The following is a 56,842-nucleotide window of genomic DNA, read 5'->3' on the forward strand; positions in this document are numbered from 1 at the left end:
CTGCTGGTCGAACCGAACCTGCCCGGCGCCGATCTTGCCGTGCTGTTCATGCACAATGAGGGCTATTCGACCATGTGCGGCCACGCCATTATCGCGCTAGGCCGCTATGCCATCGATTATGGCCTTGTAGAGAAGGTCGAGCCGGTTACGACCGTCCGCATCGAATGCCCCTGCGGCATGGTGGTCGCCTCCGTCGAGGTGAAGGACGGCAAGTCCGCCAGCGTCTCCTTCGAAAGCGTCCCGGCCTTTCTGTTTGCCGGGGACCGGACCATCCATCTGCCGCCCTATGGCGACGTGACGTTCGACGTGGCCTATGGCGGCGCCTATTACGCGCTCGCCCATTGCAGCCAGTTCGGCCTTGAATTCGGCCGCGATCCCGCGCGCAAATTCATCGAGGCGGCAACATTGCTCACCGAAGCGGTGAAGGACGCCGTGCCGCTGGCGCACCCGGATCACAGCGACCTTGCCTTTCTCTATGGTTCCATCCTCACCGACGGTCTCGACGGTTGGTCGGAAGCGCCGACAAGGAATGTCTGCATTTTCGCCGATGCCCAGCTCGACCGCTCGCCGACCGGTTCCGGCGTGACGGCGCGGCTGGCTGCCATGCACGCCAAGGGCCAGATTCATGCCACCGAAGCGCGGATTTTCGAAAGCATTGTCGGCTCGCGTTTTGCCGGGGCTGTCGCCTCGCTCACCAGGGCGGGAACCTTCGACGCCATCACGGCGCGTGTCTCCGGCCACGCCTATTACAGCGGCAAGGCGGAGTTCATCGTTGAAGACGATGATCCGCTGGGACGGGGATTTCTGGTACTCTAGGTCGCACAGCCTCAAAAAATGACGAATGCAGCAATCAACCAAACCCGATTGCCAGTGCGGAAAATCGGCGTATTCTCCCGCCGCACGGATTTCACGCAGAGATTGATCATGACACTTGCCGGTTTCATCGCCTATTCGGGCGCCCTTGCCATTGCCGCCGCCATTCCCGGGCCCGGACTCACCGCCCTCATCGCGCGGGCGCTCGGCTCCGGTTTCCGCTCGGCCCTGTTCATGTCGCTCGGCCTCGTCCTCGGCGATCTGACCTATCTGACAGCCGTGGTGCTCGGCCTTTCCATGGTGGCGCAGACGTTCGGAACACTGTTTCTGCTGATCAAATGGGCGGGTGTGGTCTATCTCGCCTATCTCGCCTGGAGTTTCTGGACCGCGGGAATTTCCGCCGAAAAGATTGAAGCCAGGCGCGGCAGCGGCGGGGCTCTCGCCAGCGTGCTTTCCGGGCTTGCGGTTACCCTCGGCAATCCGAAGACCATGATCTTCTATATCGCCCTGACGCCGACGCTGATCGATCTGCACGCGATCACCCCGACCGATTATGCCCTGCTCGCCTGCGTAACGGTTGTGACGCTGCTTGTCGTGCTGGTGCCCTATCTCGCGCTTGCATCCAAGGCACGCTGGTTCCTGCAATCGCCGCGCGCGCTGAAACGGCTGAACCGCACCGCCGCCGCATTCATGGCGGGCGCTGCACTCGCTATCGCCGGCCGGGCGCCCTGACCGTAGAATTTTATTCTAAGGCTGTAGGTATATTGGCATGAAATTCCCGTGATCGGGCTGTTTATGCATAGGCTCGACTATGAATTTTCAAGCTCGCGCCATAAGATGGCTGCCACAGCAATTGAGGGAGCATTTCCATGAGCACGAGTGATGCGCGCAAACCCGGCCGCGGCCGTATCTACAATTCCATTGTCGATACCATCGGCGATACGCCGATTATCCGTCTTGATAAGCTGGCAAAGGATCAGGGTGTCGAAGCCAATCTGTTGGCCAAGCTCGAATTCTTCAATCCGATTGCCAGTGTCAAGGATCGCATCGGCGTCGCGCTGATCGAATCGCTGGAAGCACAGGGCAAGGCAACGCCCGGCAAGACGACATTCGTCGAGCCGACCTCCGGCAATACCGGTATTGCGCTGGCGTTTGCCGCCGCCGCCAAGGGCTACCGTCTCATTCTCACCATGCCGGAAACCATGTCGGTCGAGCGCCGCAAGATGCTCAAGCTGCTCGGTGCCGAACTGGTTCTGACCGAGGGCGCCAAGGGTATGAAGGGCGCCATCGCCAAGGCCAATGAACTGGTGGAAACCACGCCCGATGCGGTCATTCCCGGCCAGTTCGACAATCCGGCCAACCCCGAGATTCACCGCAGGACCACCGCCGAGGAAATCTGGAACGATACGGACGGCAAGGTCGATATCTTTGTGTCGGGCATTGGCACCGGCGGCACCATCACCGGTGTCGGCCAGGTCCTGAAGCAGCGCAAGCCGGACGTGCGCATCGTTGCGGTCGAGCCGAAGGATTCGCCGGTTCTATCAGGCGGCAATCCCGGCCCGCACAAGATTCAGGGCATCGGTGCCGGTTTCGCGCCGCAGGTGCTCGACACGCACATCTACGACGAGGTCATTCAGGTCTCCAATGAGGATGCCTTCACCTATGCCCGCCTGGTGGCCAAGCTCGAAGGCGTGCCGGTCGGCATTTCCTCCGGCGCCGCGCTCACGGCGGCTATCGAGCTCGGCAAGCGTCCGGAAAACAAGGGCAAGAATATCGTCGTGATCATTCCGTCCTTTGCTGAACGGTATTTGTCGACTGCACTCTTCGACGGCCTCGACGCCTGATAGAACCGATACTTTTTTGCAACCAGCCCCGCCGCGCGCCAAATGCCTGGCGGGGCTGACTGTTTTGCGGCCGCGATAGTTCGGCCGTGATCGAAGCATCGGGTCATCCGGCTGCTCTAAAACAGGCCAATCCACACGAAGGAGCGGCCGTCATGAGCATCACCTGCATTATCAAATATGAAATCGACCCCTACCAGAAGGATGCGTTCGAGCACTATGCACGCACCTGGAACGAGGCGATCCCGCGCTGCGGCGCCGACCTGATCGGCTATTTCGCCCCGCATGAGGGGTCGGCCACATTGGCCTACGGGATTTACACCATCGAGGATCTGGCGGCCTATGAGGCGTACCGGGCAAAATTGATGGCCGATCCGCTGGGCCGCGCCAATTACGAATTTTCGCGCGAACGGAAATTCATCCGCCGCGAGGACCGCACGTTCCTGCGCCGGGTTACTGGAAACAATGGGGAATTGATCCGATGATTGCTGTGATTTTCGAAGTGGAACCGAGGGAAGGCCACGAGAAAGATTATTTCGAGCGGGCGGCGAATTTGCGCCCGCTTCTGGAAAAGATGGACGGCTTCATTTCCGTCGAACGGTTCCGCAGTCTTGCCAACGAGAACCGCTATCTCTCCCTGTCGTTCTGGCGCGACGAAGCCTCAGTTGCGGCTTGGCGCCAGACCGAGGAACATCGCGCTGCCCAGAGCGCTGGCCGCGCCGAAATCTTTGCCGATTACCGGCTGCGGATTGCGGCTGTTATGCGTGACTATGGCTTGCGAGCCCGTGATGAGGCTCCGTCTGACGCGCGCGTTTACCATCATGCCTGACCGTGGTTGCGCTGTGCACAGGCGGGGCCGGGGCCGCGCATGTAATGGCGTTCCGGCCGGTAGGACGGTGCAATGAATTCACGGACGACGCGAAGCGTATCGCGCAGTTGAACGAGCATGGTCATATCTTCATTTCCTGAATCTCGATCGCCCGAAAAAATCGGTTAGCGATCATTTAGCTAAAATTTAACCGATAAATATGAACGCTTGCTGAATACCGATGGTTAAGGCCCGGTGAATTCATGGAAAATTAGCTTTAACACTTGAGGCAGGCTGTAATTTCCCGGTTGAAAAGCCAAAAAGAAACCCGGTGTTAACCACCGGGTTTTGTCAATTCTGATTCGTTTGCAAGACCCGCCTGCATGCGCCGGTCGTCACGCATTGCCGATGAGAATGCCCGTGGCCAGGACGAGGCTGCCGCCCAGCACCACCTGTATCGCCGCCCGGAAGAACGGCGTTTCCATATATTTGTGCTGGATATAGGCAATCGCCCAAAGCTCGACGAAAACCACCAGTGCGGCGATCGTCGTGGCCGTCCAGAAATCCGGGATCAGGTAGGGCAGGGCATGGCCCAGGCCGCCGATCGCCGTCATCAGGCCGTTGGCGAGGCCGCGCTTCAGCGGCGATCCGCGCCCTGACAGCTTGCCGTCATCATGGGCGGCTTCGGTGAAGCCCATCGAGATGCCGGCACCGAGCGAGGCGGAGAGGCCGACCAGAAATGTCTGCCAGGTGTCCTGGGTTGCGAAGGCCGCCGCAAAAATCGGCGCAAGCGTCGAGACGGAGCCATCCATCAGCCCCGCCAGCCCCGGCTGGACATAGGTGAGCAGGAACTGCCGTTTTTCCGTCAGCTTCTCGTCCTGTTGCACCGCATCGGGCGTGTGCTGTTCGCCCAGCCGGTGCGCCAGCGATTCGTGGGTTTTCTCGGCAATGGCAAGATCCCCGAGCAGTTTGCGCGTCGAGGCGTCGCTGACCAGCTTCACCGCTTCCGTGTAGAAGCGGTAGGCCTGCTCCTCCATTTTCTCCGCCATCTCGCGCACCTTGTCGATGCCGAGCGGCCGCACCAGCCAGTCCGGCTTGCGCTCGAGATAGCCGCGCACATGTTCGCGCCGGATCAGCGGAATGCGGTCGCCGAAGCGCTCGCGGTGCATGTCGATGAGCGCCTGCCGGTGCAGGTTTTCCTCCTCCGCCATGTCCTCGAAGACTTTGGCGCTCTGCGGGAAATCGTCCCGCAGCCCGTCGGCATAGGCAAGGTAGATCCGCGCATCGTCTTCTTCCGATGAAATGGCGAGCGCGAGGAGCTGCTGTTCCGACAATTCGTTGAGTTCGTGGCGGCGGGGACCGAAGAAGCGGCTGAGCATGACACTGTCCTAATTTAGAATAATTCTAAACTATAGAAAGCAGGCGCGCTTTTCAAGAGGGTGCCCGGGACAATGATGACAATGATTTGGATGCCGAAACGCTGCGCCGGTGCTATGAATGGCCAGACCCGCCCATTCAGCAGCCGAGGACATGATGAACGCGTTCGCCATTGCCAATACCGATATCGTCGATGCCGCCATCCGGCTCAAGGGCCAGCTTGTCGCCACCCGGCTGATCGAGTCGGAAGCGCTCAATGCCAAATATGGCGCGCGCATCCTGTTCAAGCCGGAATGCCTGCAGCGAACCGGCTCGTTCAAGTTCCGCGGCGCCTACAACCGCATCAGCCAGATGACGGCGGACGAGCGCAAGCGCGGCATCGTCGCCTTTTCCTCCGGCAACCATGCGCAGGGCGTGGCAAGCTCCGCCCAGCTTTTCGGCATCAAGGCTGTCATCATCATGCCATCCGATGCACCGCAGTTGAAAATTGCCAATACGAGATCCTATGGCGCTGACGTCGTGCTCTATGACCGTTACAAGCAGAGCCGGGAGGAGATCGCGGCTGAGTATATCAACGGGCGCGGCATGATCCTGGTGCCGCCCTATGACGATCCCGCGATCATGGCCGGGCAAGGCACGATCGGCATCGAGCTGATCGACGAAGCGGAGGAACGCGGCATTGTCTTCGACGACCTGTTCGTGCCGAGCGGCGGCGGCGGGCTGATCAGCGGCATTTCCGTTGCCGTCAAGGCGCGTTCCCCGCACACCCGCATCTGGGGTGTCGAGCCCGATCATTTCGACGATCTGCGCCGGTCGCTCGCGGCCGGCAGGCAGGTTGCCAACGAGCCGGGCTACCGCTCGATCTGCGATGCGATCCTGACCCAGCAGCCGGGTGACCTGACCTTCCCGATCAACAAGCAGAACCTGGCGGGTGGCGTCGCGGTTTCCGATAAAGCGGTTGCTGCCGCCATGCGCGATGCGGCGACCTATCTCAAGGTGATTGTCGAGCCCGGCGGCTGCGTCGGCCTTGCCGGCGTGGCGGCGCGGGCGGACGAGCTGCAAGGCAAGACGGTTGCCGTGGTCCTGTCTGGCGGCAATGTGGACCTGGATATCTATGGCGGGCTGATCGCCGCGGCATAAGGGCAAAGGCCCGATTTGCATGGCAATTGTGCGTGGTTCGACAAGCTCACCATGAGGGATGTGGTTTGGCTGCAAGCCAATCGCCAGCGTTGCTAAATCTGGCTCCCTGCAATCCTCGCCCTCCCTCATGGTGAGCTTGTCGAACCACGCACGCGACAGCATGTCTACTTCTCACGCCGTCCGTTCGGGTGACATATGTCCGCAGCGAAAGGACGCCGTCATGGATCCGTTCATTCTGTCGAGAATACAATTCGCTGCGAATATCTCGTTCCATATCCTGTTCCCGACGATCACCATCGCGCTCGGCTGGGTGCTGCTGTATTTCAAGCTGCGCTATCGCCGGTCCAGCGACGAAGGCTGGATGAAGGCCTACCATTTCTGGGTCAAGGTTTTCGCCCTGTCCTTCGCTTTCGGCGTCGTGTCCGGCGTGACCATGAGCTTCCAGTTCGGCACCAACTGGCCGGGCTATATGGAGACGGTGGGTAATATCGCCGGCCCGCTGCTGGCCTATGAAATTCTCACCGCCTTCTTTCTCGAGGCGGCCTTTCTCGGCATCATGCTGTTCGGATTCCGCCGCGTGTCCAACCGTATCCACACGCTGGCCACCCTGCTTGTCGCCTTCGGCACGACGGTGTCGGCATTCTGGATCATTGCGCTGAATTCCTGGATGCAGACGCCCGATGGTTTCGAGATGCGCGGCGGCAAGGCCTTTGCCACCGATTGGGCCGCCATCATCTTCAACCCGTCCATGCCCTACCGGCTTGTGCACATGCTGCTCGCATCGGGGCTCACCGTATCCTTTCTGATCTCGGGCCTGTCCGCCCTGCGCTGGCTGCTGGGCGACCGCAGCGATGCCATGGGCAAAGCCCTGCGCACCGGCGTTTATCTCGCCGCGGTGCTCATCCCGGTGCAGATCGTCGCGGGCGAACAGCACGGGCTGAACACGCTGGCGCATCAGCCGCAGAAGATCGCGGCGATCGAAGCCAACTGGCAAACCCGCTCCCATGTGCCGTTGCTGTTGTTTGCTATCCCTGACGAGACGACACGCGAAAATCGTGTCGAGGTCGCGGTGCCGGATGGTGCCAGCCTGATCCTGCGGCACGACGCTGCGGGTGCCGTGCCCGGCCTCGACCAGTTCGCGGGTAATCACCCGCCGGTTCTGCCGCTGTTTTTCGCCTTCCGCATCATGGTTGGCACCGGCATCCTGATGCTGCTGGTATCGTGGACAGCCGCCTGGATGCTGTGGCGGCGCGGCACGCTCATGCGGCCGCTCGCGCTCGTGCTGGTGCCGATGGCGCTGTCCGGCTGGGTGGCAACGCTGGCCGGCTGGTACACGGCGGAGATCGGCCGCCAGCCCTGGCTGGTCAACGGCGTGCTCAAAGCGGCCGACGCGCTCGGGCCGGTGCCAGCCGGTACGGTCGCCGCGTCGCTTGCGGCCTATCTCATCGTCTATGCCGTGCTGCTGCTGGCCTATATCGGCGTGATCCTGCGGCTGGCGGTCAAGGCCGCCCGCGAGGGCGACCGGCAGCCGGAACCGGGCGTCGAGGACCAGCCGCTGGGCCAGCCGGTGCGGGGGAGTTGATGATGCATTCTTTCACACCTCACCCCCCTCTGGGCTGCCGCCCATCTCCCCCACAAGGGGGGAGATCACATCCACATCAACGCTTTTGCTTATTTTGCAATGTCTCAGAACTATTCGAAACAGCTGTGATAGCTGATCTCCCCCCTTGTGGGGGAGATGTCCGGCAGGACAGAGGGGGGTGTTCTGAAGCCATAGCCAAAATCAGACGCGGCATCATTCATGACCTTTGATCCCGCCATCATCCTTCCCTTGATTTTTGCCGGGCTGATGGGCCTGTCGATCCTGGTCTATGTCATCCTCGATGGTTTTGATCTCGGCGTCGGCATTCTTTTCGCCGCAACGGACGATGCGCAGCGCGACACCATGGTCGCGGCCATCGGCCCGTTCTGGGACGCCAATGAAACCTGGCTGGTCCTCGCCATCGGCCTGCTGCTGGTGGCCTTTCCCGCGGCGCATGGCATCGTGCTGCCGGCGCTGTATGTCCCCGTCACCGTCATGCTGATCAGCCTGATCCTGCGCGGTGTCGCCTTCGATTTTCGCGCCAAGGTTGACCTGCATGTGAAGCCGCGCTGGAATTTCGTCTTCGCCGCCGGCTCGATCACCGCTTCCCTGGCGCAGGGCTACATGCTCGGCGTCTATGTGCTGGGGCTTGACCAGTCAGCGGCCTGCATCCTGTTCGGCCTGCTGGTCGGTCTTTGCCTCACCGCGTCGTACGCCGCCATCGGCGCCGCGTGGATCATCCACAAGACCGAGGGCGCCTTGCAGCACAAGGCCGTCCTCCTGATGCGCCGGTCGCTGGTTTTCGCCGCGCTCGGCATGGTTGCGGTTTCGCTGGCGACGCCCTTGGCCAGCCCGCGCATTTTCGCCAAATGGTTCGTGCTGCCGGAGATGATCCTGCTCGCGCCGCTGCCGCTGGTCACTGCCGCGCTCTTTGCCGCACTCTGGGCCGTGCTTGCCAGGCTGCCAGCCGCCAATGACCGCTATTCGGCGCTGCCGTTCATGCTGATGGCGGGTATTTTCACCCTCGGCTTTGCCGGGCTCGCCTATTCCTTCTATCCCTATGTGGTGCCGGACCGGCTGACAATTTTCGCCGCTGCCAGCGCGCCGGAAAGCCTCGGCATCATCCTTGTCGGTGTCATCGTCGTGCTGCCCGCCATCGTCGGCTATTCCATCTTCGCCTACCGGGTGTTCGGCGGCAAGGCGCACGACCTGCGCTAGGACTGACGCGAAAAGGTCAGCCGGTCGCGCTCGCGCTGGCTTCCCGCCACGTAGAACTTGTCGAACCACGCCGTGCTTTCGCCCGATATGGCCTTGGGTTTCTTCAGGGTGATCTGTTTCGGCAGCGCGGCGATTTCCACCTGCATGCGGTTGCGGAAGTTCAGGTGGTCGAACATGCGCAGTGCCTCGATGGCAAAGGCCGTCGCCACCCGCTGATCCTCGATGATGACGAGATGATCGCCATTGCCGGTTTCCCCCGAAGGCGAGAAATTGCTCGATCCGGTGAACACCTTGGCCGTCGGCTTGTCGAAATCCACCACGGCGAACTTGTGGTGGATATTGATGCCGCTGCCGCCGGACCATTCGCTCTTGAACGGTTCCGGCGCGTTCTTGGCGAGATAGGCGAAATCGACAAGGCCGTTCTCGCCGCTCGGCTTCTGGATTTCCATGCCGCTCTTCTTGTCGACGACGCCATAGCTGAACAGCGGCTTTTTGATCAGACGGTCCAGCGCCTCGCGCACCGGGCCGGATTTGGTCTGGTTCATGAAGGCGAAGGAATAGAACACCGAGGATGTCGCCTGGTCGATGGCGCCGCCCACCGGCCGCAGCGACAGCTCCGATGTCTTGTGCGGCGAAAAACAGACATGCACCGCCGGGCGGCCCTCGCGTTTCACCGAATGCCAGACTTTCGAAAACGGGTCCTTGTGGAAATTGGCCATGTCGGTGAAGGCCAGCGTGAACATCTGCGCGAACAGCCCCGCCACTGCCTCGTCGTCGAAGATGAACAGGTTGTTGGCCTGGATGTAGAAGCCGCGGAACGAAAAGTTCATCGAGCCGCCCAGCACCCGCACCGGCGCGCCGTTGCGTTTGGCGATCAGCACCTTGTTGTGCTGCAGCCCGCGAAAATGCCCGCGTTTGACCCGGTCCGCCCCGGCGCTGGCAACAAGCCGCGCTGCCGCTTGGGTTTCCGCACTGTCCGGCGCGCCATGCCCGCTTTTTAGTCCGCCGGTCTTCTTGTCCGCCACGCCGGAATCGTCGATGATCACCCGCAGGCGGCTGCCGAGCTTTTCCAGCTGTGCCAGAAAGTCCGGCTCATTCAGGTCGTAGGCCAGCGCGTCGACCTCGATGGTCGGGTCCTTCACCGCCCAGTCGAGGAAGCCGAACAGCAGCCGGTGCGCCTCGAACCCCAGCCAGTCATAGATACCCGTCTTGGCGATTTCGGCTTTCTTGGCTGCGAAGGCGAGACCGTCATCCGCATTGGCGGGGATGATGTCATTGGTCAGGTGCAGCCGCTTCTTCTTGTCCTCGAAAGCCTGCGACGAGGCGAAGTTGCGGGTAAAACCGATATCGAGAAAGCCGTCATAGGTGACGCTGTCATAGCGGATCGGCAGCTCGATCATGGTGCCGCGCACCAGCTTGCCGTCCTGCGGCATGTGCATCTTGGTGATGCGGTAGGTGTAGATGCCGTCCTGCGGCTCATAGGGAAAATGCACCCAGCGGAACATCTGCAGCGGCGCTTCGGTGGTGGGGAACTTGACCCCGCCGGTCACCGCCTTCTTGGTGGGCTCGCCATAGTCGAAGGCGATGCGGTTGCGCAGATTGAGGAATGTGTCGCCCTTCGGCTCTTTGTATTCCACCGCGAAACCGACAAAATCATCCTCCGGCGCATCCACGTCGAAGCCCAGCAGGCACATATATTCGCCCCGCCAGAGCTTGACCCGGAAACCATCCGTCTCCTTGAAATTGAAGAATTCGTCCATCATCACATCCCCGGTGTGTGGCGCAGGGGCAAAATATAGCACAGACGATGCAATCTTGTGACGGTCCGGGCGGGCGGATTGCATTTCCCGCTTTGCGTTTTGCCTGTTCACTGCTAAATCGCGCGCATGAGCACTCCACTTGACCACATCCGTAATTTTTCCATCGTCGCCCATATCGACCATGGCAAATCCACCCTTGCCGACCGCCTGATCCAGCAGACAGGCGGGCTCGAGCTGCGCGACATGAAGGAACAGGTGCTCGACTCGATGGATATCGAGCGCGAGCGCGGCATCACCATCAAGGCGCAGACCGTCCGGCTGAACTACAAGGCCAACAACGGCGAGACCTATGTTCTCAACCTGATTGATACGCCCGGCCATGTCGACTTTGCCTATGAGGTGTCGCGGTCCCTGTCGGCCTGCGAAGGCTCGCTGCTCGTCGTCGACGCCTCGCAGGGTGTCGAGGCGCAGACCCTCGCCAATGTCTATCAGGCCATCGACAACAACCACGAGATCGTCGTGGTGCTGAACAAGGTCGATCTGCCGGCCGCCGAACCCGAGCGCATCCGCGAACAGGTCGAGGAAGTCATCGGCATCGATGCCAGCCAGGCCGTGCTGATTTCCGCCAAGACCGGCCTCGGCATTCCCGATGTTCTGGAAGCCATCGTCAACCAGCTGCCGCCGCCGCGCGAAGGCGACCGCACCAAGCCGCTGAAGGCCATGCTGGTCGACAGCTGGTACGACAGCTATCTCGGCGTTATCGTTCTCGTGCGCATCATCGACGGCGTTTTGAAAAAGGGCCAGACCATCCGCATGATGGGCACCGGCGCCAAATATCCGGTCGAGCGTACCGGCGTGTTCACGCCGAAGATGCTGGCCGTGGAAGAGCTTGGACCGGGTGAATTCGGCTTCATCACCGCCTCGATCAAGGAAGTCGCCGACACCCGCGTCGGCGATACCATCACCGAGGACAAGCGCCCGACCGATTCCATCCTGCCCGGTTTCAAGCCGGCGCAGCCGGTGGTCTTCTGCGGTCTCTTCCCGGTCGACGCCGCTGATTTCGAGGATCTGCGCGCCGCCATGGGCCGCCTGCGCCTCAACGACGCCTCGTTCTCCTTCGAAATGGAAAGCTCGGCGGCGCTGGGTTTCGGTTTCCGCTGCGGCTTCCTCGGGCTCCTGCATCTCGAAATCATCCAGGAACGGCTGGAGCGCGAGTTCAACCTCGATCTCATCGCCACCGCCCCGAGCGTTGTCTACAAGCTCAACATGACCGACGGCACGCAGAAGGAGTTGCACAACCCCGCTGACATGCCCGAGGTGATGAAGATCGCCACCATCGAGGAGCCGTGGATCCGCGCGACGATCCTCACCCCGGATGATTATCTCGGCTCCATCCTGAAACTCTGCCAGGACCGCCGCGGCATCCAGATCGATCTCAACTATGTCGGCAAGCGCGCCATGGTCACCTATGACCTGCCGCTCAACGAAGTCGTGTTCGATTTCTACGACCGGCTGAAGTCGATCAGCCAGGGCTATGCCTCCTTCGACTACCACCTCTCGGATTACCGCGAGGGCAATCTGGTCAAGATGTCGGTGCTGGTCAACGGCGAGCCGGTCGATGCGCTGTCGATGATGGTGCACCGCGCCGCCGCGGAAAAGCGCGGCCGCGACCTCTGCGAAAAGCTGAAGGACCTGATCCCCAAGCACATGTTCAAGATCCCGATCCAGGCGGCCATCGGCGGCACGGTGATCGCGCGTGAAACCATCTCGGCCCTGCGCAAGGATGTGACGGCAAAATGCTATGGCGGCGACGTCTCGCGCAAGCGCAAGCTTCTGGAAAAGCAGAAGGAAGGCAAGAAGCGCATGCGGCAGTTCGGCAAGGTCGAAATTCCGCAGGAAGCCTTCATCCAGGCGCTGAAGATGAGCGATAACTGAGGCTTGATGCAAGCCGGTTTTCCCCGCGCCCTGGCGCGGATGCTCGCCCTTTTTGGCATTCTGGCCTGTGCGGCCGCCTGCACCACGGTGCGGCCGCCCGTGCCACTGGCGCCTGTCCTGCAGGCGGACAGGCCGGAACCGCTGCCGCCGGAAATCAAGCCGCTGACGGTCGAACAGGCCGAACAGGTCGGGCGCTGACCGCCTGATTATGCGCGCGATTTGGCGGTGTTCAGCGCGACGGCGGCGCGGATGAGCGCCTTGAAGGCCTCCTCATCGATGATATCGCCCTCGTGCAGGTCTATGGCCCGCCGGGCATTGCCCTCAAGGCTGGAGTTGAACAGCTTTGCGGGGTCGGCGAGTGCCGCGCCCTTGAGAAAGGTCAGCTTCACCGCGCTCTTGTAGGTTTCGCCGGTACAGATGATGCCGGCATGCTCCCAGACCGGCACCCCGCGCCACTTCACGTCTTCCACCACCTCGGGATCAGCCTGCCGGATGAGCGCTCGCACATGCGCCAGCATCGGGCCGCGCCAGTCGCTGAGTGCGCTGATCCGCGCATCGATCAGCGCTGACGGGTTTTCGGTCTTGGTTGCTGCCGTCTTGTCCATCGTCTTGGCGTTTCCCTTTATGTCGACATACCACCCATGCGCATATTGCACTGCACAATCCGGGCGTGTGGATTTATCCTTGGGGTAACACTACATCGACACGGGTTACACACCAATGAGCTTCATCTTCGATTTCACCGCGCGCGGACGCCGCCGCAAGGACCAGGATTTCCGCAACGCCATGGCGCTCCTCAACGCCATGAGCCCGGCCGACCGCGCCGATATCGGCATCAAGCAGGCGGACTTCACCCGCATTGCCCGGGAAATGTCCCGCCGCTGAATTTGTTTTGCAGCGGTCGCAGTTGCAATAAGCGTGGTTCTTGGTGCGTGGTTCGACAAGCTCACCATGAGGGAAGTGGGTGGACTGCAAAGCTAATCTTAGACGCTGCAGAATATAGCTCCCTGCAATCCTCACCCTCCCTCATGGTGAGCTTGTCGAACCACGCACCGCCATTATGCAATGGCCTCAGCCACCGCCCGCATGGCGCTTACTCGCCAGTGCCTCGACCATGATCGCCACGGTTTCCAGATCATCCGGCGACAGCACCCCGATGGCCGCGCGGATGCGTTGCTGCGCAATCGGCTCGGCATCGGTCTCGTCTCCGAACGACAGCAATCTGTCCGGCGTCGTCTGCAGCACTTTTGCAATACGCACGACTGTCGCCAGATCAGGTTCACGCCTGCCGGTGACATAATTGCTGTACCGCTTCTCGCTTAAGCCAGCGCGCCGCGCCACATCCGCCTGATGAATGCCAAGCTCTTTGGTTCGCAGGCGCAGATTCGATGCAAATGATTCCATGAGAACAATTTGTTCTGGCAAAAACCACAGGTCGATCTACAATATGACGATTTAATATCGTCTATATGTGGACATTGCCATGTATTTTTCCAATTGTTTTGAATGGGTCATTTTCATCATCTGTCTTTTCCCGATCTGGGGCACGCTGCTTTTCCATGCGTGGGAAGCATCGATCAAGCCTTGGCTGGTTCCGAGGGATGAAATCACTGACATGGCCGACGCACTTGTCGCCCGGCATGGCGCGTTTGCCGGGTATCAGGCCTGGATCGAGGAGGACTATGCGTGGCGGCGCGGCGACATGGTGCGGCAGGGCGTCTGGCGCCGTGTGCGGCGGGAGTTGCGGCGGCGGGGATGAGTATTTCACCCCCCTCTGTCCTGCCGGACATCTCCCCCACAAGGGGGGAGATCAGCTGCCATCATTGTTTCAGCCAACCTTCAACATTGAAGATAATGTAAAGCCGTTGATGCCAATGTGATCTCCCCCCTTGTGGGGGAGATGGGCGGCAGCCCAGAGGGGGGTGAGGACACGATGCAATCTCGGTACAGCAGCATCACACCCGGGTGAACCGCATCATCCAGTTGGTTTCCCAGGTTTCGCCGCCATCGCGGGAAAATGCCTGTTCCCAGCATGGGGTGTGCTGGCAGGGTTCCCAGAGGAACCGCACGCGCACCGGCCGGCCATCGTCGGTGTCGTCGCCGTAGAACAGGCCTTCGTCCTGGTCGAACCGGCCGATAACAGGCGCAAACAGGCGGTTGCTCCGGCTGTCCGCCCAGTGCAGCGACCACGAGCCGTCGCGCGGGTTGAACAGGCGCAGCGTGATCCCGGCAAAGCCCTTGGCCGGAATGTCCATCTCTTCCAGATTCGCCGTGTCCTGCAGCAGTTTGCGCACGCGCGACGTGGCGGGAAATTCATCCCAGTCGTCGCAACCGGCAAACCGCTGTTTCAGCCGCAGATTGCGGATGGTCCAGTCGCCGATGAGAAAATCGAAATCCGCCGCGCTGCCGGTCGTCTGTTCCTTGCCGTCCATGATGCCCTCCCTCGCGCCTGTCTTCCGGGCGCGCGGTATAGCGCAGGGCTGCTGACAACCTTCTGTCAGGAGCAACCGTTGCCACGCCCGCTTTTGCGTCTGGCCGTTGAAAGAGGAGAATGACGGGCGGTCCTTGGGAACGCGGGTCTAGGGGTAGTCCGTATGCAATGCTTGCGATCCAAGGACCACCCGCCCCGGCGTTTTCAGGTTTTTGCCCAATGTACCACCACCGGGCCAAACCTCCCCGGCCGCACAGGTTTTCCTCCCTGTGAAGCCGAAGCGCCGATCCTTTCCCGACTTGCGAAAGTTTCCGGAAGCATTCCCGCCGGAAAGGACACGAGAAGGATAAGCGCGGATGGGAGAACGTGGATAAGTTTCACCCCAATTACTTTTCACCCCCCTCTGGGCTGCCGCCCATCTCCCCCACAAGGGGGGAGATCGCATCGGCATCGATCATCTTGCTCAGCTTTCACCTTTGAAGATTAGCTGAAACAGCTATGAAAACTGATCTCCCCCCTTGTGGGGGAGATGTCCGGCAGGACAGAGGGGGGTGAAAACCTATCCAGCAGCACCCCAACACAACAGCTTACATCCCGATGCGGAAATGCTAAGAAGCTCGGCATGACAACGAAACCGCGCATCACCATCCTTTACTGCACCCAATGCAGCTGGCTCCTCCGCTCCGCCTGGATGGCGCAGGAACTGCTGTCCACCTTTGGCGCCGATCTCGGCGAGGTGGCCCTGATCCCCGGCACCGGCGGCGTGTTCGAAATCCGCGTCGAGGGCGATCTGATCTGGGAGCGCAAGCGCGACGGCGGTTTCCCCGAAGCCAAGGTGCTCAAGCAGAAGGTGCGCGACATCGTCTGGCCCGAGCGCGATCTCGGCCATTCCGACGGGCACAAGACCGCTATCGCCGGCGAGGCGCTTAAGGACGGGGCAGACAATGGGGTCCCCGCCAGCAACGAGCGGAGCGAGGCGCTTAAGGGCGGGGCAGACAGTTGAGTAAGCCCGAGATTACCACATCAAGGCTGGACGATGCGGCGCGGGCCGGCTGGCTCTATTACGTCGCCGGCAACACGCAGGATGAGATCGCCGCCAAGCTCGGTATTTCGCGCCAGTCGGCGCAGCGCATGGTGTCGCTGGCCGTGTCGGAAGGGCTGGTCAAGGTGCGCCTCGATCATCCCATCGCCCATTGTCTTGACCTCGCGGCGCAGCTGAAAAAGCGCTTCGGTCTCAAGATGGTGGAAGTGGTGCCGACCGATCCGGGCTCGACCTCGACCACGCTCGGCGTGGCCGATGCGGCGGCGGATGAAATGACCCGCTGGCTGAAATCCGAGGCGCCGATCGTCCTCGGCATCGGCACGGGACGCACGCTGAAAGCCGCCATCGAACGGCTGTCACCCATTGAGTGTCCCCAACATAAGGTTGTATCGCTGACCGGCAATATTTCGCCGGACGGTTCAGCCGCGTATTACAACGTCATTTTCAATATCGCCGACAAGATCAAGGCGCGCTCCTTCCCGATGCCGCTGCCTGTTATCGCCTCCTCGCCGGAGGAGCGCGAGCTGCTGCACGCGCAGGCGATGATCCGCCCGGTGCTGGAATTGTCGGCGCAGGCCAATGTCGCCTTTCTCGGCATCGGCGACCTTGAGGATGATGCGCCGCTCTTCGTTGACGGCTTCATTTCGCGCGATGAACTCCTGGCTTTGCGCCGGGCGGGTGCGGTGTGCGAGATCGTCGGGCGGGCGTTCGACCGCAATGGCGTGCCCATCGAGGGCCTCACCAATGACCGCGTGGCCAGTGCGCATATTCCCTCGCGCGAGACGGCGACGGTGATCGCCATCGCCATGGGCGCCAAGAAGCTGCCCGGTATTGTCGCGGCGATTAAAGGCAGTCTTATCAATGGCTTGATCACGGACGAACAGACAGCCGAAGCACTCCTCCGTCCCGCCTGATTTCCACCGTTTTGCTGGAAGCGAAGGTTCGATGCTGCAGCGCAGCATCGATTGCCTCTTGACTTGTTTCGGGATTGTGTGAGTATTTGCCCATAAGACAAGCAATTGCTCATAACATTCACGGGAGGAATGAGATGTTAACGAGAACGCTTCTGCTCGGCGCTGCGTCAGTTCTGGCCATGGCGAGTTTCGCCAATGCCGAAACGCTGACCATTGCCACGGTCAACAATGGCGACATGGTTCGCATGCAGAAATTGACCGACGACTTCACCAAGAAAAATCCCGACATCAAGCTGGAGTGGGTCACGCTCGAAGAAAACGTGCTGCGCCAGCGTGTCACCACCGATATCGCCACCAAGGGCGGCCAGTACGACATCATGACCATCGGCACCTATGAAGTGCCGATCTGGGCCAAGCAGGGCTGGCTCTTGCCGCTCGACGGCCTTGCCAAGGATTACAGCAAGGACGACCTCCTGCCGGCGATCCGCGATGCGGTTTCGGTGGATGGCAAGCTCTATGCCTCGCCGTTCTACGGCGAAAGCGCTATGGTCATGTACCGCAAGGACCTGGCTGAAAAGGCCGGTGTGACCATTCCGGAAAAGCCGACCTGGGACCAGATCGCCGAAGCGGCGAAGAAGATGACCGACAAATCAACCGAGACCTACGGCATCTGCCTGCGCGGCAAGGCCGGCTGGGGCGAGAACATGGCGCTGCTGACCGCAACCGCCAATTCGTTCGGCGCGCGCTGGTTCGATGAAAAGTGGCATCCGCAGTTCGACCAGCCGGAATGGAAGCATGCGCTGAAGTTCTATGTCGACCTGATGAAGGAAGCCGGACCTCCCGGTGCATCCTCCAACGGCTTCAATGAAAACCTCGCGCTGTTCCAGACCGGCAAGTGCGGCATCTGGATCGATGCGACGGTGGCCGCGTCCTTCGTGACCAACCCGAAGGAATCCAAGGTTGCCGACAAGGTGGGCTATGCGCTCTTCCCGACCGGCGGCGTTGAAAACCACGGCAACTGGCTGTGGGCTTGGAACCTCGGCGTTCCCGCCGGCACCAAGAAGGCGGAAGCCGCGCAGAAGTTCATCTCCTGGGCGACCGACAAGGCCTATACGGAACTCGTTGCATCCAAGGAAGGCTGGGCCAACGTTCCTCCGGGCACGCGCACCTCGCTCTATGCCAATGCCGAGTACCAGAAGGCCGCGCCTTTCGCCAAGATCACGCTCGATGCGATGACCGCCGCGAACACCAGCAAGCCGACCATCAAGCCGGTGCCCTATACGGGCGGCCAGTTCGTCGCCATCCCTGAATTCCAGGGCATCGGCACCGCCGTGGGCCAGCAGTTCTCCGCTGCGCTCGCCGGTTCGATGAGTGTCGACCAGGCCCTGCAGGGTGCCCAGGCGCTGACCACCCGCGAGATGACAAAGGGCGGCTACATCAAGTAGAATCCTCCTGGCTCCGGACGGCTTCCGACGCGAATGTCGGATGCCGCCCGGGCCTCCTTTTGCATTATCGTTTTTGATAATTATCGTATCGGAACCTGACCATGGCTACGCTTCAGACACGTGCAACGGCCCGTATCATGATGTCGCCCGCCGTCATCCTGCTCTTCCTGTGGATGATCGTGCCGCTTGTCATGACGCTGTACTTCTCGTTCCTGCGCTACAACTTGCTGATGCCGGGGACCGAGGAATATATCGGCTTTCTCAACTACCAGTATTTTCTGACCGATCCCGCCTTCTTCACCGCGCTTGCCAATACGCTCATTCTGGTTGGCGGGACGCTGCTCATCACCGTCATCGGCGGCATTCTTCTGGCGCTGGTGCTGGATCAGCCGTTCTTCGGCCAGGGCATCGTGCGGCTTCTGGTCATCGCGCCGTTCTTCGTCATGCCGACGGTTTCGGCGCTGGTGTGGAAGAACATGCTGATGCATCCGGTCAACGGCCTGTTCGCCTGGATTGCCCGCCTGTTCGGCTTTCAGCCGATCGACTGGTTCGCGCAGATGCCGCTGTTTTCGATCATCCTCATCGTCGCCTGGCAATGGCTGCCCTTCGCCACGCTCATTCTCCTCACCGCCCTGCAATCGCTGGATGGCGAGCAGAAGGAAGCCGCCGAAATGGACGGCGCCGGGGCGATCTCGCGCTTCATCTATCTGGTGCTGCCGCATCTGTCGCGGGCGATCACCGTGGTCATCCTGATCCAGACGATCTTCCTGCTCAGCGTCTTCGCCGAGATTCTGGTGACGACCAATGGCGGACCGGGCATCCAGACGACCAACATCACCTATCTCATCTATATGCAGGCATTGCTGCAGTTCGACGTGGGTGGCGCATCCGCCGGCGGTATCGTCGCGGTGGTCCTTGCCAATATCGTCGCTTTCTTCCTCATTCGCCTCATCGGCAAAAATTTAGAGAGGTAGGATTATGGCCCGCGCAACCACGACACGCAGCAAAGTCATCTTCACCGTCATCGGCTGGACCATCGGTTTCCTGATCTTCTTTCCGATCCTGTGGACGTTCCTGACCAGTTTCAAATCGGAGGGAGCCGCGGTGGCAACGCCGCCGCAGTTCCTGTTCTTTGACTGGACGCTGGAAAACTACCGCGAGGTGCAGAGCCGTTCCGACTACTTCAAGCATTTCACCAATTCCGTGGTGATTTCGGTGGGGTCGACGCTGATCGGCCTGGCGCTGGCCATTCCCGCCGCCTGGGCCATGGCCTTCTCGCCGACCAAGCGCACCAAGGACATCCTGATGTGGATGCTGTCCACCAAGATGATGCCGGCGGTCGGCGTGCTGGTGCCGCTCTATCTGATCTTCCGCGACTGGGGCCTGCTCGATACGCGTCTTGGTCTTGTCGCCGTCCTGACCATGATCAACCTGCCGATCATCGTCTGGATGCTCTACACCTATTTCAAGGAAATCCCCGGCGAGATTCTCGAAGCGGCCCGCATGGATGGCGCGTCGCTGATGAAGGAGATCGTCTATGTGCTGACGCCCATGGCCGTCCCCGGCATCGCCTCGACCATGCTGCTCAACATCATCCTGGCATGGAACGAGGCTTTCTGGACACTGAACCTGACCGCCGCCAACGCCGCGCCGCTCACCGCCTTTATCGCATCCTACTCAAGTCCCGAGGGCTTGTTCTGGGCCAAACTCTCCGCCGCATCCACCATGGCCATTGCCCCCATCCTGATCATGGGCTGGTTCTCGCAGAAGCAGCTGGTGCGCGGCCTGACCTTCGGCGCAGTGAAATAGGTTTCAGTCTTTGGCGCAGCCAAAAGAGATGGGAAGAATATTATGGGAAGCATTACACTCGAAAAAGTATCCAAGTCATTTGGAACCACCTCGGTCATTCCGCACATCGATCTTGAAATCAACGATGGCGAGTTCGTCGTGTTTGTCGGCCCGTCCGGCTGCGGCAAGTCCACGCTGCTGCGCATGATCGCCGGTCTCGAGGACCTGAGCGGCGGGCGCATCATCATCGACGGCAAGGACATGTCGAGCGAGGCGCCGGCCAAGCGCGGCCTGTCCATGGTCTTCCAGTCCTATGCGCTCTACCCGCATATGACCGTCTACGGCAACATCGCCTTTCCCCTGAAAATGGACGGGCAGGAAAAATCCGTTATCGACAAGAAGGTCAAGGACGCCGCGCATATCCTCAACCTCACCAACTATCTCGACCGGCGTCCGGGCCAGCTCTCCGGCGGCCAGCGCCAGCGCGTTGCCATCGGCCGGGCGATTGTCCGCCAGCCGAAGGCGTTCCTCTTCGACGAACCGCTGTCCAACCTGGATGCGGCGCTGCGCGGCAATATGCGGCTGGAGATCAGCGACCTGCACCACCAGCTGAAGACGACGATGATCTACGTCACCCACGACCAGGTGGAGGCCATGACCATGGCTGACAAGATCGTCGTGCTGAATGCCGGGCGCATCGAACAGGTGGGCTCGCCCATGGAACTCTACCGCAGCCCCAAAAACGTGTTTGTCGCCGGGTTCATCGGCTCGCCGCGCATGAACCTCATCGAAGGTGCGGAAGCCGCCAAGCACAATGCAACGACCCTTGGCGTCCGCCCGGAACATATCCGCATCTCCGCAACGGAAGGTGCCTGGACGGGCAAGGTTGGCGTGACCGAACATCTCGGTTCCGACACCTTCATCCACACCCAGATCGACGGCATCGGTCAGGTGACCGTGCGCACCGACGGGGATTTTGACTCTCAACACGGCCAGCCGATTTTCCTCACGCCGGATCCGGCGCGGCTGCATCGATTTGGCGCGGACGGACAGGTGATTTGACATGAGCAGACTGGCAGGCAAGACGGCATTCATTACGGGATCGGCACGCGGCATCGGCCGGGCCTTTGCGGAGGCCTATCTCAAGGAAGGCGCCGCCCAAGTGGTGATTGCCGATATCGATCTGGCGCGCGCGCAGCAGACCGCGGCGGAACTCGGCAAGGGCGCGCACGCGGTCAAACTGGATGTGACGGACCAGGCTTCCATCAACGCCGCCGTCAAGGAAACCGTCGACCTGTTCGGCGGCATCGACATTCTCGTCAACAATGCGGCGCTGTTCGATATGTCGCCGACTGTCGAGATTACCCGCGCCAGCTATGAAAAACTGTTCGCCGTGAATTTCTCCGGCACGCTGTTTACGCTTCAGGCCGTGGCCAAGGCGATGATCGCGCGCGGCAAAGGCGGCAAGATCATCAACATGGCGAGCCAGGCCGGGCGCCGGGGTGAGGCGCTGGTCGCCATCTATTGCGCCACCAAGGCCGCCGTCATCAGCCTGACCCAGTCCACGGGACAGGACCTGATCAAGCACAGGATCAATGTCAATGCGATTGCACCGGGTGTTGTCGATGGCGAGCACTGGGCCGGGGTCGACGCGCTCTTTGCCAAGTATGAAAACCGGCCGCTCGGCGAGAAGAAGCGTCTGGTCGGCGAGGCGGTTCCCTATGGCCGCATGGGCACGGCGGAAGACCTGACCGGCATGGCGGTTTTCCTCGCCAGCAGCGACAGCGATTACGTGGTGGCGCAGACATACAATGTCGATGGCGGCAACTGGATGAGCTGAGCGAAAGCCCGGCTCCTGCTGCGCCCTGAAAACGGGCGCAGACGCAGCTTCATTTGAAAAAAGGGGTTAGGCCCGATGACTGTTAAACTTTCCAAAAGCGCGCTGTCGCAGCTTCCAGCCAACGTCGCTGTACCCGGCTACAGGCAGGCCGATCTGACGGCCGGCATCGTCCATTTCGGTATCGGCAATTTCCATCGCGCCCATCAGGCCGTCTATCTCGACGATCTTTTCAACGCCGGCAGCGACCATGACTGGGCGATCGTCGGCGCCGGGGTCCTGGCGTCGGACGAAACCATGCGGCAGAAACTGCGGGAACAGGACTGGCTGACCACGGTGGTCGAACAGGACAGCGGTCATCGCACCGCGCGCGTGACCGCATCGATGATCGACTACCTGAAACCGGGTGAGACGGAAAATACCATCGCGCGGCTGGCCGATCCGAAAATCCGCATCGTGTCGCTGACCATCACCGAAGGCGGTTATTTCATCGATCCGGCCTCCGGCGTCTTCAACCCGCAGCATCCGGCGATCGTGGCTGACGCCGCCAATATCGGTGATCCCAGGACGGTGTTCGGTCTCATCCTCGCCGGACTGATGCGCCGCCGCGCCGAGGGCACGGCGCCTTTCACGGTGATGTCCTGTGACAACATTCCCGGCAACGGGCATGTCACCAGCGATGCCGTCAGCGGTCTTGCGGCGCTTGTCGATGCGGATCTGGCCAAATGGGTGAAGGCCAATGTCGCCTTCCCCAACAGCATGGTCGACCGCATCACCCCGGCAACCTCCGACCGCGAGCGCGGCATGCTTGCCAGCGATTTCGGCGTCGAGGACAATTGGCCAGTGTTCTGCGAACCGTTCAAGCAGTGGGTGCTCGAGGACCATTTCCCGACCGGCCGCCCGGCACTGGAAAAGGTCGGCGTCACCTTCGTGAGGGATGTTGCGCCCTATGAGCTGATGAAAATCCGCATCCTCAATGGCGGCCACGCGACCATTGCCTATCCCGCAGCACTGATGGACATTCACTTCGTGCATGAAGCCATGGAGGAACCGCTGATCCGCGGCTTCCTCGGCAAGCTCGAACGGGAAGAGATCATTCCCGTTCTCCCGCCGGTGCCCGGCATCACCTTCGAGGAATATTACGACCTGATCGACCGGCGGTTCTCCAACCCGAAGATCGGCGATACGATCCAGCGCCTGTGCCAGGACGGGTCCAACCGCCAGCCCAAATTCATCCTGCCGACCACGGCGGACCGTCTGAAAGCGGGCAAGAGCATCACCGGCCTGTCGCTGGTTTCCGCGCTCTGGTGCCGGTTCTGCGAGGGAACGACCGATAGCGGTAAGCCGACGAATTATCTTGACGCCAACGCCGAGCGGTTGAAGGTGGAAGCGGTGAAGGCCAGAAGCGATCCCGGGGCATTTCTGGCGATGAGCGATATTTTCGGCGATGTCGGTACGTCGCCCATCTTCGCCCAATCGTTTTCGCGAATTTTGAAAACCCTTTGGGACAAGGGTGCGCGCGAGACATTGAAACTCTATCTCAACGATCAGCTGTGATGGTGCGAACTATGTTCATTTCACCCCCCTCTGGGCTGCCGCCCATCTCCCCCACAAGGGGGGAGATCAGCCTTCATCGATATTCCCACCAATCTTTGGCGTTAGAATTTGAGCGAAAGCATTCATGTCAAGGTGATCTCCCCCCTTGTGGGGGAGATGTCCGGCAGGACAGAGGGGGGTATCTACAGTATAAATATCCTTCACTTGTGGCTGGCCACGCGCAATGACAACTCCCGCTCTTGTCATTTTCGATTGCGATGGTGTCCTCGTCGACAGCGAGCCGATCTCCATTGCTGTCCTGCTCGACATGATTTCCCGGAGCGGCACGACGCTGTCCGAGGAAGAGGCCTACGAGATGTTTCTCGGGCGGAGCATGGCGACGATCAGCAAAATCCTGCATGAGGATTATGGTTTTGCCGCCAGCGCGGCCGACCTGGAGGATATGCGCGCCAATCTCTACGCACGGTTCCGCGCCGATCTGAAACCGATTCCCGGCATAGCCGAGACGCTCAATCGGCTCGATCTGCCACGCTGCGTTGCCTCGTCGAGCCAGCCTGACCGGATTCGCCTGTCGCTCAAACTGACGGGCCTGCTCGATCTGCTGGAGCCGAATATTTTCAGCGCCACCATGGTCAAGCACGGCAAGCCGGCGCCGGACCTGTTCCTGCATGCGGCGCAGGTCATGAACACGCCGCCGGAAGACTGCGTGGTCATCGAAGACAGTCCTGCGGGTATCGAAGCCGCCAAACGGGCGGGCATGCGGGTCTTCGCCTTCACCGGCGGCACCCATGCGCGCGGCGGCCGGCTGGAAGCAGCGCTTGCGTCTCTCGAGCCAGACCTTATATTCGGCGACATGCTGGAATTGCCCGGCCTGTTGTCATCACTGCAGGCCCGAACAGACGTTCATTAGAGCGTTCCGGTTCACGACAAGCCGGAAGGTTCGAATGCCAGATTTTGTATGTGCTGTGGATGTGGGAACGGGAAGCGCCCGGGCGGGCATTCTTGATATCAAGGGCAATCTTCTGGGGCGGGTGGAACACCCGATCCTGATGAATCGCCCGCTGCCTGACCATGCCGAGCATGATTCGGAAGACATCTGGAAGTCGGTCTGCATCGCGGTGCAGGGCGCGGTCGCGGCATCCAAGGTCGATCCGTCCGATATCACCGGCATCAGTTTCGACGCCACCTGCTCGCTGGTTGTGCGCGACAGGGATGGCAAGCCGCTGACTGTTTCGACAGGCGGAGACAACCGCTGGGACACGATCGTCTGGCTGGATCACCGGGCGCTCGACGAATCGGATGAATGCACGGCAACGGGCCACGACGTGCTCAAATATCTCGGCGGCGTCATGTCGCCGGAAATGCAGACGCCAAAGCTGATGTGGCTCAAGCGGCATCTGCCCAACTCCTGGGACAAAGCCGGATATTTTTTCGACCTTGCCGATTTCCTCAGCTGGAAGGCGTCGGGATCGCTCGCACGGTCGCAATGCACGATCACCTGCAAATGGACCTATCTGGCTCACAAGGAACCGGGCTGGCAGAGCGATTATCTCAAAGATGTCGGCATCGGCGACATGGTCGAGCGCGGCAGCCTGCCGGAGCGGGCAAGCCCGGTGGGGACCGATGTCGGGCCATTGACGCCGGAGGCTGCCAAGGCGCTGGGCCTTACCACGCGCTGCCATGTGGGCGCGGGGCTGATCGATGCCTATGCCGGGGCGCTCGGTGTGCTTGGTGGCTTCGCCGGCGATCTCTCGCAGATCGACCGGCATCTGGCCTTGATTGCCGGGACCTCCAGCTGTCTGATGGCGCTGTCGCAGGAGCCGATTTCGTTCAACGGCGTCTGGGGTCCCTATTACGGCGCGGCTCTGCCGGATTGCTGGCTGAGTGAGGGTGGGCAGTCGGTTTCGGGCGCGCTTCTCGATCACATCATCCGCTGGCACGGGGCTGCGGGCGAGCCCAACGCCGCCCTGCACAAGAAGATCACCGACCGCGTCATGGAACTGCGGGAAAAGGAGGGGCTCGATCTGGCCGGCCGCCTGCATGTCCTGCCGGATTTTCATGGCAACCGCTCGCCGCTGGCTGACCCGCATGCGGTGGGCGTCATCAGCGGCCTGACGCTGGACGCCTCCTTTGACAGCCTGTGCCGCCTCTACTGGCGCACCTCCGTCGGCATTGTCCTTGGCGTGCGGCATGTTCTCGATGCGCTTAACGAGCGCGGCTACGCCATCGACACCATGCATGTGACAGGCGGGCACACCAAAAACCCGCTGCTGATGGAACTCTATGCGGATGCCACGGGCTGTACGGTCATCACGTCGGCTGCTGAAGACGCCGTGCTGCTCGGCACAGCAATGGTCGCGGCAACGGCGGCCGGGCTTTACCCGGATCTGCCCGCCGCCTGCATGGCGATGAAACAGGGCGGGCGCCCGCGCCAGCCCGAACCGAAGGCGCGCCAGCGCTTTGACCGGGATTACCGCATTTTCCTCGAAATGCATGCCCAGCGCACAGTGCTGGATTCCATGCAGTAGGCCCCAGCTTCCGGTTCTAGTGCGCTTCGTCCCAATTGTGTGCGGCGCGCGCATCCACCTGCAACGGTACGGACAGGGAAATCGCCGGCATGGCGGCATTGACCATGATCTCGCGAATGATCGGAATGGTCGCGTCGACTTCGCCTTCGGCGGTTTCAAAGATCAGTTCGTCGTGCACCTGCAACAGCATGCGGGCCGAAAGCTTTGCCTCGTTGAGCGCCGGTTCCATGCGCACCATGGCGCGGCGGATGATGTCGGCGGCCGAACCCTGGATCGGCGCGTTGATCGAGGCACGCTCGTTGAAGGCGCGAACCTGCGGATTGGAGGAGCGGATTTCCGGATAATGCGCGCGGCGTCCGAAGATGGTTTCGACATAGCCGTTCTGCCGGGCAAAGGCCTTGGTCGCCTCCATATAGTCCTTGATGCCGGGGAAGCGCTCGAAATAGGTGCGGATATATTGCCCGGCTTCTTCGCGCGGAATCGACAGCTGGTTGGCAAGGCCAAAGGCAGAAATGCCATAGATGATGCCGAAGTTGATCGCCTTGGCGCGGCGGCGCACTTCCGAGGGCATGTCCTTGACCGGAACGCCGAACATTTCCGATGCGGTCATCGCATGAATGTCGATGCCATCGGCGAAGGCCTGGGTGAGCTGGGGAATCTCGGCGACATGCGCCAGGACCCGCAGCTCGATCTGGCTGTAGTCGGCGGAAATCAGCTTGTTGCCCGGCGCGGCGATGAAGGCCGTTCGGATCTTGCGGCCCTCGGCTGTGCGCACGGGAATGTTCTGCAGGTTCGGTTCCGACGAGGACAGCCGCCCCGTGGAGGTCGCGGCCATGGCGTAGGATGTATGCACCCGCTTGGTATCGGGATGGATATAGCCGGGCAGGGCGTCCGTATAGGTGGATTTGAGCTTGGTCAGCTGGCGCCAGTCGACGATCTTGCGCGGCAGTTCATGCCCTTCCGCCGCAAGGTCTTCCAGCACCTGTGCCGATGTCGACCACTGTCCGGTCTTGGTCTTCGAACCGCCGGGAAGGCTCATCTTGCCGAACAGGATGTCGCCCAGCTGTTTGGGTGAGCCGATGTTGAGCTTTTCCCCGGCAAGCTGGTAAATCTCGTGCTCGATGGCAGCCGCCGCCTGCGCCAGATCGCCGGAAAGCCGCGACAGGATTTGCCGGTCGACGGAAATGCCGCGCTCTTCCATCCGCGCCAGCACGGCAACGAGCGGGCGCTCCAGCCGTTCATAGACCGAGACAAGCCCATCCTCGACCAGACGCGGCTTGAGCAGGCGCCACAGGCGCAGGGTGACATCAGCATCTTCGGCGGCATAGGCGGTGGCGCGGTCGATATCGACCATATCAAATGTAACCGATGACTTACCGCTGCCGGCCACATCCTTGTAGGCGATGGGCGTGTGGCCCAGCCAGCGCTCGGACAGGGCGTCCATGCCATGGGTGCCTTCACCCGCATCGAGCACGTAGGAGATCAGCATCGTATCATCGAAGGGGTGCGGATCGATGCCGTAGCGGTGCATGACCAGCCAGTCATATTTCATGTTGTGCGCGATCTTGAGCACCGAACGGTCCTCGAGCAGCGGCTTCAATACGCGCAAGGCATCGTCGAGCGGAATCTGTCCTTCGACGGTGCCACCGCCGAGGAGATCACCATTGCCGGACTTGTGGTTGAGCGGGACATAGGCGGCGTGCCCCGGCCGGATGGCCAGGGAGAAACCCACCAGCTCGGTCTGCATCGGATCGAGCGAGGTGGTTTCCGTGTCGAACGCCACCAGTCCGGCTTCGGTCGCCTCATCGATCCAGAGTTGCAGCGTGGCAAGATCGCGGATGCAGATATAGGCTGTCGTGTCGATCTTCGAAGCCAGCGCTTCGTCGCCGCGCGCCTTGATCAGGTCGGCGGGCAGCATGACGCCGGTATCCGATTTGTCCTGTGGCTTCTCGGTCGTTGAAGCGGGAGCAGTTCCGTCAGGGATTTCAACGTCCGGTCCGTGTGCCTCGGCGACAGTGTCCACCGCGACCTCGGATGGTTCGATGGCGGCGGCATCGATGCCCGTCGCTTCGGCGGCACGCCGGGTGAGGGAGGTGAACTCCATGGCCTTGAGGAAGGCGACCAGCTTCGGTCCATCCTGCGGCTCAAGCCCGAAGTCATCAAGCCCGACATCGATGGGGGTATCGGTCTTCAGGGTGACAAGCTGGCGTGAGATAAGCGCCTGTTCGCTGAACGCAATGATGTTTTCGCGGCGCTTCTGCTGCTTGATTTCACCCGCACGGGCGAGCAGCGTATCGAGATCGCCGAATTCTTCCAGAAGCTGCGCAGCGGTCTTCGGCCCGATGCCGGGAATGCCGGGAACATTGTCGGTGGAATCGCCGGTCAATGCCTGCAGGTCGATCATCTTTTCCGGCGGCACGCCCCATTTCTCGACGACGTCGGGAATGCCGATCTGCTTGTCCTTCATGCTGTCATACATCGACACCAGCGGGGTGACGAGCTGCATCAGGTCCTTGTCGGAGGAGATGATGGTGACTTCCGCGCCGGCGGCTTCCGCCATCCGCGCATAGGTGGCGATGAGATCGTCCGCCTCGTAGCCTTCCTTTTCGATGCAGGGAAGGTTGAAGGCCTTGGTGGCCTGGCGGATCAGGCCGAACTGCGGAATGAGGTCCTCCGGCGGGGCCGAACGGTTTGCCTTGTATTCCGGATAGATTTCCTTGCGGAAGGTGTTCGACGAATAGTCGAAGATGACGGCGAAATGCGTCGGCGTCACCCGGACCGAGGTGTCCCTGGCTTCCCGCAGCAGCTTCCACAGCATGTTGCAGAAACCTGATACCGCGCCCACCGGCAGGCCATCCGATTTGCGGGTGAGGGGCGGCAGCGCATGATAGGCCCGGAAGATATAGCCGGAGCCGTCGACGAGAAAGAGATGATCACCTTTTTTCATGGTGCCTACGATTAAATGATCATCCCGCAAAAGGAAATGATCTGTCTTTCCCATGCACCGAAAGATCGCGGGATAGCCGACTCCTCCTGACAAAATCCGCCGGGCCGCCGCAGCTTATCGGGAGGGTTTGGCCTTCTGCGGATGGATGGTTTCGCCGCGCTCCAGCATGGCAACGAATTTTTCGATGCGCTGCAGGCGTGTCTCGGGTTTCTTGGCATCGTTGACACGGTAGATGATGGCGTAGCGGTTCGCGCTGCTCAATGTCCCGAACATCTGCTTCGCCTCGGCATTCGCGTCGAGGGCTGCCTGCAGATCGTCGGGTATCGTGGCCTTGCCTTGCGAAAGATACGCCTTGTCCCAGCGTCCATCGGCCTTGGCGCGTTCGATTTCCGCAAGGCCGAAGGGGGTGATGCGACCCTGTTCGATCAGCGCGCGTGCGCGCGTGCGATTGATGTCGGACCAGCGGCTTGCGGCCTTGCGCGGCGTGAAGCGGATGAGCCAGTGGTCTTCATCGAATGCATCGATCTGACCGTCGATCCAGCCGTGGCAGAGCGCGCCATCGATCGCATCCTGTTTGGACAGGCTTTTGATCCGCGCGGTCTTCTTGGAAAATTTGAGCCACGCGCCCGGCGATGCCGCATGGTTGGCTGCCAGCCACGCCTCCCAGTCTGCGCCTGCCGGAAAGAACAGAACCGGCAATTCTGTCGTTGCTTTCGTCATGGAACTCGCCTCCGCTCACGACAGCTTTATGCCGGATCAGACGGGCCTTGAACATATCACTTATGCATCACGCGTTTGTTACAAAGATGTAATGTTCCGTGCCCTTGAATTGCCATGGTTTGAGGCCCAAATCCTAGCTGTCGACGATAGATCGATGTCCGGGATTTAAGGCTCGTCCCCCGCCTGCCCCGGACTTGCGGTGACCTCATCCCCCCTCTCCGGGTCGCCGCATCTGAGTGTAGTGATCTGGTCGCCTGTGGTCCCCCCGCCACGGCGGCCATTTCTTTTCCGGCTCCACTTTTTTCTGCCGCTTCCCCGAAAATGGGCTAAGAAGAACTCCCTTCACGAATCCCGGTCCAACAAATTCAGGAATTACCATGTCAGCGCTTGAACCTGTCTTGAACGCCCTTGATGCCAATCTGGATAAAAGTCTGGAGCGGCTGTTCGAACTGTTGAAGATCAAGTCCATCTCCACCGATCCGGCATTCAAGGCCGAATGCCGCAAGGCTGCCGAGTGGCTGGTCGCCGATCTGAAGACCATCGGTTTCGACGCCAGCGTGCGCGACACGCCGGGGCATCCGATGGTTGTGGCGCATCATGAGGGGCCAAGTGCCGATGCCCCTCATGTCCTTTTCTATGGCCACTATGACGTGCAGCCGGTTGATCCGCTCGAACTGTGGGAAAACGATCCCTTTGCCCCTGCCATCAAGGATATGGGCGATGGCCGCAAGATTCTGACCGGCCGCGGCACGGCCGATGACAAGGGCCAGCTGATGACCTTCGTCGAAGCCTGCCGCGCCTACAAGGAGGTGCATGGCAAGCTGCCGGTCAAGATTTCCATCCTGTTTGAAGGAGAGGAAGAGTCGGGATCGCCGTCGCTGAAGCCTTTCCTCAATGCCTGCAAGGACGAGCTCAAGGCCGACTTCGCCCTCGTGTGCGATACCGGAATGTGGGACAGGCAGACCCCGGCGATTTCCGTCGGCCTGCGCGGGCTGGTCGGCGAGGAAATCGTCGTCAAGGCAGCCGATCGCGACCTGCATTCCGGTTCCTTCGGCGGTGCGGCGGCAAACCCGATTCACATTCTCACGAAGATTCTCGCCGACCTGCACGACGAAACCGGTGCCGTGACCATTCCCGGCTTCTATGACGGTGTCGAGGAAACCCCGACGCAGATCCTGCAGACCTGGAACGGACTCGGCTGCACGCCGGAAAACTTCCTCGGCCCCATCGGCCTTTCCATTCCTTCGGGTGAAAAAGGCCGTTCCATCCTGGAACTGGTCTGGGCGCGCCCGACCGCCGAGATCAACGGCGTGATCGGCGGTTATACCGGACAGGGCTTCAAGACTGTCATTGCCGCGCAGGCATCGGCGAAAGTGTCGTTCCGCCTCGTGCACAAGCAGAACCCCGCCAAGATCCGCGAAGCCTTCCGCGCCTTTGTACGCGAGCGCGTCCCTGCCGACTGCTCTGTGGAGTTCCATGAGCATGGCGGCTCGCCCGCCATCCAGCTGTCCTATGACTCGCCGCTGCTGGCCAAGGCCAAGACTGCCTTGAGCGACGAATGGCCGAAGCCCGCCGTGCTGATCGCCATGGGTGGATCGATCCCGATTGTCGGCGATTTCCAGAACATGCTGGGCATGGAATCGCTGCTCGTCGGCTTCGGGCTTGAGGACGACCGCATCCATTCCCCCAACGAAAAATACGAGCTGAATTCCTTCCACAAGGGCCAGCGTTCCTGGGCACGCATTCTTGACGTGCTGACGAAATAAACCGGAGAGATTTGATGACCATCCGCTTTCACCGCAATGATCTGCCCGACCTTGCAAACTATCAGGTCAATGCCGTTGCCATTGATACGGAGACGCTGGGGCTGAACCCCCATCGCGACCGGCTGTGTGTTGTGCAGATTTCACCCGGTGACGGCTCGGCTGATGTCATCCAGATCGACAAGGGGCAGACATCCGCCCCCAATCTGGTGAAACTTCTTGGTGATGCCGCCATCACCAAGATTTTCCATTTCGGCCGGTTTGATCTTGCCGTGCTCTATCACGCCTTCGGTGTGATGCCGCAGCCGGTCTTCTGCACCAAGATCGCCTCGCGCCTGACCCGCACCTACACGGACCGGCATGGCCTGAAGGAGATTTGCAGCGAATTGCTGGATATCAACCTGTCCAAGCAGCAGCAGTCATCGGACTGGGCGGCGCCGGAACTGTCGCAGGCTCAGCTGGAATATGCGGCATCCGACGTTCTCTACCTGCACCGGCTGAGCGCCATCCTGATCGAGCGCCTGAAGCGTGACGGACGGGCGGAAGAGGCGGCTGCCTGCTTCCAGTTCCTGCCGACGCGGTCCAAGCTCGATCTGATGGGCTGGGACGAACAGGATATTTTCGCCCACAGTTAAACGGAAAACGGCTCCTGCTATTCCGCAGAAGCAAGCGCGCCCCTGCCTTGCGGTGTGGGCGCGCGGTCGATATGCGCCCATTGCGGCCGTTTGAACAGGAACCGGCCATAGCCGGTCCATTGCACCAGCCCATAAAGGATCACCGGCCCCAGGACGCCGCTGACGACGGTCAGGAGCGAAATCGTGCCGATATCCGTGATGACGCCGGATTTGAGCAGGATGGTTCGCGCCACCGCCATGGGCAGGAAGAAGGCGAGGTAGACAACAATGGAATGGGCGCCGAGCCAACGCAAAGCACGCACAAGCCATTGTGCAGCGGGTGCCGAGCCCAGTCGCGCCATCAATGCCGAGACCGAAACAATGGCCAATGCCCCGGCAAAACCGGCAAGCAGCGAGATGATGGGTACATTGCTCCAGCCGCCGAGCCCGCCGGATGTATAGGCCTCCAGCGGTATCCAGGCGGCAAAGGGTTGCGATGCCGGGTGAAACACCAGCCAGCCATTGGCGAGCGCCCATACACCGAGGATGGCAAGGGCGGTGAGCGGCCGTTGCCGCAGCCATTGCGCCAGGTCGAAAATGATGGGTGCAAAGGCATAGCCGGCAAAGAAGAAGACATAGCGGCTGCAGAATTCGTCTAGGACCAGCCATCCCGTATGGATGGGGACGGTTTCAAGCGCGGCGGCAATGGCGAGGATGATCCAGACATTGACGGATCTGACGAGGCGCGTGACGACAAAGAACACCGGCAGCAGATAGATGAACCACAGGGTTCCGAACGGCTGGATGAGGGCAAGGAGATAGGCGCCGACAGCGCCGCCGGGGCCGCTCTCGGCAATAATGCCAGGTGCCTTGAACAGGAACTGGATCGTCAGCCACAGCAGGTAGAAATAGGCGAAATGGATGATCTTGCGGTCGGCATAGCGCAGCCATGGGCGGTCGATCACCAGTCCGAGAAACAGGCCCGAGATCAGGAAGAAGTCCGGCATGCGGAATGGCTGGGCAAACGACACGACCGGATGCATCCAGCCGCGGGCGCCGGCATCGTCCTCGACGCCAAGCACCGAGTGCATCATGACGACAAAGATGATGCAGATACCCTTGGCGATGTCGACCCAATCGACACGTGTTTTTTCGCCCGTGCTCATCGTTGCTTTGTTCCCCCGCGTTTTACTCTCTTTGATACGCGATATTTCAAAACGGGAAGTAAAATTCAGGTGATGCGCGCAGAAATGACTGTCGGATCACGTCTTCGAAGGGCCGATTGCCCCGGAAAGACCCGGTTGCTGCATCCGGATACAAAAATGCCGGGCAGAAGCCCGGCGAATTGTGAACGCAAATGCGTCCAGAGGGGAACACGCAACGAGCGAAAAATGGGAGGAGAACCGCTCGTTACGCACCACCAAAATATGCCTGCCGCGTTTAATTTTCAAGGGCGCAAGAATAATAATCTTTTCGCGCGCCAAGATTTGACAGAAAACGACAGCGGCGCTGCGGCGGCCTGAACGCGGTTTCAGTTGACGGCGGCAGCCGCCGGGGCGGGCGCGCCGGTCGCGTCGAGAGGCTCCTTGCACGTCCCGTGACCGCGCAGCTGGCAGCCGCCGAGGCGATACTGTGCTTCGGATTCGGGCGAGGGATTCAGTCTGGCAATGGCACCGCCACCGCAACCGCCGAGGATGATCGCAGCGCAGGCAAGGACCACAAATCGCATTTTCCACTCCATTCCTAATGAGCGGGAAGCTAACGGTCCGGCGCGGATTTCTCAAGCGCGAACCGAACCGCTCGCTTTCACACATGCTCAGTTTGATGCCATCGGCCAAATTTAACCGCACCTTAAATCGCCGCATTTACCCTGCAACGCGTCGCGAAGGATTTTGCGGCACCGATTGGGGCGGGTATTTCAGTCAATGGCACCACGTGACAAGGGCAGGCAGCGCATCGAGCCGGGGTTCAGTTCGGACCGCCGTTCCGATGACGACGACATGCGCGCCGACCCGGAGGACAGACCCGTGCGAAGCCAGAAGCGCCGGACCTCATCGCGCAAACCCGCCAAGTCAAGGCGCGGCCGCTCCAGCCGCCGGCAGGGTGGCGGTTTCCTGGGTCTCATCCGCCGCACCATCTACTGGTCGTTTGTTCTGTGCATCTGGGGTGGTATCGCCGTCGCGGGCACGGTGATCTATTTCGCCGCCAAGATGCCGCAGACCACCACCTGGACGATCCCCGACCGCCCGCCCAACGTCAAGATTGTTTCGGTCGAAGGCGACCTCATCGCCAATCGCGGCGCCACCGGCGGCGAGGCGATCGGCCTGCACCAGATGTCGCCCTACCTGCCGCAGGCGGTGGTGGCGATCGAAGACCGCCGCTTCTATTCGCATTTTGGTGTCGATCCCGTCGGCTTCGTCCGCGCCATGGCGACCAATGTGATCTCGGGGCGCCTGGTGCAGGGCGGTTCGACCATCACGCAGCAGCTGGCGAAGAACCTGTTTCTGACGCCGGACCGCACGCTGGAGCGCAAGGTCCAGGAAGTCCTGCTCGCCCTCTGGCTGGAGCACAAATACTCCAAGGACCAGATTCTGGAGATGTATCTGAACCGGGTTTATCTCGGTTCGGGTTCCTATGGCGTGGCCGCGGCCTCGCGGCGCTACTTCAACAAATCCGCGCACGACGTCAATCTGTCGGAAGCGGCTGTCATTGCCGGCCTGCTCAAGGCGCCTTCGCGCCTGTCGCCGGCGCGCGATCCGAAAGCCGCCGTCGAGCGTTCCCAGCTGGTGCTGGCGGCCATGCGCGACCAGGGCATGATCGGTGACAAGGAGCTGACCGTTGCCATGAAGCAGCCGGCGACCCGCGCGGCCGCCTATTGGAGCGGCTCCGAGCATTATGTCGCCGACCGGGTGATGGAGGAGTTGCCCGAGCTTATCGGTGATGTCCGTGCGGATGTGGTTGTCGACACTACCGTCGATCTCGGCCTGCAGAAGCTGGGAGAAGCCTCGATCCGCGATCTGATCCAGAAGAACGGCGACCGGCTCAATGTTTCGCAGGGCGCGCTGGTCTCCATCGATGGCACCGGTGCGGTGCGGGCGCTGGTGGGCGGCTATGACTATGCCAACAGCCAGTTCGACCGCGCCAGCGAAGCCAAGCGCCAGCCCGGCTCCACCTTCAAGCCTTTCGTGTATCTCTCCGCATTGGAGCAGGGGCGCACGCCGGAATCGGTGCGCAACGATGCGCCCATCCGGATCGGCAACTGGACGCCCGGCAACTACAACGGCAAATATTTCGGCAAGGTGACGCTGGCGGAGGCGCTGGCCCGGTCGCTCAATTCGGTATCCGCCCAATTGGTCATGGAAGTCGGCCCCAGCACCGTTGTCGATACGGCGCATCGCCTGGGGATCGTTTCGAACCTCAACGCCAATGCCTCGCTGGCGCTTGGGACCTCGGAAGTCACGCTGCTCGAACTCACCGATTCCTTCGTGCCCTTTGCCAATGACGGCTACAAGGCGCCGGTCCATCTGGTTCGCCGCGTCACCACGCATGAAGGCAAGGTGCTGTATGAATTCAAGAATCCCAAGCAGGAGCGGGTGATCAGCGAGCGCAATGTCGGCATGATGAATGCCATGCTGCGCCAGACCGTCGAAAGCGGCACGGCGACGAAAGCCAAATTCGGCTGGCCCGCTGCGGGCAAGACCGGCACCAGCCAGAATTTCCGCGATGCCTGGTTCATCGGCTACACCTCGAACCTGACCACGGGCGTGTGGTTCGGCAATGATGACGGCAAGCCGACCAAGAAGGTCACCGGCGGCGCACTGCCCGCGCTGGCCTGGAAGGAATTCATGGTCGCCGCGCACAAGGGCGTGCCCGTGGCGGAGCTTCCCGGCAATTACCGCGTCAATGAAACCGTCATCGACGGCAACGATGCCTTGCCCGGCGCGGATGTTCCGGCGGCCGAAGGTGTGCCATCGGCCCAGCTCAATCCGGGCGGGCCGGTTCCGCCGGTCGGGCTGGACGATCAAACCGGATCGACCCATCCGACGCCGCCGGCCGGCGTGGGCGGCAATGGCCAGAAGCCGCGCAAGACCACGCTCTTCGACCTGATCATGGGCAACTGACCGGCAAACGGTCCGGTCCGTGCTTCCCTTCGCTCCCATACAGCTTCTGACCCCCCCCCTGTCGCGGCGATTCCAAATGTCGCTTGACAAGTCGCGACTCTTGTCCTCGTATTATGAAAATCCATTATTAGATATTCTATTCCATAGTAATGGATTAAAACATAATATTCGCTTGACGGATAGGGGAACGAAAAATGTCTAAAGTATTCTACGCGACGGTCGCTGTGGCCGCGCTGCTCGCATTGCCGTTCAATCAGGCTTTCGCGCAGGGCAACAAGAGCAAGCTCGATGAGGTGCTGGCCCGCGGCCATCTGGTTGTCGGCACCGGCAGCACCAATGCGCCATGGCACTTCAAGGGTGCTGACGACACGCTGCAGGGCTTCGATATCGACATGGGTCATATCATCGCCAAGGCGCTGTTCAGCGACCCCAGCAAGGTCGAGTTCGTCAACCAGTCTTCCGATGCCCGCATTCCCAACATCACCACGAACAAGGTGGATATCACCTGCCAGTTCATGACGGTCACTGGGGAGAGGGCACAGCAGATCGCCTTCACCATACCGTACTATCGGGAAGGTGTCGGGCTGATGCTGAAGGCCGACAGCAAATATGCCGACTACGCCGCGCTCAAGGCGGCGGGTTCTGCGGTGACAATCTCGGTGCTGCAGAATGTCTATGCCGAATCGATGGTGCATGCGGCCCTGCCGGAGGCCAAGGTCGACCAGTATGAATCGGTCGATCTGATCTACCAGGCGCTGGAATCCGGCCGTGCCGATGCGGTCGCCACGGATCAGTCATCGCTTGCCTGGTACATGACCCAGAACAAGGATCGCTACAAGGATGCCGGCTACGGCTGGAATCCGCAGACCTATGCCTGCGGTGTCAAGCGCGGCGATCAGGATTGGCTGAACTTCGTCAACACGGCGCTGCATGAGGCGATGACCGGTGTCGAGTTCGATACCTATGCGAAATCGTTCAAGACCTGGTTCGGCAAGGACCTGACGCCGCCGCAGATCGGCTTCCCCGTCGAATACAAGTAGTCAACCGGCGGCTCCAGGGTTGTCTGGAGCCGTTTCTCCTTGTCTTGCGATAACGGGGACATTGTTCATGGGCTATACGCTGAATTTTGCTGCCGTCTGGCGCAGCTTCGATGACCTGCTGTTGGGGCTGGCGCTCAGCCTTGCGCTTGCCTTCGGCTCCATCCTCATCGGCGCCGTCATCGGGCTGTGCACGGCTTTTGGTCTGATATCCAAAAACGGCCTGATAAAGCGTCCGGCCGGGGTCTACGTCTCCATCATCCGCAACACGCCGATCCTCGTGCTCGTGCTGTTCACCTATTTCGCGCTGCCCCAGTGGGGTTTGCGCCTGGGCAAGATCGAAAGCTTCGTCTTCACGCTCGCCCTCTATTCCGGTGCCTATCTGGCGGAGGTGTTCCGCGCCGGACTGCTGTCGATCCCCGCCGGCCTGCGCGAGGCCGGCCTCGCCATCGGCCTGACGGAAATGCAGATACGCACGTCGATCATCGCGCCGCTGATGTTTCGCAATATCCTGCCGTCGCTCGGCAGCACGATCATCTCGCTGTTCAAGGACACGTCGCTGGCCGCGGCCATCGCCGTGCCGGAACTGACGTTCGAAACGCGCAAGATCAATGTTGAAACCTTTCGCGTCATCGAGACATGGATGGTGGCAAGCTGCCTCTACGTCTTTACCTGTTCGATCCTGGCTGCGCTGATGCGCATTGTCGAACGCCGTCTGGCCTTGCCGAGGTGATGTGATGGATATTGTTCATTTCGCGGATGTTCTCTGGCTGGCGCGCTGGCCGATCCTCAAGGGTATCGGCGTCACCCTGTCGATTTCGCTGCTGGCGATCTGCTGCGGCACGCTGCTCGGGGTTGGTGTTGGTCTGGCGCTGACCTATGCCAGGGCACCGCTGCGCTGGATCGTGCGCGGCTATACGGATTTCATCCGCGGCACACCGGTTCTTGTGCTGGTTCTCGCCAGCTATTACGTGCTCGGCACCATCGGCCTTGACCTCGGGCCGTTCCAGGCGGGCATTCTGGCGCTCGCCGTCTTCTGCAGTTCGCATGTGGGGGAAATCGTCCGGGGGGCGCTGCAATCCATACCAAAGGGGCAGACGGAAGCCGCCAAGGCGATCGGCCTGACCTTTCCGCAGACCTTCGCCTATGTGCTCGGTCCGCAGGCGCTGCGCCAGGTGCTGCCGGCCTGGGTCAACACGTCAGCCGAAATGGTCAAGGCATCGACGTTACTGTCGATTATCGGCGTGGCCGAGCTGCTGCTGCGCACGCAGGAACTGATTTCCAGAACCTTCATGAGCCTCGAATTCTATTTCTTCGCCGGCTTCCTGTATTTCGTCATCAACTATGCCATCGAACGTTTCGGCCGCTACGTCGAACGCAAGATGGCGGTTCCATCCTAAGGGGATTCCGGGATGCCAGACAATCTTCTTGAAATCCGCAACCTGCACAAGAGCTATGGCGAGGTGGAAGTCCTCAAAGGCGTCGACTGCAGCATGAAGCAGGGCGATGTCGTCAGCATCATCGGGTCGAGCGGCTCCGGCAAGACCACCATGCTGCGCTGCATCAACATGCTGGAAGAATTCCAGGGCGGGTCGATCAGCATAGACGGTCAGGAGATTGGTTATGAGATGGTCGGCGGCCAGCGCCGGCGCAAGAAGGAGAAGGAAATCGCCCGCCAGCGTGCCCTGACCGGCATGGCTTTCCAGCAGTTCAACCTGTTCCCGCATATGAGTGCCGTTCACAATGTCATGCTTGGCCTGGTCAAGGTGAAGAAGCTGGACAGGGACGAGGCGCGCACCATTGCGCTGAAATGGCTGGATCGTGTCGGCCTGCTCGCCCGTGCCGATCATTTTCCCGGGCAATTGTCCGGCGGCCAGCAGCAGCGTGTCGCCATCGCCCGCGCCATTGCCATGAATCCCCGGCTGATGCTGTTCGACGAAGTCACCTCGGCGCTCGATCCGGAACTGGTGAACGAGGTGCTGCAGGTGATCAAGACATTGGCGCAGGACGGCATGAGCATGCTGCTTGTCACCCACGAGATGCGCTTTGCCTACGAGGTCTCCAACCGGGTGATCTTCATGAACCAGGGGCTTATCGGCGAGGAAGGCAACCCGCGCGACATGTTCCACAAACCGCAGAGCGAGCGTCTGGCCGAGTTTTTGAAGACGTCGAGTTTTTCCTGAATTTCGCGATGTTTGTTCGCAGGCACACGTCAAAATACCGGCGTGCACAGTTCCCTTTGGACGGCGCTTGCTCTATGGCTCATGCAAACGGAGTTTTCCCATGAGCAGCGATGAAGCACGCAAAGTCCTCGTCTTGACTGGCGCAAGCCGTGGCATCGGCCACGCCACGGTCAAGCGGTTTTCCCGCGCCGGCTGGCGCGTCATCACCTGCTCGCGGCAGGATTTTTCCGATGATTGTCCCTGGCCTGCCGGTCCCGACGATCATATCAAGGTGGATCTCGCCGATCCCGCCGATGTGGATCATGCCGTCCTGGAAATTCGCCAGAGACTGGAGATCGAAGGCGGCAAGCTGCATGCCCTGATCAACAATGCCGGTATCTCGCCCAAGAATCCGGGCGGTGACCGGCTGGATTCGATCGAAACACCCATGCACACATGGTCGACCGTGTTTCAGGTGAATTTCTTCGCACCCATCATGCTGGCGCGCGGCCTGTTCAAGGAGCTGGAAGCGGGCAAGGGTTCGATTGTCAACGTCACCTCCATCGCCGGAAGCCGTGTGCATCCCTTTGCCGGAACGGCCTATGCGACATCGAAGGCTGCACTGGCATCCCTGACCCGGGAAATGGCCTCGGATTTCGGCCCGCACGGCATTCGCGTCAATGCGATCGCGCCGGGCGAGATCGACACGGCAATCCTGTCGCCGGGCACCGACAAGCTGGTGGAACAGCTGCCGCTGCGCCGTCTCGGCAAGACCGCTGAGGTTGCCGAGACGATCTATTTCCTGTGCTCCGAGGCATCGTCCTATGTGACCGGCTCGGAAATCCACATCAATGGCGGCCAGCACGTCTGATGCTTGAAGGGGGAATGGCTGTGAACACCCCCCTCTGTCCTGCCGGACATCTCCCCCACAAGGGGGGAGATCACATCGACATCGACATTTTTACTTGTTTTGCGAGGTCTCAGAACTGGTCGAAATCGTAATGCAGGCTGATCTCCCCCCTTGTGGGGGAGATGGGCGGCAGCCCAGAGGGGGGTAAAAACACTCCCTCAAACGTAGCGGTTGACCACGTTCTCCAGATATTCCTGGCGGCCGGAGCGCGGCTGCGGCTGGATCTTCTTGTCCTCGACATGCTTGGCGATATCCTCGAGCGACAGCTTGCCCGACAGCATGGCCTGTGCGTCAGGCTTGGCCCAGCCCGCATAGCGCTCCTCGACAAAACCGGTGAGGGCCTTGTCCTCGACCATCTTCGCCGCTGCCTTGAGGCCGCGGGCGCAGGTATCCATGCCGCCGATATGGGCGATCAGCAGGTCCTGCGGATCGAGCGACTGGCGGCGCAGTTTCGAGTCGAAATTGGTGCCGCCCGTGGTGAAACCGCCGGCTTTGAGGATTTCATAATAGGCCAGCGCCACCTCGGGCACATTGTTGGGGAACTGATCCGTATCCCAGCCGGACTGGTAATCATTGCGGTTCATGTCGATGGAACCGAAAATGCCGAGTGCTGCAGCGGTTGCCAGTTCATGTTCAAACGAATGACCGGCAAGGATGGCGTGGCCCTGTTCGAGATTGACCTTGACCTCGTTCTCCAGGCCAAAGCGCTTGAGGAAGCCATAGACTGTCGCCGCATCGTAGTCGTACTGGTGCTTGGTCGGCTCCTGCGGCTTCGGCTCGATGAGGATCGCGCCCTTGAAGCCGATCTTGTGCTTGTAGTCGACGACGAGGCTGAGGAACCGGCCCATCTGGTCGAGTTCGCGCTTCATGTCGGTGTTGAGCAGGGTCTCGTAGCCTTCGCGGCCGCCCCAGAGCACGTAGTTCTCGCCCTTCAGTTTCTGCGTGACATCGATACAGGTTTTCACCGTCGCAGCCGCATAGGCGAAGACATCGGGATCGGGATTGGTGGCTGCACCGGCCATGTAGCGCCGGTTGGAGAACAGATTGGCGGTGCCCCAGAGCAGCTTGGTGCCAGTCTTTTCCATCTTGCCCGCGAAATAGTCTGCAATCTCGTAGAGGCGCTTGTTGCTTTCGGCGAGAGTCTCGCCTTCCGGACGGACGTCGGCGTCGTGGAAGCAGAAATACGGTGCGCCCAGCAGCGAGAACATCTCGAAAGCCACGTCGGCTTTCAGCTTCGCGCCCTGCATCGTGTCATTGAACCACGGGCGTTCGAAGGTCTGGCCGCCGAAGGGATCGCCGCCCGGCCAGGTGAAGGAATGCCAGTAGGCGACCGCAAAGCGCAGGTGGTCTTCCATGCGTTTGCCATTGATCAGCTCTTCGGGATTGTAAAAACGATAGGCAAGCGGATTGGTGCTGTCCGGCCCCTCATATCTGACTGGTTTGATGTCACCAAAAAATCCGCTGCTCATGATTGAACTCCCTTTAATGCTGGATAGAGGTTGTGGTAGCGCCGGTAGGCGATGTCGAAATCGGCGGTGAGACCCTTGTCGGGCTCGATGGTCTTTTCCGTTGCGGGCTGCGTGCAGATGGCACGGGGATCGGCCTTTTCCGCTGCGATGAGGCCAAGCCTTGCGGCACCAAAGGCTGCGCCGAAATCCCCGTCGGCAGGCACGTCGACGGGAATGTCGAGCGCCGTGGCAATGGTTTTCAGCCAGTAGGCGGAACGCGAGCCGCCGCCGACGGCGGTCACCCGGTCAAGCCTGGTGCCCGCACTGGCAAGCGCATGCAGGCAATCGCGGAAGGCAAAGGCGACGCCCTCAAGCACTGCCTGTGTCAGGCTCGCCCGGTCGCTGGCATGTTCCAGTCCCTGGAACGAGCCGCGGATGGCGGAATCGTTGAGCGGCGTGCGTTCCCCGGAGAGATAAGGCAGGAAGGTCACGCCGGAAGGGGCTCGTAAATTGTCACCCAATTCGTCGGTCAGTTCCGCCGGCTTGCGCGCGGTGATGCCGGCATACCAGTTGAGCGCATCGGTGGCGGAGAGGATCACACCCATCTGGTGCCACGTGTCAGGGAGGGCATGGCAGAAGGTGTGAACGGCACTCGCCGGGTTGGGCAGATAGGCATTGTTGGCGGCAAACAGCACGCCGGATGTGCCGAGCGAGACGAAGGCATGGCCTTCCGCCACGGTGCCCATGCCGCAGGCGGAAGCGGCATTGTCCCCGGCGCCGCCGGCAACAACCACCCCGCTGCCCATGCCCCAACGCGTGGCCAGATCGGTCTTGAGCGTGCCGGAAACGTCGGTTCCCTCGACGAGGGATGGCATGTGGCTCCCGTCGAGTCCGGATGCGCCGAGCAGCTCGTCCGACCAGGCGCGCTTGCCGACATCGAGCCAGGATGTTCCCGCCGCATCGGACATTTCGGAGACGTGTTCGCCGGTCAGCCAGAGCCGCAGATAATCCTTCGGCAGCAGCACCCGCCGCAGTTTTGCGAAAATCTCCGGCTCGTTGTTCTTCACCCACATCACTTTCGGCGCGGTAAAGCCGGGAAAAACAATGTTGCCGCTGAGCGCGCGAAAGATCGGGTTGCCGTCGAGTTCGGCTGCTTCCGCATGGCTGCGCGTGTCGTTCCACAGCATGCAGGGCCGGAGCACGCTGTCATTGCCGTCAAGCAGCGTTGCGCCGTGCATCTGGCCGGACAGGCCGATGCCTTTCACAGCAGCCAATTCTTTGGGATGACTGGCCTTCAGTGCGGCAATGGCATCTTCGGTCGCGCGTATCCAGTGCGCGGGGTCCTGCTCGGACCAACCGGAATGCGGCCGTGAAACATCCAGTGTTCCTGTGCCGGAGCCAATGACGGATTGCTTGTCGTCAATCAACAGCGCCTTGACGCCGGATGTGCCTAAATCGAGACCGAGATACATGGAGGATCCTTTGAAATGTGGAGGCTAGATCGCCCGCCGCAGCGGTGCTTCACGCAGATCGCCGGGGGCGAAAAGCTGGGTATCGAGATGCAGCAGGGACGTCATCATGCAACCCTGCAGGATGAGCGGATGCTCGTCGGGATAGCAGCGGATGGTCAGGTCAGGCTTGCCGCCCCAGCCGGTCGTGCCGGATACGATTTCCCGCAGGTCCGCCTCGATGAGGTCGAAGACACCGGCGCCGGGCCCGACAAGTGCGATGGGCACGGGATCGATCAGCGAGAAAAGACTGCGCAGGCCGGAGCCGATGGCCTGTCCCGCCTTGCGGAATGCCGCCCGCTCCGCACCGTCACGGCTGCGGGCGCGGTCGGCCACGGCGTTGAAGGAAGCGGCATCGACATCCTGGGCCGGCTGTGCCTGTTCGTCCTCGCCCGCTGTCCGGCGCAGGATGGCATAATCACTGGCATAGGCCTCGATGCAGCCGTGGCGGCCGCAGCGGCAGAGCGCGCCATTGGGGACATGCAGCATATGGCCGAATTCGGCACCCGAAGACTGGACGCCGAGAAACGGCTTGCCCTTGAGATAAAGGCCCATGCCGATGCCGTGCGACAGGAGGATGGCGGCAAAGTCTTCGGTGTAATGTTCCGGATCGGTCCAGCGCAGCGCCTCGGCAATCATGCTGCAATCATTGGCAACGGCAACGCTGACGCCGTAGCGCGCGGAAAGGATTTCGCCGAAGGCCACATTGATGTCGGGCGTGATCGGCGACCAGAGCATGGTCGCGCTGGCGGCATCGGTGACGCCCTGCACGCCCATGGAGATATGCATGAGCCTGCCCGCGCTGCCCGGCATGGCGGCGAGCAGGCCGTCAAGCATTTCGCAGATCGCCCGGGTCAGGTCGCCGGCGCTCGCATCGAGCGTCGGGATACGGCGGATCTCCTGCGCGATCACCTGTCCCTTGTAGTCGAACAGCACGGTGTGGGCGAGGTTGAGCGCCAGTTCAACTGTGGCGATCGTCGCGATTTCCGGGTTGAGCGTCAGTGCCACCTGCGGGCGGCCGCGGCGGTTGGCCGTGACATCGCCGTCGCGGCTTTCATTGACAATGCCTTCGGCGATGAGGGCCGTGGTGATGGCTGAAACCGTCGATGCGCTGAGGCCGGTCTGGGCCACGATATCGGTGCGCGAGAGGAGATCATGGCCGCGCAGTGCGGCCAGGACGAGCCTGCGATTCTGACGCCGGACATCGTCCGGCCGGGCTATCTCATCTACCAACGAACGATCTCCTCCCGAAATCTTTTTTTGATGCGATGCAAAAATATTGTTGCAACGCAATAACTTAGCAGATCAGATTCTATGTTGACATGGAAATGAAATTAAGTCACTATTTTTTTCGAGCCTCGAAATAAAGAGGTTTGGGTGACTGGCCGGAGGTGAAGGGCCTGACATCCGACGGGATCAACGTGCCATGTGCACTGGGAGGATTATCATGAAAAAATACGCAACCGCTCTGGCGGGTGTTGCTCTTGCCGTTTCTTTGGCCGGCCCTGCGCTGGCGAAAGACAAGATCATTGGCGTGTCCTGGTCCAACTTTCAGGAAGAGCGCTGGAAGACAGATGAAGCTGCCATCAAGAAAGCGCTTGAAGCCAATGGCGACAAGTATATTTCGGCCGATGCCCAGTCTTCCGCTTCCAAGCAGCTCACCGACGTTGAAAGCCTGATCGCCCAGGGCGCCAATGCCCTGATCATTCTTGCGCAGGATTCGAGCGCAATCGGACCAGCTGTTGAAAAGGCGGTCGCTGAAGGTATTCCGGTCGTCGGCTATGATCGCCTGATCGAAAACAAGGATGCGTTCTACATCACCTTCGACAACAAGGAAGTTGGCCGCATGCAGGCACGCGGTGTCCTGGCTGTGAAGCCGGAAGGCAATTACGCCTTCATCAAGGGCAGCTCGGCCGATCCGAACGCCGATTTCCTCTTCTCCGGCGCGCAGGAAGTTTTGAAGGACGCCATCGCGTCCGGCAAGATCAAGAATGTCGGCGAAGCCTATACGGACGGCTGGCTGCCGGCCAATGCCCAGAAGAACATGGAACAGTTCCTGACCAAGAACGACAACAAGATCGACGCTGTCGTTGCGGCCAATGACGGCACTGCCGGCGGCGCCATCGCTGCCCTGCAGGCCCAGGGGCTTGCCGGTACGGTGCCCGTGTCCGGCCAGGATGCGGATTTCGCCGCCCTGAACCGCATTGCGCTCGGCACCCAGACCGTTTCGGTCTGGAAAGACTCGCGTGAGCTGGGCAAGGAAGCAGCCGGTATTGCTGCGGCACTCGCCGACGGCAAGAAGATGACTGATATTCCCAAGGTCCAGAAATTTGCCGGCGGTGCCAACAAGGTCGAGGTCAATGCCGTGTTCCTGACACCCGTTCCGATCACCAAGGACAACCTCAACGTCATTATCGACGCGGGTTGGGTGAAGAAGGACGTTGTCTGCCAGGGCGTCAAGGCCGGTTCGGTCGCAGCCTGCAAGTAAGTCCTGAATAATCTGCTAATATTGAGCGCCGCTGGTCCACTGGATCGGCGGCGTTTTAAAAAGAACCTGAAACTGGGGAGAGACAAATGAGTGATCCGGCAGTCAGTATTGACCGGGCCCGCGCCTCCGAACTTGGCCTTACCGCCCGCTTCTTCAAAGCCACCGAGCTTGATACCCGGCTTCTGGGTATGATCGGTGCGCTGGTTGTCATCTGGATTGCATTCCAGGTTCTCTCCGGCGGCCAGTTCCTCACACCGCGCAACCTGTGGAATCTTTCCGTGCAGACGTCATCCGTTGCCGTGATGGCGACCGGCATGGTGCTGATCATCGTGACGCGCAATATTGACCTGTCGGTCGGCTCGCTGCTGGGTTTCATCGGCATGATCATGGGCGTCATGCAGACGGAAATGCTGCCGAAACTCATCGGCTTCGAACATCCCGCCACCTGGATCATCACGCTTGGCATTGGCATTGTCGCCGGTGCCGTCATCGGCGGCTTTCAGGGCTTCATCATCGCCTTCCTCGGGGTTCCTGCTTTCATCGTGACGCTCGGCGGCCTGCTCGTCTGGCGCGGCGCCGCCTGGTGGGTCACGTCGGGCCGTACGGTCGCACCGATGGACTCGACCTTCCGCCTGATGGGCGGTGGCCCGGAAGGCTCCATCGGCTCCATGTGGAGCTGGATTCTCGGCATCGCCGCCTGCGTCGCCATCGTGATCATGGTGGCCAACAGCCGCCGCCAGCGCCAGCGTTTCAATTTTCCGCGCCGTCCCGTCTGGGCCGAAGTGTTCATGGCCGCCATCAGTTGCGTCCTGGTGCTCGGGGCCGTCTCGATTGCCAATGCCTATTACTGGCCCATCGGCATCGTGCGCAAATATGCCGATGCCAACAACATCACCATTCCCGACGGTGGCCTGTTCATCTCGCATGGTATCGCCATACCGGTGCTGATTGCCGTGGCAACCGGTATCATCATGACATTCGTGACCACGCGCACGCGCTTCGGCCGCTATGTCTTCGCCATGGGAGGCAATCCCGAAGCTGCCGATCTCGCCGGTATCAACACGCGCTGGGTCACCATGAAGATCTTCATCATCATGGGCATTCTCTGCTCCATCGCCGGTGCGATCTCGACCGCCCGCCTCAATGCGGCAACCAATGCCCAAGGCACGCTGGACGAGCTTCTGACCATTGCCGCCGCCGTGATTGGCGGAACGTCGCTGGCTGGCGGCGTCGGCACCATCGCCGGTGCGATGATCGGCGCGCTGCTCATGCAGTCGCTGAGCTCGGGCATGGTGCTTCTCGGCCTCGATACGCCGCTGCAGAACATTGTTGTCGGTATCGTCCTGGTGATCGCCGTCTGGCTCGACACCATCTATCGCCGCCGTACCGCGTGAGGGAGGAAAGATCATGAGCACTGCACAGACACCTCTCATCGACATGGACAATATCTCGATCGCATTCGGCGGTATCCGCGCGGTCGACGGTGCGTCCGTCAATCTCTATCCGGGCGAAGTGGTGGCCCTGCTCGGCCACAACGGCGCCGGCAAATCGACGCTGATCAAGATCCTGTCCGGTGCCTACAAGCGCGACAGCGGCACGATCAAGGTCAATGGCGAGGAAGCCTCGATCGGCAATCCGCGCGATGCGAAGGCCTATGGCATCGAGACGATCTATCAGACGCTGGCCCTGGCCGACAATGTCGACACTGCCGCCAATCTCTATCTCGGGCGTGAACTGATGACGCCGTGGGGCACGCTTGATGACGTGGCCATGGAGCACAGCGCGCGCGAAGTGATGGGACGGCTCAATCCGCGCTTCCAGCGCTTCAAGGATCCGGTCAAAGCCCTGTCCGGCGGGCAGCGGCAGTCCGTCGCCATTGCCCGGGCGATCCTGTTTAATGCCCGCATTCTGATCATGGACGAGCCGACAGCCGCGCTCGGACCACAGGAAACCGCGCAGGTGGGCGAGCTGATCAAGCAGCTGAAGAGCGAAGGCATCGGCATCTTCCTGATCAGCCACGACATCCACGATGTCTTTCATCTCGCGGACCGGGTGGCCGTCATGAAAAACGGCCAGGTGGTCGGCACCGCCAAGGTGGGGGATGTCACCGAGGACGAGGTGCTCGGCATGATCATCCTCGGCAAATGCCCGCCCGGTGCGATACCCGGACCCGGCGCCGTGAACTGACAGTTTGTTTGCAAGCGCTTTCGCAACAGCCCCGCCTTGCGGGGCTGTTTGCGTCTGAAGGCGCTTATACTATTGCTGTATCGGCAATCCGCGCGAAGTCTGGCATACTGCCCAGATAATGTTGAATTGAAGAGCCAATGATTAGCCGTGTGTTTCGCAACATTTTCTATGATCTGCTCGCTTGTTCTAAAATTTTTGCGAAGCGGCGTAGGAAATCCTTGGAAGATAAGGCGCTATACATTTACGATGAGCATCCCTCAAGAACGCTGACTGAGCAGGGGAACATTGCTGCGTCAATTCATGAGCATTTTGCAGTGCTAGGCGGTGTGGATTTACCGGACGTTCCGCGCGAACCTGTGCGCAATTCCGTTATCTCCATCTGATGAGCTACTGCCAACAAAAAGGCCGCATCAAGCGGCCTTTTCAATCTCACCATCTGGAAGCGCGTTAGATCGCTTCGACCTGCTGAACTTCCGGCACGAAATGCTTCAGGAGGTTCTGGATGCCATGCTTCAACGTTGCTGTAGAAGACGGGCAGCCGGAGCAGGCGCCCTTCATGTGCAGGTAAACCGTGCCGTTCTCGAAACCGCGGAAGGTGATATCGCCGCCATCCTGCGCCACGGCAGGGCGCACACGGGTCTCCAGCAGTTCCTTGATCGTGTCGACGATCTCGGTGTCGGCCGTGTCGAAAAACTCGCCGTCGCCTTCCAGCTGGGCTGTGGCTGCGACCGATGTGGCGCTCGCCATGACAGGAGCGCCGGACATGAAGTGTTCCATGATCGCGCCGAGGATGGCCGGCTTCAGATGCTGCCATTCCGGACCTTCGGCCTTGGTTACGGTGACGAAATCATAGCCGAAGAACACGCCGGTCACGCCGGGAACGGCAAAAATCTTGGCGGCGAGCAGCGAGGCTTCCGAAGCGGTTGCCGCATCGCGGAAATCCGCCGTGCCTTCCTCAAGCACAACCTTGCCAGGCAGGAATTTCAAGGTCGCCGGGTTGGGCGTTGCTTCGGTCTGGATGAACATGGCGGATATCTCGCGTGTCTAGTTTAGAACGGTTCAAAGGCATATAGGCCTTTCGGCCAGTCTCTTCAAGGCAAGAGTGTATCACGGTTTCAAGATGCAATCATGTGATTGCGTCAATATCCTCGTTCGAGAGATTATAGGGCACGACGGTGACGGGAATCGAGAAGGATTCGCGCCCGGCCAGGGTCTGGACCAGCGGTCCTGGTCCCTCCTTGCCGGAACCTGCCGCCAGAACCAGAATGGCGATATCCTGGTCTTCCTCGATGAGCTTCTGGATCTGTTCGGCGGTTATGCCTTCGCGCACCACAAGCTCGGATTCGATATTGATGGTTTCCCGCACCGAAGCGGCAAACTTGCTCAGCGTCGAATGTGCCCGTTCCTCGGCTTCCGCCCGCATGATCTGCTCGACCCCCAGAAACTGCTGGAAGTCGGCGGAGTCGATGACAAACAGCAGGACCAGCACGCCATTCGTGGTCTTGGCGCGGCGCGAGGCATAGGCAACCGCCCGCTCACATTCCGGCGTTTCGTCGATCACCGCCAGGAACTTGCGGCGGTGCCCTGCTTCACGGCTGAGACGTCTTGATACCATCTGTTCAACCTGCCCTGACTGTTGAGCCTAATCCTGAAGGAACCCGACAATATCACGCACATTGCGCATCGTCTTCTCCGCCAATATAGCTGCACGCTCGCCGCCATTTTTCAGCACGGAATCGATATAGGCGGTATCGGCGGAAAGGCGGCGCATCTCGCTGGCAATCGGCGCAAGCTTCGCCACCGCCAGATCAGCCAGCGCCGGCTTGAACACGGAGAACTGCTGGCCGCCGAAATCGCGGATGACGCCTGCCTTGTCCGTATCGGTCAGGGCGGCATAGATGCCGACGAGATTGTCGGCTTCCGGGCGATCGTTCAGGCCCTCGATATCCGATGGCAAGGGCTCGGAATCCGTCTTCGCCTTGCGGATCTTCTTCGAAATCGTGTCCTCGTCATCGGTCAGGTTGATGCGCGACAGGTCTGATGGATCGGATTTCGACATCTTCTTCGTGCCGTCGCGCAGGCTCATCACCCGCGCAGCCGGACCGCCGATGACCGGTTCGGTCAGCGGGAAAAAGCTCTGGATCGTTTCATCGCCGGACTGGGTCTCGATGCCGAGGCCGAGTTCCGCAATGCGATCAGAGAAGTCCGTGTTGAATTTCTGGGCGATGTCGCGCGTCAGCTCCAGATGCTGCTTCTGGTCTTCGCCGACCGGCACATGGGTGGCGCGGTAGACAAGGATATCGGCAGCCATCAGGTTGGGGTAGGCGAAGAGGCCGACCGAGGCGTTCTCGCGGTCCTTGCCTGCCTTGTCCTTGAACTGGGTCATGCGGTTCAGCCAGCCCATACGCGCGATGCAATTGAACACCCAGGCAAGCTCTGCATGCTGGCGCACGCGGCTCTGGTTGAAGACAATATGCTTCTCGGCATCAATGCCGGCGGCGAGGAACGCGGCGGTTACTTCGCGCGTGTTGCGCTGCAGCTCGACCGGACCGCCCCAGACGGAAACCGCCTGCGTGATGGCGTGCTGGTCGACCACGCAGTAGATGCAGTTGTTGTTTTCCTGCAAGGCAACCCAACGCCGCACCGCTCCCAGATAGTTGCCGAGATGCAGATTACCGGTTGGCTGGACACCGGAGAAGACGAGCGGCTCAAACGTGCTCATGAACAGTCCTTGATCATTCGGGGACCGGGCCGTTCCGGCCCGGTGGCAATGGAGAGGAGGTTTTGGCAGAGCAAGGCGCTCTATTCAAGCCCTATCGGGCCGGCGAAGGCTATTTGAGCGTCAGGAGACGCTCATGCCGCAGGGCCCTCCGGCGGCACAACCGGTGCTTTGGCGCCGCGTTTCACATTGCGGCGGATCATGCTGAAACTGGCGCCGCCGGTTGCGAAGGCCAGGATGAAATAGACAACCATCGACAGCATGATCAGGCCGAAGACCACGGGCGCCTGGATATGCACCGGCGTATGGGAGGCAAGATAGGGCTTGGCCCAATGGATGGCGTAATACAGGGCAACAGCCATGGCCGCAGCGGAAAAGATCAGGCGTGGAATGCGGGTGAGCAGCGGGATGTCGCGGCCCCAATGCCCGCGCCACACCAGCGTTGCGAAGAGGAGAATGGCATTGACCCACCCGGCCGTCACTTCGGCCGTGGCAATGCCGGTTTCGGCCATCAGCGGAAACAGCGTCAGCGCCATGCTGACATTGATAACAACGGAAACCGCTGCATAGATCATCGGTGTCTTGGTGTCTTCGCGGGCGAAGAAGCCGGGAATGAAAGCCTTGATCAGCACGAAGGCGGGCAGGCCAAGGCCGTAGACCGCGAGAATATTGGACACGCGCCGCGTCGATTCGGCGGTGAATTCACCGCGCTCGAGCAGCAGGCGGATGATCGGCTCGGACATGACGAGCAGCGCCGCCGCTGCCGGCAGCGTCAGAAACAGGATGAACTCGACCGACCGGTTCTGCAGACTGCCGGCTTCCCTGTGGTTGCCGGAGCGCAATGCACGGGCAAGCTCGGGCAGCAGCACCGTTGCAACGGCAATACCCACCACGCCGAGGGGCAGCTGATAGACGCGGTCGGCATTGGCGAGCGACGTCACCGCGCCCTCCTTGCCGGAAGCGATGTTCGTGTTCACCAGAAGGTTGATCTGGGTGATGCCGCCGGTGATGGCGGCGGGCAGGGCCAGCACCAAGAGGCGCCGCACATTCGGCGTGAAGTGCGGCAGCCGGAAGCCGATGGAAATGCCGGCATTGCGCACGGCAAACCAGACGATGGCCAGTTGCACCAGCCCCGCCGCCATGACGCCCCAGGAGAGGCCGTAACCGATCGTGATGCCGTCGTGGCCCTTGTACCAGGCATAGGCGAGCACGCCGATCAGGATCACGTTGAGGAAAACCGGAGCGACGGCGGCAGCAAAATAGCGGTGCAGCGAGTTCAGCATGCCGCTCATCATCGCCGCCAGCGACATGCAGGCCAGATAAGGAAACATGATGATCGCCATCGACACCGTATTGCCGAACTTGGTCGGATCGTCGAGGAAGCCAGGCGCGATCACCGTGCGCACGATCAGCGGCATCGACAGTTCCATCAGAATGGTCAGCGCCATCAGGACGGTGAACAGGACGCCGAACACCTCCTCGGAGAAGCGCTTTGCCCCATCCATGCCGTTCGCCTCGATCTCCTTGGCAAACAGCGGGACGAAGGCCGCGTTGAACGCGCCTTCGGCAAACAGGCGGCGGAAGGTGTTGGGGAAACGGAAGGCGGCATTGAAGGCATCGGCGACGGGGCCGGTACCAAGCGCCGCTGCCATCAGCATTTCACGCGTCAGCCCGAAGACACGGCTCATCAGGGTGCCGGAGGCCACCGTCGCGAATTTTTTGACCAGACTCATATCTGTTCCAGATTCCGAATAAACATGGGTGCTGAACCTATTCTGCAGACATCAGGATGTTGTGCCGCTGCGGCTGGGCCGTGGTGATATCGCCTTCGCCGAACAGGGCGAGCAGCTTCTTGCGGATGCGGTTCTGCCGCGCCCCGTTGGTGACCTGGTGGCCGACAAGATCGGTGACGTAGAACACGTCGATGACCTTTTCGCCGAACGTCGTCACATGCGCCGAGGCGATGTCGAGCGACAGGTCGGAAATGGCGCCGGTGATCTCGGAGAGCAGGCCCGGACGGTCCAGCCCCTCGACCTCGATGACGGTGAACTTGTTCGACAGCGTGTTGTTGATTTCGACGCGCGGCGTAATGCGGAACGCCTTGACCGCGCGTTTCGGCTTGGTGCGCGATGCCAGCATTTCCGGCAGGTAGGATTTGCCGGACAGCACATCCTCGATCAGGCGCCCCACCCGCATGGCGCGGCGGCGTTCGTCGTCATCGGTCGGGAATTCGCGGCTGATCAGGATCGTATCGAGCGCACGGCCGTCGCTCGTGGTGAAGATCTGCGCGTCAACAATGTTGGCGCCGGCGGCAGCGCAGGCGCCGGCGATGATCGACAGAAGGCGCGGATGGTCGGGCGAAAGCACGGTGATTTCGGTAACGCCCTCGAAGTCATGGGTTTTGACCATGGTTGCCAGCGTCTTTTCCGAACTGTCGGATTCGCGCACGAAAGTGGCATGGCGGATCTGGTCGTCGAGGCTGACCGTCAGCAGGTAGTTCTGATAGTGCAGGGCAAGATAGGACTGGCGCTCGAGCTGCGGCCAGGATGACAGGGCATGTTCGAGCTGCGCGCGGGCGTGGTCGGTGCGTTCCTTGCGCGACACTTCCGAGAAACCGCCGGTCAGCATCAGTTCGGTTTCGTAGAACAGGGTGCGCAGCAACTGGCCCTTCCAGCCGTTCCACACGCCCGGTCCGACCGCCTTGATATCGCACACGGTGAGGATCAGCAGCAGTTTCATCCGGTCGAGCGTCTGGACGATTTCAGCGAAGTCCTCGATGGTCTTGCGGTCATTGAGATCGCGCGACTGGGCGACCATGCTCATGGTCAGGTGCTGCTCGACCAGCCACGACACGGTTTCCGTATCGGACTTGGACAGGCCCAGACGCGGGCAGACGCGCTTGGCGATGCGCGCACCGGCAAGTGAGTGGTCCTCCGGCCGGCCCTTGGCGATATCATGCAGCAAAAGGGCGACGTAGAGGAGTTTGCGGTCCTTTTTCAGGGCTGGCATGATCTGGTTGGCCAGCGGATGCTCATTGCTGAGGTCGCCGTGATCGATCTCGGACAGTACGGCGATGCAGCGCAAGAGATGCTCGTCGACCGTGTAGTGATGATACATGTTGAACTGCATCATCGCGACGACCTTGCCGAAATCCGGGATGAACCTGCCCAGCACGCCGGATTCGTTCATGCGCCGCAGGATGAGTTCGGGATTGCGTTCGGAGGTCAGGATTTCAAGGAACAGGCGGTTGGCTTCGGGATTTTCGCGCAAATCCGCCTTGATCAGCGACAGGGAACGGGTCACCAGCTGCATCGCATCCGGGTGGAGTTCGAGCCCATGCTGATCGGCCAGGTGGAACAGGCGGATGAGGTTGACCGGATCCTTCTGGAAAACGCCGTCATTGGCGATGGTGATGCGGTGGTTGTCGACGACGAAATCCGACGTTCCCGGCAGTTTGCGCTTGCGGCGCGAGAAGGTCAGGAAAATCCGGTTGAAACCGGGAACATGTTTTGCCTGTTCTTCTTCCAGCGCGGCGCAGATGATGCGCGTCAGGTCGCCCACTTCCTTGGCGACGAGGAAGTAGTGCTTCATGAAGCGCTCGACATCGCGCTGACCGGGATGTGCCGTATAGCCGAGCCGCTGGGCAATCTCGCTCTGGATATCGAAGGACAGCCGTTCCTCCGCCTTGCCGGTATAGAAATGCATATGGCAGCGCACGGCCCATAAAAGGTCTTCGGCCTTGCGGAAAATATTGTGCTCGGCGCGCGACAACACCCCAAGCTTGACCAGTTCGTCACTGGTCTTGACGTGGTAGTAATATTTGGCGATCCAGAACAGCGTGTGCAGATCGCGCTGGCCGCCTTTGCCTTCCTTGACGTTCGGTTCGACGAGATAGCGGGTCGCACCGGCCTTGCGGTGCCGTTCGTTGCGCTCGGTCAGCTTCGCCTCGATGAAGGCCGGTCCAGTCCCCTTGACGACTTCCGTATCGAAGCGGCGCACCAATGTGGTGAAAAGCTCGTCATTGCCGCAGACGTAGCGGGCTTCGAGAATACTGGTGCGGATGGTCATGTCGGCGAGCGACTGGCGGATGGATTCGTCGACATTGCGCGTGGCGTGGCCGACCTTCAGGCCCATGTCCCAGAGCATGTAGAGGATGTACTCGACCACCTGCTCGCCCCACGGGGTCTGCTTGTAGGGCAGCAGGAACAGAAGGTCGATATCCGAACCGGGCGCCAGCCCGCCGCGGCCATAGCCGCCAACCGCCACCACCGTCATCCGTTCTGCCGTGGACGGATTGACCGAATGATAGACATGGGTGATCGCAAAATCGTAGAGCGCCGAAATGATCTGGTCCATCAGATAGGACAGCCGCACGGAGCAGCGTGTGCCGCCGCCGTCCTTTTTCAACATCTCCTCGGCGGCCTTGCGACCCGAAACGAGTGTCTCTTTCAGGAGCTGCAGCACGTCATTGCGATTGACGGAAGCGGCGCCTTGTTTTTTTGCCGCCTTGACCAGATCTTCAAACTGACGATGAAGTTTGGCCGGACTGACGATCTGTTCCAGTTTCAGGTCTGCGCTCATGAACACGACTTTATGAATGATGGCCGCACGCTATAGCGCGTATTTGCCATAAACGAAATGCTTACCTTTGAAGACACTGTGTCCGCCAGGGGCAAGCGTGCCCCCAATGCGTTCACGATGTCGGGTTTGTGGCGAGGCCTTTCAACCGGTAGAGCGCGTCAAGCGCCTCGCGCGGTGTCATTTCATCGGGATTGACCGTCGAAAGGGCTGCCAGCAGTGCGCTATCCTTGCCTTTCACGGGTGCTTTCACCTCGCGTTTGACCTCGACCGAGAACAGCGGCAGGTCATCGATCAGCTTGTCAGCCTTACCCGAGGTTTCACCGGCTTCCAGCTGATGCAGAACGTCGCGGGCGCGGTTGACCACGGCTTCCGGCAATCCGGCCAGCCGCGCCACCTGCACGCCATAGGAGCGGTCTGCGGCGCCCTTGGCCACCTCATGCAGGAAGACGACGTCGCCGTCCCACTCCTTCACCCGCATGGTGACATTGCTCAGGCGCGTCAGCTTTTCCGACAGCGAGGTCATTTCATGGAAATGCGTGGCGAAAATCGCCCGGCACTGGTTCTTCTCGTGCAGATATTCCACTGCCGCCCAGGCGATCGACAGGCCGTCGAAGGTCGCGGTGCCGCGGCCGATTTCGTCGAGAATGACCAGGGAATGGTCGCTGGCCTGATTGAGGATGGCGGCTGTTTCCACCATCTCCACCATGAAGGTCGACCGGCCGCGCGCCAGATCGTCCGATGCGCCGACGCGCGAGAACAGCCGGTCGACAATGCCGATATGCGCCGAACCGGCCGGGACGAACGATCCCATCTGCGCAAGAATAGCAATCAACGCGTTCTGGCGCAGGAATGTCGATTTACCGCCCATGTTCGGTCCGGTCAGAAGCCAGATCGCGCCTTTGGCCGCACCCTCGGGCGAGAGATTGCAGTCATTGGCCACGAACGGATTGGCCGCCTGCCGGCGCAGGGACTGTTCCACGACGGGGTGACGCCCGGCGACGATCTCGAAAGCGAGGGTGTCATCGACCAGCGGGCGGCAATAGCCCTGCTCTTCGGCAAGGGCAGCGAGCGATGCCGAGACGTCGAGGGTTGCCAGCGCTGCAGCGCCGGCGCGGATTGCGTCGGCATTGGCAACCGTTTCCCCGGTCAGCACGTCGAAAATGCCCAGTTCAATCGACAAAGCCCGTTCGGCGGCATTGGCGATTTTGGTTTCGAGTTCGGCGAGCTCCGTTGTCGTGAACCGCATCGCATTGGCGATGGTCTGACGATGGATGAATTTGCCCTTGGCCTCGTCCGTGTCGGTCATCACGGATGCATTGTTCGCCGTGACCTCGATGAAATAGCCGAGCACATTGTTGTGCTTGATCTTGAGCGAGCGGATGCCGGTCAGATCCATGTAATCGGCCTGGAGACCGGCAATGATGCGGCGGGAGTGGTCGCGCAAGGCGCGCATCTCATCAAGTTCCGCATTGTATCCAGGTCGGACGAAACCGCCGTCGCGCTTCAGCAGAGGCAGTTCGTCGTCCAGCGCCCGGTCAAGGTGAGCGGCATAGTCGTGGGGCAGGCCGCCAAGGCAATCCCGAACGGCGGAGAGTTCAGCGAGAAGCACTTCCCTGCCCAG

52 protein-coding genes and 1 pseudogene (2 of these 53 cut by a window edge) are annotated in these 56,842 nt (G+C 60.8%); 34 read left to right on the forward strand and 19 right to left on the reverse strand.

Annotated features, from left to right (window positions below; all coding sequences use genetic code 11):
* The 5 genes from AC1Q5O_RS20020 to AC1Q5O_RS20040 all read left to right on the forward strand — a co-directional run.
* On the forward strand, positions 1-816 hold the 3' portion of the coding sequence (locus tag AC1Q5O_RS20020) for a proline racemase family protein (RefSeq protein ID WP_464662239.1). The gene continues 189 nt to the left of window position 1, outside the view; the window shows 816 of its 1,005 coding nt (coding positions 190-1,005); the start codon falls outside the window, past its left edge; it ends in the stop codon at positions 814-816.
* A gap of 108 nt (positions 817-924) precedes the next feature.
* The gene (locus AC1Q5O_RS20025; protein WP_492565402.1) at positions 925-1,545 is read left to right on the forward strand and encodes a LysE family translocator; all 621 of its coding nucleotides are present in this window, start codon (positions 925-927) and stop codon (positions 1,543-1,545) included.
* A 137-nt stretch (positions 1,546-1,682) separates the two neighbouring features.
* Positions 1,683-2,657, forward strand: a complete 975-nt coding sequence (gene cysK / locus AC1Q5O_RS20030) for a cysteine synthase A (RefSeq protein ID WP_346308396.1) — start codon at positions 1,683-1,685, stop codon at positions 2,655-2,657.
* A gap of 152 nt (positions 2,658-2,809) precedes the next feature.
* Positions 2,810-3,139: an NIPSNAP family protein gene (locus AC1Q5O_RS20035; protein WP_472462000.1), complete on the forward strand. Its 330-nt coding sequence runs from the start codon at positions 2,810-2,812 to the stop codon at positions 3,137-3,139.
* Positions 3,136-3,483: an antibiotic biosynthesis monooxygenase family protein gene (locus tag AC1Q5O_RS20040; protein WP_403169135.1), complete on the forward strand. Its 348-nt coding sequence runs from the start codon at positions 3,136-3,138 to the stop codon at positions 3,481-3,483. Before AC1Q5O_RS20035 ends, AC1Q5O_RS20040 begins: the two co-directional genes overlap by 4 nt.
* Here AC1Q5O_RS20040 and AC1Q5O_RS20045 read toward each other — a convergent pair.
* On the reverse strand, positions 3,474-3,608 hold the full coding sequence (locus AC1Q5O_RS20045) for a hypothetical protein (RefSeq protein WP_264319104.1): 135 nt from the start codon (positions 3,606-3,608) through the stop codon (positions 3,474-3,476). The genes AC1Q5O_RS20040 and AC1Q5O_RS20045 overlap by 10 nt on opposite strands.
* Positions 3,609-3,857: 249 nt before the next feature.
* On the reverse strand, positions 3,858-4,841 hold the full coding sequence (mbfA, locus tag AC1Q5O_RS20050; RefSeq protein ID WP_105733908.1) for an iron exporter MbfA: 984 nt from the start codon (positions 4,839-4,841) through the stop codon (positions 3,858-3,860).
* Between the two features lie 154 nt (positions 4,842-4,995).
* Here mbfA and AC1Q5O_RS20055 point away from each other — a divergent pair, with 154 nt between their 5' ends.
* The 3 genes from AC1Q5O_RS20055 (at position 4,996) to AC1Q5O_RS20065 (ending at position 8,779) form a co-directional block, all read left to right on the forward strand.
* Positions 4,996-5,979 carry a threonine ammonia-lyase gene (locus AC1Q5O_RS20055; RefSeq protein WP_492565824.1) on the forward strand — a complete coding sequence of 328 codons (984 nt, stop codon included), beginning with the start codon at positions 4,996-4,998 and terminating at the stop codon, positions 5,977-5,979.
* A 220-nt stretch (positions 5,980-6,199) separates the two neighbouring features.
* The gene (locus tag AC1Q5O_RS20060; RefSeq protein ID WP_492565408.1) at positions 6,200-7,561 is read left to right on the forward strand and encodes a cytochrome ubiquinol oxidase subunit I; all 1,362 of its coding nucleotides are present in this window, start codon (positions 6,200-6,202) and stop codon (positions 7,559-7,561) included.
* A 219-nt stretch (positions 7,562-7,780) separates the two neighbouring features.
* Complete coding sequence (locus tag AC1Q5O_RS20065) at positions 7,781-8,779, forward strand: cytochrome d ubiquinol oxidase subunit II (protein WP_492565410.1); 999 nt, start codon at positions 7,781-7,783, stop codon at positions 8,777-8,779.
* Here the strand turns inward: AC1Q5O_RS20065 and AC1Q5O_RS20070 are convergent.
* Positions 8,776-10,539, reverse strand: coding sequence for a phospholipase D-like domain-containing protein (locus AC1Q5O_RS20070; RefSeq protein ID WP_492565412.1), 1,764 nt, complete (start codon positions 10,537-10,539; stop codon positions 8,776-8,778). The two genes, AC1Q5O_RS20065 and AC1Q5O_RS20070, sit on opposite strands and share 4 nt — an antisense overlap.
* A 126-nt stretch (positions 10,540-10,665) precedes the next feature.
* Between AC1Q5O_RS20070 and lepA the strand changes: the two genes are divergently transcribed.
* Together lepA and AC1Q5O_RS20080 are read left to right on the forward strand one after the other, a co-directional pair.
* Entirely contained in the window at positions 10,666-12,474 is a 1,809-nt protein-coding gene (gene lepA, locus AC1Q5O_RS20075; RefSeq protein WP_492565414.1) for a translation elongation factor 4, read from the forward strand.
* 6 nt (positions 12,475-12,480) lie between these two features.
* Complete coding sequence (locus AC1Q5O_RS20080) at positions 12,481-12,672, forward strand: hypothetical protein (protein WP_492565416.1); 192 nt, start codon at positions 12,481-12,483, stop codon at positions 12,670-12,672.
* Positions 12,673-12,680: 8 nt separating this feature from the next.
* Here the strand turns inward: AC1Q5O_RS20080 and AC1Q5O_RS20085 are convergent, their stop codons facing one another.
* Positions 12,681-13,079: a DUF1801 domain-containing protein gene (locus AC1Q5O_RS20085; RefSeq protein ID WP_492565417.1), complete on the reverse strand. Its 399-nt coding sequence runs from the start codon at positions 13,077-13,079 to the stop codon at positions 12,681-12,683.
* A 115-nt stretch (positions 13,080-13,194) separates the two neighbouring features.
* Here AC1Q5O_RS20085 and AC1Q5O_RS20090 point away from each other — a divergent pair, with 115 nt between their 5' ends.
* The gene (locus tag AC1Q5O_RS20090) at positions 13,195-13,359 is read left to right on the forward strand and encodes a hypothetical protein (protein WP_223612295.1); all 165 of its coding nucleotides are present in this window, start codon (positions 13,195-13,197) and stop codon (positions 13,357-13,359) included.
* Positions 13,360-13,545: 186 nt separating this feature from the next.
* Here the strand turns inward: AC1Q5O_RS20090 and AC1Q5O_RS20095 are convergent, their stop codons facing one another.
* Positions 13,546-13,878 (reverse strand): helix-turn-helix domain-containing protein, encoded by a 333-nt coding sequence (locus AC1Q5O_RS20095; protein WP_223612294.1) that lies wholly within the window; start codon positions 13,876-13,878, stop codon positions 13,546-13,548.
* Between the two features lie 79 nt (positions 13,879-13,957).
* On the opposite strand from AC1Q5O_RS20095, the gene AC1Q5O_RS20100 reads away from it, so the two are divergent.
* A complete protein-coding gene (locus AC1Q5O_RS20100; RefSeq protein ID WP_492565419.1) occupies positions 13,958-14,233 on the forward strand; it encodes a hypothetical protein in 276 nt (91 codons plus the stop codon).
* Between the two features lie 196 nt (positions 14,234-14,429).
* On the opposite strand, the gene AC1Q5O_RS20105 is transcribed toward AC1Q5O_RS20100, so the two are convergent.
* Positions 14,430-14,906 carry a hypothetical protein gene (locus AC1Q5O_RS20105; RefSeq protein ID WP_492565421.1) on the reverse strand — a complete coding sequence of 159 codons (477 nt, stop codon included), beginning with the start codon at positions 14,904-14,906 and terminating at the stop codon, positions 14,430-14,432.
* 621 nt (positions 14,907-15,527) lie between these two features.
* Here AC1Q5O_RS20105 and AC1Q5O_RS20110 point away from each other — a divergent pair.
* The 10 genes and pseudogenes from AC1Q5O_RS20110 to AC1Q5O_RS20155 all read left to right on the forward strand — a co-directional run.
* Positions 15,528-15,800: pseudogene (locus AC1Q5O_RS20110) on the forward strand (Rdx family protein); the annotation flags it as partial.
* 104 nt (positions 15,801-15,904) lie between these two features.
* The gene (locus tag AC1Q5O_RS20115) at positions 15,905-16,861 is read left to right on the forward strand and encodes a sugar-binding transcriptional regulator (protein WP_492565423.1); all 957 of its coding nucleotides are present in this window, start codon (positions 15,905-15,907) and stop codon (positions 16,859-16,861) included.
* Positions 16,862-16,995: 134 nt separating this feature from the next.
* Complete coding sequence (locus tag AC1Q5O_RS20120; protein ID WP_223612290.1) at positions 16,996-18,306, forward strand: ABC transporter substrate-binding protein; 1,311 nt, start codon at positions 16,996-16,998, stop codon at positions 18,304-18,306.
* A 101-nt stretch (positions 18,307-18,407) separates the two neighbouring features.
* Positions 18,408-19,280, forward strand: a complete 873-nt coding sequence (locus AC1Q5O_RS20125) for a carbohydrate ABC transporter permease (protein ID WP_105738108.1) — start codon at positions 18,408-18,410, stop codon at positions 19,278-19,280.
* 4 nt (positions 19,281-19,284) lie between these two features.
* Positions 19,285-20,115, forward strand: a complete 831-nt coding sequence (locus AC1Q5O_RS20130) for a carbohydrate ABC transporter permease (RefSeq protein ID WP_105738106.1) — start codon at positions 19,285-19,287, stop codon at positions 20,113-20,115.
* A 42-nt stretch (positions 20,116-20,157) separates the two neighbouring features.
* A complete protein-coding gene (locus AC1Q5O_RS20135; RefSeq protein WP_464662263.1) occupies positions 20,158-21,156 on the forward strand; it encodes an ABC transporter ATP-binding protein in 999 nt (332 codons plus the stop codon).
* Between the two features lies 1 nt (position 21,157).
* Positions 21,158-21,934: an L-iditol 2-dehydrogenase gene (locus AC1Q5O_RS20140; RefSeq protein ID WP_492565427.1), complete on the forward strand. Its 777-nt coding sequence runs from the start codon at positions 21,158-21,160 to the stop codon at positions 21,932-21,934.
* A 75-nt stretch (positions 21,935-22,009) separates the two neighbouring features.
* Positions 22,010-23,488: a mannitol dehydrogenase family protein gene (locus tag AC1Q5O_RS20145; RefSeq protein ID WP_492565428.1), complete on the forward strand. Its 1,479-nt coding sequence runs from the start codon at positions 22,010-22,012 to the stop codon at positions 23,486-23,488.
* Between the two features lie 223 nt (positions 23,489-23,711).
* Entirely contained in the window at positions 23,712-24,398 is a 687-nt protein-coding gene (locus tag AC1Q5O_RS20150; protein WP_492565430.1) for an HAD family hydrolase, read from the forward strand.
* Positions 24,399-24,432: 34 nt separating this feature from the next.
* The gene (locus AC1Q5O_RS20155; protein WP_492565431.1) at positions 24,433-26,016 is read left to right on the forward strand and encodes an FGGY-family carbohydrate kinase; all 1,584 of its coding nucleotides are present in this window, start codon (positions 24,433-24,435) and stop codon (positions 26,014-26,016) included.
* Positions 26,017-26,032: 16 nt separating this feature from the next.
* Here AC1Q5O_RS20155 and polA read toward each other — a convergent pair whose 3' ends face one another.
* A complete protein-coding gene (gene polA, locus AC1Q5O_RS20160; RefSeq protein WP_492565433.1) occupies positions 26,033-29,017 on the reverse strand; it encodes a DNA polymerase I in 2,985 nt (994 codons plus the stop codon).
* 60 nt (positions 29,018-29,077) lie between these two features.
* Entirely contained in the window at positions 29,078-29,683 is a 606-nt protein-coding gene (locus AC1Q5O_RS20165) for a YdeI/OmpD-associated family protein (RefSeq protein ID WP_492565435.1), read from the reverse strand.
* Positions 29,684-30,060: 377 nt separating this feature from the next.
* Here AC1Q5O_RS20165 and AC1Q5O_RS20170 point away from each other — a divergent pair, with 377 nt between their 5' ends.
* Both AC1Q5O_RS20170 and AC1Q5O_RS20175 read left to right on the forward strand, forming a co-directional pair.
* Positions 30,061-31,449, forward strand: a complete 1,389-nt coding sequence (locus AC1Q5O_RS20170; protein ID WP_492565437.1) for a M20/M25/M40 family metallo-hydrolase — start codon at positions 30,061-30,063, stop codon at positions 31,447-31,449.
* A 14-nt stretch (positions 31,450-31,463) separates the two neighbouring features.
* Entirely contained in the window at positions 31,464-32,081 is a 618-nt protein-coding gene (locus AC1Q5O_RS20175; protein ID WP_223612280.1) for a ribonuclease D, read from the forward strand.
* Between the two features lie 17 nt (positions 32,082-32,098).
* Here AC1Q5O_RS20175 and AC1Q5O_RS20180 read toward each other — a convergent pair whose 3' ends face one another.
* Together AC1Q5O_RS20180 and AC1Q5O_RS20185 are read right to left on the reverse strand one after the other, a co-directional pair.
* Positions 32,099-33,226: an acyltransferase family protein gene (locus AC1Q5O_RS20180; RefSeq protein WP_492565440.1), complete on the reverse strand. Its 1,128-nt coding sequence runs from the start codon at positions 33,224-33,226 to the stop codon at positions 32,099-32,101.
* A 365-nt stretch (positions 33,227-33,591) separates the two neighbouring features.
* A complete protein-coding gene (locus tag AC1Q5O_RS20185; protein WP_464662275.1) occupies positions 33,592-33,789 on the reverse strand; it encodes a hypothetical protein in 198 nt (65 codons plus the stop codon).
* A gap of 196 nt (positions 33,790-33,985) precedes the next feature.
* Between AC1Q5O_RS20185 and AC1Q5O_RS20190 the strand changes: the two genes are divergently transcribed.
* The 6 genes from AC1Q5O_RS20190 to AC1Q5O_RS20215 all read left to right on the forward strand — a co-directional run bounded on the left by AC1Q5O_RS20190 (position 33,986) and on the right by AC1Q5O_RS20215 (position 40,251).
* A complete protein-coding gene (locus AC1Q5O_RS20190) occupies positions 33,986-36,181 on the forward strand; it encodes a transglycosylase domain-containing protein (RefSeq protein ID WP_492565442.1) in 2,196 nt (731 codons plus the stop codon).
* Positions 36,182-36,375: 194 nt separating this feature from the next.
* On the forward strand, positions 36,376-37,221 hold the full coding sequence (locus tag AC1Q5O_RS20195) for a transporter substrate-binding protein (RefSeq protein WP_492565443.1): 846 nt from the start codon (positions 36,376-36,378) through the stop codon (positions 37,219-37,221).
* A 67-nt stretch (positions 37,222-37,288) separates the two neighbouring features.
* Positions 37,289-37,951 (forward strand): amino acid ABC transporter permease, encoded by a 663-nt coding sequence (locus AC1Q5O_RS20200; protein ID WP_223612274.1) that lies wholly within the window; start codon positions 37,289-37,291, stop codon positions 37,949-37,951.
* 4 nt (positions 37,952-37,955) lie between these two features.
* Positions 37,956-38,618, forward strand: coding sequence for an amino acid ABC transporter permease (locus AC1Q5O_RS20205; RefSeq protein ID WP_105738078.1), 663 nt, complete (start codon positions 37,956-37,958; stop codon positions 38,616-38,618).
* A 12-nt stretch (positions 38,619-38,630) separates the two neighbouring features.
* On the forward strand, positions 38,631-39,401 hold the full coding sequence (locus AC1Q5O_RS20210; protein ID WP_223612272.1) for an amino acid ABC transporter ATP-binding protein: 771 nt from the start codon (positions 38,631-38,633) through the stop codon (positions 39,399-39,401).
* A gap of 100 nt (positions 39,402-39,501) precedes the next feature.
* Positions 39,502-40,251 carry an SDR family NAD(P)-dependent oxidoreductase gene (locus AC1Q5O_RS20215; protein WP_130268458.1) on the forward strand — a complete coding sequence of 250 codons (750 nt, stop codon included), beginning with the start codon at positions 39,502-39,504 and terminating at the stop codon, positions 40,249-40,251.
* 197 nt (positions 40,252-40,448) lie between these two features.
* On the opposite strand, the gene xylA is transcribed toward AC1Q5O_RS20215, so the two are convergent.
* From xylA to AC1Q5O_RS20230, 3 genes are read right to left on the reverse strand one after another with little or no spacing between them, the layout of a single operon-like run.
* Complete coding sequence (xylA, locus tag AC1Q5O_RS20220) at positions 40,449-41,759, reverse strand: xylose isomerase (protein ID WP_346305971.1); 1,311 nt, start codon at positions 41,757-41,759, stop codon at positions 40,449-40,451.
* Complete coding sequence (gene xylB, locus AC1Q5O_RS20225; protein WP_492565446.1) at positions 41,756-43,210, reverse strand: xylulokinase; 1,455 nt, start codon at positions 43,208-43,210, stop codon at positions 41,756-41,758. The genes xylA and xylB overlap by 4 nt, the downstream gene beginning before the upstream one ends.
* Positions 43,211-43,234: 24 nt before the next feature.
* Positions 43,235-44,479, reverse strand: a complete 1,245-nt coding sequence (locus tag AC1Q5O_RS20230; RefSeq protein ID WP_492565448.1) for an ROK family protein — start codon at positions 44,477-44,479, stop codon at positions 43,235-43,237.
* A gap of 214 nt (positions 44,480-44,693) precedes the next feature.
* Here AC1Q5O_RS20230 and xylF point away from each other — a divergent pair, with 214 nt between their 5' ends.
* The 4 genes from xylF (at position 44,694) to AC1Q5O_RS20250 (ending at position 48,304) form a co-directional block, all read left to right on the forward strand.
* The gene (gene xylF, locus AC1Q5O_RS20235) at positions 44,694-45,734 is read left to right on the forward strand and encodes a D-xylose ABC transporter substrate-binding protein (RefSeq protein ID WP_492565450.1); all 1,041 of its coding nucleotides are present in this window, start codon (positions 44,694-44,696) and stop codon (positions 45,732-45,734) included.
* Positions 45,735-45,820: 86 nt separating this feature from the next.
* The gene (locus AC1Q5O_RS20240; protein ID WP_492565452.1) at positions 45,821-47,128 is read left to right on the forward strand and encodes a sugar ABC transporter permease; all 1,308 of its coding nucleotides are present in this window, start codon (positions 45,821-45,823) and stop codon (positions 47,126-47,128) included.
* A gap of 13 nt (positions 47,129-47,141) precedes the next feature.
* Positions 47,142-47,921, forward strand: a complete 780-nt coding sequence (locus AC1Q5O_RS20245; RefSeq protein ID WP_223612266.1) for an ATP-binding cassette domain-containing protein — start codon at positions 47,142-47,144, stop codon at positions 47,919-47,921.
* Positions 47,922-48,058: 137 nt separating this feature from the next.
* Entirely contained in the window at positions 48,059-48,304 is a 246-nt protein-coding gene (locus AC1Q5O_RS20250; protein ID WP_492565454.1) for a hypothetical protein, read from the forward strand.
* A gap of 64 nt (positions 48,305-48,368) precedes the next feature.
* Here AC1Q5O_RS20250 and AC1Q5O_RS20255 read toward each other — a convergent pair whose 3' ends face one another.
* The 6 genes from AC1Q5O_RS20255 to mutS form a co-directional block, all read right to left on the reverse strand.
* Positions 48,369-48,947 carry a NifU family protein gene (locus tag AC1Q5O_RS20255; protein WP_223612265.1) on the reverse strand — a complete coding sequence of 193 codons (579 nt, stop codon included), beginning with the start codon at positions 48,945-48,947 and terminating at the stop codon, positions 48,369-48,371.
* 100 nt (positions 48,948-49,047) lie between these two features.
* On the reverse strand, positions 49,048-49,536 hold the full coding sequence (locus AC1Q5O_RS20260) for a universal stress protein (protein ID WP_464662290.1): 489 nt from the start codon (positions 49,534-49,536) through the stop codon (positions 49,048-49,050).
* A 27-nt stretch (positions 49,537-49,563) separates the two neighbouring features.
* A complete protein-coding gene (gene trpS, locus AC1Q5O_RS20265) occupies positions 49,564-50,643 on the reverse strand; it encodes a tryptophan--tRNA ligase (RefSeq protein ID WP_492565457.1) in 1,080 nt (359 codons plus the stop codon).
* A 131-nt stretch (positions 50,644-50,774) separates the two neighbouring features.
* Positions 50,775-52,373, reverse strand: a complete 1,599-nt coding sequence (gene murJ, locus AC1Q5O_RS20270; RefSeq protein ID WP_464662293.1) for a murein biosynthesis integral membrane protein MurJ — start codon at positions 52,371-52,373, stop codon at positions 50,775-50,777.
* 37 nt (positions 52,374-52,410) lie between these two features.
* Positions 52,411-55,221 carry a [protein-PII] uridylyltransferase gene (locus tag AC1Q5O_RS20275; protein WP_492565459.1) on the reverse strand — a complete coding sequence of 937 codons (2,811 nt, stop codon included), beginning with the start codon at positions 55,219-55,221 and terminating at the stop codon, positions 52,411-52,413.
* Between the two features lie 112 nt (positions 55,222-55,333).
* Positions 55,334-56,842, reverse strand: the 3' portion of a protein-coding gene (mutS, locus tag AC1Q5O_RS20280) for a DNA mismatch repair protein MutS (protein WP_492565827.1). The gene runs 1,212 nt beyond the window's last position; only the last 1,509 of its 2,721 coding nucleotides appear in the window; the start codon falls outside the window, past its right edge; the stop codon is at positions 55,334-55,336.

The sequence above is a fragment of the Phyllobacterium sp. MT110 genome (assembly GCF_058792715.1).

Coding starts and splice junctions, on each gene's coding strand:
- AC1Q5O_RS20025 (WP_492565402.1), top strand. CDS start 925: ATGACACTTGCCGGTTTCATCGCCTATTCGGGCGCCCTTGCCATTGCC.
- cysK (WP_346308396.1), top strand. CDS start 1,683: ATGAGCACGAGTGATGCGCGCAAACCCGGCCGCGGCCGTATCTACAAT.
- AC1Q5O_RS20035 (WP_472462000.1), top strand. CDS start 2,810: ATGAGCATCACCTGCATTATCAAATATGAAATCGACCCCTACCAGAAG.
- AC1Q5O_RS20040 (WP_403169135.1), top strand. CDS start 3,136: ATGATTGCTGTGATTTTCGAAGTGGAACCGAGGGAAGGCCACGAGAAA.
- AC1Q5O_RS20045 (WP_264319104.1), bottom strand. CDS start 3,608: ATGACCATGCTCGTTCAACTGCGCGATACGCTTCGCGTCGTCCGTGAA.
- mbfA (WP_105733908.1), bottom strand. CDS start 4,841: ATGCTCAGCCGCTTCTTCGGTCCCCGCCGCCACGAACTCAACGAATTG.
- AC1Q5O_RS20055 (WP_492565824.1), top strand. CDS start 4,996: ATGAACGCGTTCGCCATTGCCAATACCGATATCGTCGATGCCGCCATC.
- AC1Q5O_RS20060 (WP_492565408.1), top strand. CDS start 6,200: ATGGATCCGTTCATTCTGTCGAGAATACAATTCGCTGCGAATATCTCG.
- AC1Q5O_RS20065 (WP_492565410.1), top strand. CDS start 7,781: ATGACCTTTGATCCCGCCATCATCCTTCCCTTGATTTTTGCCGGGCTG.
- AC1Q5O_RS20070 (WP_492565412.1), bottom strand. CDS start 10,539: ATGGACGAATTCTTCAATTTCAAGGAGACGGATGGTTTCCGGGTCAAG.
- lepA (WP_492565414.1), top strand. CDS start 10,666: ATGAGCACTCCACTTGACCACATCCGTAATTTTTCCATCGTCGCCCAT.
- AC1Q5O_RS20080 (WP_492565416.1), top strand. CDS start 12,481: ATGCAAGCCGGTTTTCCCCGCGCCCTGGCGCGGATGCTCGCCCTTTTT.
- AC1Q5O_RS20085 (WP_492565417.1), bottom strand. CDS start 13,079: ATGGACAAGACGGCAGCAACCAAGACCGAAAACCCGTCAGCGCTGATC.
- AC1Q5O_RS20090 (WP_223612295.1), top strand. CDS start 13,195: ATGAGCTTCATCTTCGATTTCACCGCGCGCGGACGCCGCCGCAAGGAC.
- AC1Q5O_RS20095 (WP_223612294.1), bottom strand. CDS start 13,878: ATGGAATCATTTGCATCGAATCTGCGCCTGCGAACCAAAGAGCTTGGC.
- AC1Q5O_RS20100 (WP_492565419.1), top strand. CDS start 13,958: ATGTATTTTTCCAATTGTTTTGAATGGGTCATTTTCATCATCTGTCTT.
- AC1Q5O_RS20105 (WP_492565421.1), bottom strand. CDS start 14,906: ATGGACGGCAAGGAACAGACGACCGGCAGCGCGGCGGATTTCGATTTT.
- AC1Q5O_RS20120 (WP_223612290.1), top strand. CDS start 16,996: ATGTTAACGAGAACGCTTCTGCTCGGCGCTGCGTCAGTTCTGGCCATG.
- AC1Q5O_RS20125 (WP_105738108.1), top strand. CDS start 18,408: ATGGCTACGCTTCAGACACGTGCAACGGCCCGTATCATGATGTCGCCC.
- AC1Q5O_RS20130 (WP_105738106.1), top strand. CDS start 19,285: ATGGCCCGCGCAACCACGACACGCAGCAAAGTCATCTTCACCGTCATC.
- AC1Q5O_RS20135 (WP_464662263.1), top strand. CDS start 20,158: ATGGGAAGCATTACACTCGAAAAAGTATCCAAGTCATTTGGAACCACC.
- AC1Q5O_RS20140 (WP_492565427.1), top strand. CDS start 21,158: ATGAGCAGACTGGCAGGCAAGACGGCATTCATTACGGGATCGGCACGC.
- AC1Q5O_RS20145 (WP_492565428.1), top strand. CDS start 22,010: ATGACTGTTAAACTTTCCAAAAGCGCGCTGTCGCAGCTTCCAGCCAAC.
- AC1Q5O_RS20150 (WP_492565430.1), top strand. CDS start 23,712: ATGACAACTCCCGCTCTTGTCATTTTCGATTGCGATGGTGTCCTCGTC.
- AC1Q5O_RS20155 (WP_492565431.1), top strand. CDS start 24,433: ATGCCAGATTTTGTATGTGCTGTGGATGTGGGAACGGGAAGCGCCCGG.
- polA (WP_492565433.1), bottom strand. CDS start 29,017: ATGGGAAAGACAGATCATTTCCTTTTGCGGGATGATCATTTAATCGTA.
- AC1Q5O_RS20165 (WP_492565435.1), bottom strand. CDS start 29,683: ATGACGAAAGCAACGACAGAATTGCCGGTTCTGTTCTTTCCGGCAGGC.
- AC1Q5O_RS20170 (WP_492565437.1), top strand. CDS start 30,061: ATGTCAGCGCTTGAACCTGTCTTGAACGCCCTTGATGCCAATCTGGAT.
- AC1Q5O_RS20175 (WP_223612280.1), top strand. CDS start 31,464: ATGACCATCCGCTTTCACCGCAATGATCTGCCCGACCTTGCAAACTAT.
- AC1Q5O_RS20180 (WP_492565440.1), bottom strand. CDS start 33,226: ATGAGCACGGGCGAAAAAACACGTGTCGATTGGGTCGACATCGCCAAG.
- AC1Q5O_RS20185 (WP_464662275.1), bottom strand. CDS start 33,789: ATGCGATTTGTGGTCCTTGCCTGCGCTGCGATCATCCTCGGCGGTTGC.
- AC1Q5O_RS20190 (WP_492565442.1), top strand. CDS start 33,986: ATGGCACCACGTGACAAGGGCAGGCAGCGCATCGAGCCGGGGTTCAGT.
- AC1Q5O_RS20195 (WP_492565443.1), top strand. CDS start 36,376: ATGTCTAAAGTATTCTACGCGACGGTCGCTGTGGCCGCGCTGCTCGCA.
- AC1Q5O_RS20200 (WP_223612274.1), top strand. CDS start 37,289: ATGGGCTATACGCTGAATTTTGCTGCCGTCTGGCGCAGCTTCGATGAC.
- AC1Q5O_RS20205 (WP_105738078.1), top strand. CDS start 37,956: ATGGATATTGTTCATTTCGCGGATGTTCTCTGGCTGGCGCGCTGGCCG.
- AC1Q5O_RS20210 (WP_223612272.1), top strand. CDS start 38,631: ATGCCAGACAATCTTCTTGAAATCCGCAACCTGCACAAGAGCTATGGC.
- AC1Q5O_RS20215 (WP_130268458.1), top strand. CDS start 39,502: ATGAGCAGCGATGAAGCACGCAAAGTCCTCGTCTTGACTGGCGCAAGC.
- xylA (WP_346305971.1), bottom strand. CDS start 41,759: ATGAGCAGCGGATTTTTTGGTGACATCAAACCAGTCAGATATGAGGGG.
- xylB (WP_492565446.1), bottom strand. CDS start 43,210: ATGTATCTCGGTCTCGATTTAGGCACATCCGGCGTCAAGGCGCTGTTG.
- xylF (WP_492565450.1), top strand. CDS start 44,694: ATGAAAAAATACGCAACCGCTCTGGCGGGTGTTGCTCTTGCCGTTTCT.
- AC1Q5O_RS20240 (WP_492565452.1), top strand. CDS start 45,821: ATGAGTGATCCGGCAGTCAGTATTGACCGGGCCCGCGCCTCCGAACTT.
- AC1Q5O_RS20245 (WP_223612266.1), top strand. CDS start 47,142: ATGAGCACTGCACAGACACCTCTCATCGACATGGACAATATCTCGATC.
- AC1Q5O_RS20250 (WP_492565454.1), top strand. CDS start 48,059: ATGATTAGCCGTGTGTTTCGCAACATTTTCTATGATCTGCTCGCTTGT.
- AC1Q5O_RS20255 (WP_223612265.1), bottom strand. CDS start 48,947: ATGTTCATCCAGACCGAAGCAACGCCCAACCCGGCGACCTTGAAATTC.
- AC1Q5O_RS20260 (WP_464662290.1), bottom strand. CDS start 49,536: ATGGTATCAAGACGTCTCAGCCGTGAAGCAGGGCACCGCCGCAAGTTC.
- trpS (WP_492565457.1), bottom strand. CDS start 50,643: ATGAGCACGTTTGAGCCGCTCGTCTTCTCCGGTGTCCAGCCAACCGGT.
- murJ (WP_464662293.1), bottom strand. CDS start 52,373: ATGAGTCTGGTCAAAAAATTCGCGACGGTGGCCTCCGGCACCCTGATG.
- AC1Q5O_RS20275 (WP_492565459.1), bottom strand. CDS start 55,221: ATGAGCGCAGACCTGAAACTGGAACAGATCGTCAGTCCGGCCAAACTT.